Here is a 57671-nt window from a genome sequence, read left to right as displayed (position 1 = left end):
TTGGTTATGGCGCAGTTATTGCTGTGACAGCTGGTTTCACAATATTCCAAGATATGATAACAAATATTCCGGGGAATCCTTTAATTTCATTATATATTGCGACAACATTATTAGCGGGTATTACAGGATCAAGTTCAGGTGGTTTAGGGATTGCGATGGAAACACTGACAGACACATACTTAAAACTTGGTGTAAATCCTGAAGCATTTCACCGTGTAGCAGCCATTGCATCGGGCGGTTTAGATGCTTTACCTCATAATGGTGCTGTTATTACCACTTTAGTAGTAACTGGATTGACGCATAAAGATGCATATAAACATGTATTTTTTGTAGCCGTTGTTGGACCAGTCCTTGCTGCAATTCCAGCGTTAATAGTAGCGATTATGTTCTACTAAGGGAGATGAGTACATTGAAACAAGTGGGTGTTTTAGGTTCAGGAACAATGGGGTTTGGTATTGGTTTTTACTTCGCTATTCATGGGTATGACACAGTAATTTACGATGTGTCAGAGGATCAATTAGAATTTGCGAAAGAAAAATTTAATGCGTATTATGATTTATTTGAGAAAGCACAGTTTCCGCTTCAATTATCAAAGCAACAAGCATTTAATCAAATTAAGTGGACAAGTACACTCGATAGTTTTAAAGAAACAGATTTAATTATCGAAAGTGTGATTGAACGGATTGAAGTGAAACAAGATATTTTTGCACAACTAGATACACTCGTGAAAAGTGATGCCATTTTAGCGTCCAATACTTCGAGTCTTAAATTATCTGAAATTACAGAAAAATTAACAAGAATGAAAAACCGAGTAATTTTAACGCATTTCTTTAATCCAGCGCAAATCGTGCCGTTAGTTGAGTTGTTAGAACTACCAGAAACCGAACAAGGTGTTTTAAGAAAGGTACATACATTGTTCGAGTCCATCGGGAAAACACCAATTATTGTTCATAAAGAGGTAGCAGGCCTTGTAGCAAATCGTATTCAAGTAGCATTAACTCGTGAGGCATTATCCCTTTTAGAAGATGGTGTTGTCACAAAAGAGGATTTGGAAAAAACAATTTTGGATGGACCCGGTTTTAGGTATGCAACAAGCGGTTTACTAAAAATAATCGATTTTGGTGGCTTAGATATTTGGGATAAAGTATTAGGAAACTTACAAGGAGAAATTGAATCTTCTGTACGACCGTTCTCTGTAATAAAAGATTTAGTAAATGAGCAAGCATATGGCGTGAAAACGGGTAAAGGGTTCTTTGAATACCCAGGCAAAGGATTTGATGAGCTGGTCTTACAAAGAGATAAAGAATTACTGAAACATTTACTTACAACGCATTATAAGGAGGAACATGTATGACACAAAAAGTAGTAGTAGTGACAGGGGCAACAGGTGGGTTAGGTTCTGCAATGGTCGAGAAATTCATTGCACAAGGTGATTTTGTTTATTTACTTGATTTAGATCAAAATCGTATTGATGATGCTGTAAACAACTATGGCAGTCAGACAAGCGGTTTTGTTGTAGATGTTCGTAGTGAAGAGTCGGTGGCCAATGGTATTTCACGTATTATTGCGGAAAAAGGAAAAATCGATGTATTAGTTAACAATGCCGGTTTGCAACACCGTGATAAAGTAGAAGATTTCCCGTTAGAAAAATGGCAGCTTTTAATCGATGTCATGCTTACAGGTGTATTCCTCATGACAAAACATGTATTCCCGCATATGAAAGAAGCACGATACGGTCGTATTATCAATATTTCTTCTGTTCATGGGAAGACAGCTTCACCTGAAAAAGCAGCTTACGTTGCAGCGAAACATGGCGTAATTGGCTTAACAGATGTTACAGGGATTGAAGGTGCAAGCTACGGTATTACAGTGAATGCGGTTTGCCCAGGAGCTGTAAAAACACCATTACTTGTGAAACAACTGGAAGACTTACATGAATCAGAAGGCTTAACAGAAGTCGAAGCATTAAATCGCATCGTATATCCTCGTCAAGCTATGAATCGCTTTATCGAGGCGGAAGAAATTGCTGATACAGTCGTCTTCTTAGCATCAGAGGCAGCAAAAGCAATTACGATGGAGCATATTAAAGTAGCGGGTGGTATGTAAGAAATGTAAAGAAAATGGGGGAGAAAATAATATGGCCTATATCGTAGAAGGTGCACGTACAGCGTTTGGTAGTTTTGGGGGGATTTTTAAGGATGTTTCGGATCGTGATTTAGCAGTAGCGACGGTAAAAGAAGCCTTAAAGCGCTCAAATCTAGATCCAGAAGAAGTCGATGAGATTATTATTGGGAATATCATTCATACGTCTGCCAATTCGGCTTATTTAGCGCGTCATATTGGCTTATCTAGTGGCTTAAAAAATGAATCGCGTGCTCTAACCGTAAACCGTTTATGTGGTTCTGGGATGCAGGCGATTGTATCGGGTGTGCAATCAATCTTACTTGGTGACGCAGACATTATTGTTGCTGGTGGTACAGAAAATATGTCACAAGCACCTCGGATCTTACGTGATACACGTTTTGGTTCGCCAAATAAAGTACCACAAATGGATGATATGCTATGGGGTACATTAACAGATAACTATATTGGCTGTGGCATGGGCGTAACAGCTGAAAACCTTGCAGAACAATATCATATTTCTCGTGAAGAACAAGACGCATTTGCAATCGCGTCACATAAAAAAGCATCTGACGCTGTAGAACGCGGGCGCTTTGCAAAAGAGATTATTGGCGTTGAAGTAAGGGATCGTAAAGGGAATGTTTTCGTTTTAGATAAAGACGAGCATATTCGACCTCAATTAGATCCAGAAAAAATTGCACAATTAAAACCAAGTTTCCAAAAAGGTGGTACAGTAACCGCAGCAAATGCTTCAGGTATTAATGACGGAGCAGCAGCTGTTGTTGTGATGAGTGAAGAAGCGGTAAAAGCTCGTAATGTAAAGCCACTTGCCAAAATTGTTGCCTATGCTGTTGCTGGTGTAGATCCTAATATCATGGGAATTGGACCTGTACCGGCTACGCGTCAAGTAGTGGAAAAAGCAGGCTTAACACTCGATGAGATTGATTTATTTGAATTTAATGAAGCCTTTGCTGCACAGTCTTTAGCTATTTTGAAAGAATTAGGTGTGCCTGCGGAAAAAGTGAATGTAAATGGCGGGGCAGTTGCACTTGGTCACCCTGTTGGTGCAAGTGGAGCACGTATTTCATATTCTTTAGCATTAGAATTACATGAAAGAAATGCGCGCTATGGGATTGCGTCATTATGTATTGGTGGCGGTCAAGGTATCGCAATTTTACTAGAAAGAGTCTAAAAATAGTCCATAGGGCTGTCATTGTAGACAGCCCCACCGTTATTTAATGAAAGCCATTTAAAAAGTGATTAATTGGCCCTTTGGCACTTTCATGCAATGATAAATCATTTAGTAAAGTACACCAGAAATAGATCGTTCCCATGACCACTTGAGTCAGTGCTTGCTTCAATTCATGTAATGTTAAATCAGAAGAACCTGGATTTTCTTTTAAAATTGCAGCTAATAATTCTTCCAAAAGAATAAATAACTTACGTTTGGGATTACGGAAATATAAGTGTGTTTCACTTTCTAGGGATGTTGAATAAATGATTGCCAAAAATTCATGACTAAATGTTTTTTCTAGATAGATATACATGTTATGTAAGAAAAGTTGCATTCGTTCTTTAGCGGATACATCCGTTGGTAACGTAGCATACATTTTTTCATAGTATTTATCTGCAATAGCGAAATGTTCGTTTAATATATCTGTTTTCGAATTGTAATGATGATAAAATGACCCTTTTGATGTGTTACACACTTTTACGATTTCATCTACAGTTACTTTTTTATAGCCTTTTTCTTTAAATAATTTCAATGCTTCTTTTGCGATGAGCTCTTTCTTTTCGTCTCCTCTTTGTTGTTTTCTTTCTCTATTAACCATATATTTTCTGCCTCCCGAAAATGATTGTATGTATAGTTTAGAATAAAATTAGACCGAATCCTAGTATTGTTACTGAAAGGGGCCATCTATATGAAAAATAAAATTGTTCAATGTGTTTCAGAACTGAAGGATGTATTTAAAGATAACCAAAAAATTTTAGCAGGTGGATTTGGGATATCAGGTTCACCACTAACAGTAATCGATCAGATTGCAGAAATAGATGTGAAAAGATTACATATTGTTAGTAATAACTTAGGGGATCATGGGGTTGGATTGCACAAATTATTTATTCAGGGGCAGATTGAGAAAGCGATTGGGTCATTTTTTACGATGAATCGTGAAGCGGTCATTGCTTGGTCAGAAGGAAAGCTTGAAATTGAGTTGTTACCACAAGGAACATTAGCTGAAGCGTTACGTTGTGGTGGTGCTGGAATTGGTGGGTTTTATACGAAAACAGCGGTAGGGACAGAATTAGCAAAAGGGAAAGAAGAACGGGAAATTGACGGGGAACGTTATATCTTTGAAAAAGCAATACAAGGGGACGTTGCGATCATTCGAGCGAAAACAGCCGACCGTTTAGGGAATTTAACCTATCATACGACTGCACGTAATTTTAATCCCATGATGGCTACCGCTGCAAGCATTGTCATTGCAGAAGTAGATGAAATTTTAGAAGTAGGGGAGTTAGACCCAGAAGTTATTGTCACACCGCATGTTTACGTTGATTATATCGTCCAAACAAACTATACAAAGGAAGGTGAACGATATGTCAAAGCTTGATGTTCGTGCGCTTATCGCGAGACGTATCGCACAAGAATTAGAAGAGGGGCAAGTTGTCAATCTAGGTGTTGGAATTCCGACATTAGTCACTTCTTATATAGAAGGAAAAGAAGTATATTTGCAATCTGAAAACGGATTACTTGGGATGGGCCCGCCACCAGCAGAAGATCAAGTGGATGCCGATTTAATATCGGCGGGTAAAGAGGCGATTACTATTTCTGCGGGTGCATCGTTCTTTAATAGTGCCGATTCCTTTGCCATGATTCGTGGGGGCCATATTGATGTAGCCGTACTTGGCATTTTACAAGTGAATCCACTAGGTGAAATAGCAAACTGGGCCGTTCCCGGACAACCGATTTTAGGTGTAGGCGGTGCCATGGATTTAGTTGTGGGTGCTAAAAAAGTGATTGGTGCTGCCACCTTATTTACGAAAGACGGAGAACCAAAAATTGTGCAGGAATTATCCTATCCAACAAGTGGTATTCGACGCATTGAATTACTTGTAACCGAATATGCTGTATTCGCTTTTGAAGAGGGAGAAGTCATCGTAGAAGAAATTACTGGCGATTTGTCTTTTGAAGAATTGCAAGAGAGACTAAAGATCCCACTTCGTATGAAGGTCACATCATAAATGGCCATACAGTAGGCTAAGAAAACGGAACCAGCTGGATAGCTAAAATCGAAAGGTCTTTCGATACTAAAGTCCTTGTTCCATTAAAAATTGTGAAATAGCACCTTATTTTTCTACACCTGTTCCTTTTTTAGAAACAGGTGTTTTTTCATTTCACGTAATAGATTACTTTAAATTTTGTATTTAATTTACACTACTACAAGCGCTACTAGGGGCTTTCGTTGAATAAAGTAACTAAGCCACTAGCAACAATCTTTCCGAAAACAGCCAAATTAGTTGAACGAGTGTAGCTTTAGAATAAAGTTTGATTAATTAAATGAGCCTTCTTCAACTAAAGCCCCCGTTAGTTCAATAAGAATTCATTCTATTTCCCTGAGTTTTTGACTGGATAATGTAACCACCTTCAGATTGAGATTTATATTGTCCGACAATAAATTCTTTTGTATTAATTAAATCTTGGAAAACAGTTGGGATTGTGCAATTCCAGTTCAAATTTTCTACTTTAAGAGGGAAATTATCTTCGTTTGGATTTGGCGTATGAATAAAAACTGCATCAACACCAGCGTCCTCATCGTTAATATGAACCCAAGATTGGTAAGGTTTTTCAAAGGTTTCAAGCCTTTTTAATATATTTTTATATAAAGCTATATGTGCCTGAATGTGCTTTCTTCGTATCCTCAGACTATGATTTCCATATCCAAAAAAATCGAGATGGTTATGCCATAAGTCAAACCACGCATCTTTATCAAATTGTAAATTACAGGTTTCTAATGCAACTTCTCTCGATAAATTACGAAAATATCGCCTTTTTCCACGGAATTTTTTCAAACAAACCCTCCTACCATCTAATGTTTTTCGTACTTACATATATTCGTTATACTTATTGAACTAACCTGCCCGTTAGTTCAATAAAGAAAATAAGAGTTGCTTATGCAATCCAATGATCTTTAAGTAAAGTCTCCGTTTGTTTAATAACTATAAAGTACCCACCTTTGGACTCTGGAAGTGATTTATATTCACCCTTGTTGTTTATTATATTAAAAACATAATCTCTCAACTTAATTAGTTGTTTAGCATCGTTCGTTGGTTCGCAGTATTTCTCTGAAATTAATTGTGTTATCGTTTCGGCTAGATTTTCACCTATGTTCCCCTAGTCGAGTATCTTATTATTAAAACACTATAATTAAACGGAGGGAACAACATAGGATACTTTGTTACAGTGGAACCTGGTGTAAGAATATATGTAGAGGATGTAAACCAGGAGGGAAATAAAACCATTCTATTTATACACGGTTGGCCATTAAACCATAAGCAGTTTGAATATCAGTTTAATGTTCTTCCAGCAATGGGATATCGATGTATAGGGATTGACTGGAGGGGTTTCGGTAATTCGGATAAACCATTCAATGGCTACAGTTTTGACAGATTGGCAGATGATATCCATGCAGTAGTAGAGGCGTTGCAGTTAAAAGACTTCACACTAGCTGGACACTCCACAGGAGGCGCGATCTCAATTCGATATATGGCTCGATATAAAGGTTATGGCGTTTCAAAACTTGTCCTAATAGACGCTCAATCTCCGTCTAGTGTACAAGAAGAAGTAGCAAATACGTTCATTACAGAAACACTTAATGATCGTCCTAATATGTTGCTGGGACTAACGGACACTTTCTTCTTCCAGTATATTACTGTGCCATTATCTGATTGGTTCTTTCAGCTAGGCTTACAAGCTGCGGGTTGGTCGACTGCTGCGGTCATGATGTCATTAAGAGATGAGAATGTGTACAATGATCTTGGCAAAATATTAGTCCCTACGCTAATTATTCACGGCATACATGATAAAGTTGTTCCTTTTAAAAATGCACAAGAAACAAACAAATTAATAAGAAATTCACAGCTCGTCCCATTTCAATACAGCGGCCATGCTCCTTTCTATGAAGAACGTGACAAGTTCAACCAGCTACTAATCCAATTTATTGGATGATAGTTTACTTCAACAAAGGATAATGATAGTTCGATTTACCGCTCATATCATGTGCGGTCTTTTCTTTGGTCAAAAATCAACAATGAATGAAAACAGATCCTTCCCCATTAGTTCAATAAGAAAGAGTAGCATAAGCAGTAAGATGATCTTCAACTAAAGTACCCGTTAGTTTAAGTACATTTCATCACAAGATAAACATCTACTTTAACATAATTAACCAATAAAAAATCACCTCAAAGAATAACGAAAGAGGGGATTATTATTAATCTTTTTTATAAACGATCAAACTTTATTTCAAATCAACAACGAGTGTTACTTGCGATCCAAACTGGAATTTAGAATGCACGTAACGTGAGGGAATCTCTTGGAATTTGATTGATTTATTTGTAGATAAGTAAGGACGGCATCTCGCCCTATTTTGGGCGAGATGTGTCTTTCTAATCGCATCGAATAGACTAATCATTTAAGCCCATTCCATTGAGAATTGGCTGTATATATTTTTCAACCCTGGACGCTCGGGTTTTGGATTGTTTAGCCCCCGAAAAATAAAGAATATATGCTCTTTGTCTTCCCGGTGTCAAGGCTTCAAAAGCCGTTTTCAAGGCGGGGATTTCATCGAATTTCGTTTGAAGTTCTTCCGGAATTATGATATCTGTATTCTTTTTAAAACTCACTTCTAAACCGGCTTTTTCAACTTCAATGGCTTCAATAATATAGGCTTTCAAAATCGTCTCCATTTCAACGATTTCTTGAGCATTGGTGAACCGAATTTGGCGTGCTGCCTGTACATTTTCTGTTTGTTGGATTAGAATGCCATGCGTATCCTGTAACAAGGCACCTTTGTGAAACAGAAGGGCACAGTATTCTTTAAATCCATGTATTAACAAGATGTTTTTTGTCTCAAACGTGTAACAAGGATGCATCCACTTAAATTCTTCGGTCAGCTCACAGTCGAAAACGATATTTCTCAGCTGCTCATATTCTTCTTTCCACTTTGTCGCTTTACTTAAAAATGCATCTACCTTAGGATTCATTTTACTATTTGTCATCAAGGAACACCTCTCACTAATTTCTCGTGCAGCAGCTGATAGTCAAGAATGATCATTCTCAAGTTCTGCAATTGATTTATAATAAGGTATTAATTGATGTTGTGTAAAGTAGAACCGGCTTGAATCGTTATAGAGAGCTTCTGTGACTAATTTGCAAAGAAAAAGATCTCGGAACCATGCATCCGTTAGCTTTCCAATGGATGATTAAAGTATTTTCAGCGTTCTCGTAGAGTCACTTAAATACAGGGCGCATAAAGCTTCGCTCATAACTTAAAATACATTTAGTTTCTTCGGCAAATTTAAATGCTGCTTGACATTCTTCATCCAATGCCATTTTCACTCGGTACTCTTCGTATGCTGTTAAACTCGGGAAAGTGAATAAGGCATACGCAATATTATTCGCACCCTCATGTGGCAGAAAATAGCCATGATGTGTACCACCTAATTTATTTACAAGTGGAATCCACATTTTACCGTATTCTTCAAATTCATTTACTTTATAAGGATCAATGACATACTTCAAATAGCATGTAACCATTTTATTCCTCCTAAAATCTTTTTTTCATCTTACCATATCCTTCAACTAACCTGCTCCATATTTACAGTATTGGCAGTAATCGTGCTGCTAGAATAGCACTCTTATCTTTGTGTAAATGTGTGCGAATTTATGTGGTATAGAACTTGACATGGACCCTCTGTGGGCATGTTCAACCAGGAAAAGCGGAAGCCGTTGTTTCATATGGCAAAAGAGCCTATTATACCTACCCCCTCGATGTACAGTCCTAACGTTGTGTACGTTAAATACTATAAATAATGACTGTAGATAAATAGGCTTTGAAGATAGTAAATACGCTATTTTTGTATAATTGAATATTATTAAAGCTGTGGACAAATGTACTGTAGATAAGACCTCGTTAGTTAAATAAGGGTAATTATAAATTTTTAAAAAATAAAGTGTCTATATTTTTTAAGCATGTTACATTCGAAATGTACCAAACAAATTCAAATGAAGAAAGGAAAAAAGAATGTATGAAGTTTAAAGTTGAAACACTCCCTAACTATCGCTTGGCTTACGTGCGACGAGTTGGTCCGTATGGTTCTGCAAATATTGAAGTAATGGAGAAGTTAAAAAATTGGGTAAAAGAGAAAAATCTTTCGGCAATGATACTTGCAATTCAACAAGATAACCCTGAGACAACACTGCCTGAAAACTGTAGATTTGATGCTTGTATTGTGATTTCAGAGGATTATCAACTGGATGATTCAATTTGTGAAGGTGAACTTGCTGGTGGAAAATACCTTATTTATGAAGTCAAACATACAGCCGAAGAGATTCAAAAAGCATATGCTCATATTTTTTCTGCTCTACAAATAAGTGGATATCAAATTGATAACAAACCCATTTTGGAAAGATATACTGAGGATATGGTAAACAACCATTATTGCGAAATATGTGTACCGGTAAAACTGTTATAGTTTGAATAGCTATTTTACTTGTTTGATATTTTATCATCAGTAATACAACATTGAAAGAGAAGACAAGTGGCTTATTAGTACTGACAACTTCTTGTTCTCCTTTCATTAATTTTCTTTGTTAGCACAATAAGAATAGCATTTCTGTTGTTCCAGTAATGCACCCGCTAGTGGAATAAGAACCAACCTAAACATAAAATTAAGAAAATACTCTAACCCATAATTCGTGATTGGAGTTATTAGTAGATTATTTTCACCTACTTTTAATAAATCCTCATCGCTTAATCAATACCGACAAGTCACCTTCAAATACTTTTTCTTGTTTATGATTGTAAGTAGATAATAATACAGTAATGTTTCCAACTTCATTTCTTCAATCCCTTCATCGAGATACTGGATGATACCTTCACATGACTCATATTCCATTTGGGTCTGTATTTCTTTATTTTGAATAAATTACCTTTTATTCCTTGTTAAAACTTACACCTATACCTCGATGAAATCAATAAAATTAAAATTAAGCGAAGACGTGTCAGACCATGGATTGTGTTGAGGACCAGTACATAAAGCCTCCTTATATGGAAATCTAGCGTCGTTAAATCCTATTCCATTTCGATTTGCGCAGAATAGAAAAGTTTTCCGAAGAATGGCAACGTTTTTTTTGCTGCATCTTTCGCCAAGGTTGGTTTTCTAGCAATATATGGTGCTTGTTCAATGTGTTTTCCGCTGATAGTAGGGGCGATATCTTTTTTTAATGGTATGAGGATCTCTTCTATTTTTGCTGTTAATGCCTTGTTTTTCTGCACCGGCTGTTCCGTTAGCCCTAAAAACTTTTCTACTTCTTGCAAAGATTCGGTAAGAAATGTATTGTTTTGTTGGTGGAGAAAGGTTAGGCTTATCAATCGTGAAAACAATGGTTGAAAAACACAAAGGCACGATAAGTGTGGCCAGCAAATTGAACGTTGGCACAATATTTGAAGTGAATTTACCAAGAAAATAATGCACAAACCAACGTATACAGAAAGCCCGAACTAAGAATAATTTCTCGGTTCGAGCTTACTTTTTACTTTATTCCTAATGGCAAATAATACGAAAGGTTATTTGTAATTTGACCGCCTACGCGATACCCTATCGCCCCCGCCTTGCCATTCAACAAAAAGCTACCTATAAGCAATTGTCCGTGTTGAACGCCCTTGTTACTCTGGAATTGCGTTTTGGGTTGTTCAATAAAGCGCTGATAGATTGGCGTGTATTGACGATACGACTTCTGATTATCCTCTAACAGTAAATTACCGGAGCCATTAAAGATTTCAACCGTATCGCCTTCTCGTCCAAACGATGGCTTTTTAACGTATGAAATATTCTGCTCAATAAATGGAATTGCTTCAAAATATGTAGGAAGGAAATATTCATCAATCCATTCATGCTCAATACTCGTAAAGAAAGGATTTTTTTCTTCGTGCAAGCCCCATATGATAGCTTGCACCGCTTTATTTTGAAGTAAAAAGGCTTCAGGTGGATTTAGAATGACTAATTTCTTCTGCTCGACTAACTCTAACAACCACAATCCAATTGCATTACCTTCTGCGTCCGTGTCCTGGATTAAGTTCTCAATAGGAAACGTTTGGCGATATAAAATATCAATTTGTTTATCGTTTTCATCAAAGAGCCCCACACCTTGGCGAATTTTGAGCTGGTGAAGTGGCGTAAACGTAGCATTTGGTATCCCTTCCATCAAATATAAAACAGTATTATAGTCTTCTACATTAGCTTCATGAGCCGTAAAAACAATATGTGGATCTGGCTGACCAGAACTTACTTTCAAGCTCGTTTGTACTGCCCTTTTCAATAATTCATCCATCTGTTCATTAGGATTACTAGCATTAAATTCAGCGCATACCGCAGCATTTACGGAAAACAACTCTTTAATAAAAGTGGGTGTATCTGAATTGATTTCGATACATTTGTAACTGCCCTTGTAAGGAATAAGGTCTAATCGGGAAATAACACTTGGCACCGGTAAAGTCTGCAAGCGAATAAAAGAGAGCGTTTCCTTTGGATAACCCATTTCAAGTAAGGTTTCATCGGGAACATTACGTAGCAAAGTAACCGTTTTGAAATAGATCGCGCCAATTCGCTCACTAGCAAGGCGAACATGAGCGACTTCTTCTGCTGTCATATACTTAATATCATAGAGTGCATATTCTTCATCGTAAAGGTTCGCCCAAAAGCCCTCAATCGTATCGTAAAATTGTTGTCGTTTCGTCTGATACATGATTAAGCCCCTTCTAAATCGGTTACATAAAGAACATAAGCGCCTCGATCTTCGTCGATTTCATTCGACGTTACGAGCATTTGACCAACCATTGGAATGTCTACAATATCTTTTAATAAATAATGCATAACATCAAAATGGGTATTGCAGGGCATTCGTGAAATTAAACGATAGTTTTCTTTTTCATTCGGGCTGCGGAATTCAAGGTGAATCCCTTCTCCATGATAACTACGCTCATGCTCACCAGGTAAGTTACGGCCAAGTTCTTTAACAACAATCACATTATGTCCGTTTTCCATCTCATTCGACGTACGTTCATATTGAGTCCCTCGGTAGATGAAATATGTACAAAGTTGGCGGGCATAAAATTCATCGGCGCCTACATGTTCACTTGAATATTCAACAAAGGGCTCAAAGTTTCCGTTCCCTTTATCTATGTAATAAATCAATTTTCCCAAAACATCTCACCTCAATCAATCAATTAATAAGTAAGACACTTCGCCACAATCCAGCCTACTGCTAATGAAAGTGTCATTAAAAGTGTGCCAATTGCACGGTTATCTTCTTCAATTGCTTTTTGAATGCTAAAGCGAATCGTTATAACTTCCGCTAAGAAAAATACAATAACCTGTGCCAGCATGCCAATCAAGCCCCAAACAACCATATCCATAATCGAAACAGAATATTCCGCAGCAGAACCAAGTACAAAGGCTAACCCTAAGACTTTACCGCCTAGTAATAACGAAGCTGATACATTTTTTTCTGCAATTAATTTGAATTCATTAATTTTTGGTGTGCTAAGTGCAAATAACAACATACCAATTACTAATAACCCAACGCCTACACCAAGATAAGCTAAAAAATTAAGATATAAATTCACAATTATTCTCCTTTAAATTAAATTAGCTCAACTACCGCTACTAGATGAGCCGCTCCCAAAACCTGAACTTGATTTTGTAGACCCGAAAGATGAGCTTTGACTGCTATTGTTAGAAGTGCCACTATTTGAATAAGAAGGCGTTGAGGTAGTACCAGTGCCTTTATTGAAGGCGGGGGAACTATTTCGATAACTGTTGCCAGCAGCGCTATTTAGCAAGCCATTCACCGATCTGTAATAACTCCCACCATAATAATAATGCCCGAAATGACTTGAATTTTGGTCATCACATTCCCACAAGCCATCATCGGAATCCCAATCCCAATTCCGACAACTAGCATCTGTAGGTTGAGGGGGGATGCTACCATTCGAATATTGATTATTATTCGAATAATTGTTCGTCGAATTACACCCGGCTAAAACAAGCGTAAGTGCAGTTGTTGTAACACCAAGTAAAACATTTTTTGTCTTAGTCAAAAAAATCAAAACTCCTTTTCACTGTTTCTAACATGTACGGATTTGATAATAAAAAAGATTCAGTCGTCTATTCACCTTTCCCTTCTTTAGAAGAAACGTTTCAATCGCATCTTCTGAAATTGCACCAATCATTTCTAGGTAAAAGCTATTTGCCCATAAACGACCTTTCCCGCATGTGGATATAAGTGCTGGAAATTCAATAAATAATTTTCCAGCAGAAATACCCTTCAACATGTTAGCAATGAAAGATGGCGCTATTTTTGTTGGAGTAGCTAAAGCTTATTTTACTAATATGGCTGTCCTAGAATGGGATTTTTCTCGTTTTTAAATTCCTCCCTCTATAAATGTTGGTATATCAATGGCTCCTAAAAATTCTCCTCATTTTACCATATACTGCACTAGACGATACTTCAAAGAATGGATGAGCTGTACTAGAAACAACGACCATAGATGCAATTAGAAGGAAGGATCGTTAACCAGGCAAGTTATTGATTCAATCAAAATATCTGGTCTATCCATATGTATGGAATGACTTGCATCTTTCGCTACTATCAATTTACTATTTTGAGAAAGCTTTACTTGGTCCGTAATTAGTTCTTGCCATGTTTCTTCAAATAACCGTAACTCCGCCTCTGGTAAGCCATCCTCCGTGCCTAACCTAATGGTATGTTCTTTATCACGACCAATTACAATTAAAGGTACATTAGGAAATTCCCCTAGGTTCTTGATCGTATCTGCGTCTTTCTTCCAGTTGGTAATTTCAGAATGCATTGCTTTGTATAAATGAGGATTAATCTGGAAATCTAGTAAACGTTGTTGGACATCCAAAGGGAATTGTTTTTGTTTTATTGTAAGCGTGGGATTAATGATTTTTCTTAATTCTTCCTGTGTCATTAAAGAATAAGAACCACATTTTTCCGCCCAAACCTCATCAGTTGAACCTCCATTCAAAACGGGTATATCCAACTCGTCTAAGACCTTTAAGTCAACAGAAGTTGAATCTACTAATACGATTCCTGCCACCTTTCTAGGATGCACTTTCACAAAATGCTGGGTACATAAACCACCATAGGAATGACCAACTACTATCACGGGTTCAAGTATGCCAAGTAGAAGCATCAACTCATTTAATTCGTTTACGACCGCCTGTGTATTACGGACTTCCTGTCGAATTTCACTCGCACCTAGCCCAGGTCTATGAAACAGTACTACTCGATTTGATTTACTTAATGACTCCGTAACATCGTACCACTCATCAAATGAGCAACCCATCCCTGTAAGGATAATGATTGGCGTACCATTTGTTCCTTTTTGAAAAACCTCAATCTTATTATGATTAATTGTTAGAAATTCTCTAATATGAATCACCTCTTGCGTATTTTTTAACATGGTTATTTATAAACGTAACTGTCCATCGGTGACATCAAACCAACCTCCACTTCCAGTGTGGGATAGTACGTTTATTATTTTGTCAGTATCTTGATAATGCATTTTACATATACTATAATGATCTTACCGATCCGGTCCATTTCCTTACGAGGTATGGGCCATTTTTCTGTTTAGGGGTGAATTAATAAATTGAAACCATTTAAAACTCATCGCCAACAATTAGCAATTTTAAGAGCTAGGGGTCTTAAAATAAACAATGGCTCTAAAGCGTTACGTATCCTTGAAAATGAAAGCTATTATGCTGTAATAAACGGCTACAAGGACTTTTTTTTAGTAAAGGATGCGATAGCGAAAAATAAAATACCCGAAACTTACATACCTAATGCTACATTTGAAGAAATCTATGAATTATATAGTTTCGATAGAGATTTGAGAAATACTCTATTAGAATACCTTTTAAAATTTGAATCTAATATAAAATCAAAAATTGCCTATCGTTTTTCTGAAAAATACAAAGAACCACATGCGTATTTAATTTTAAAAAACTATACGCGCCATCAAACTAAATTAAAAGACGTTTTAAGTTTAATTTCCACCATCTCAAATACTATTTCAAAAAATGGAAAGAAAAAAGGATCGATTGCGCATTATTTGGACAAACATGATGGTGTACCTTTGTGGGTGCTAGTAAACTATTTGACAATTGGAAACATGCAGTATTTCTACAGTTGCCTCGACAACTCGCTACAGAATACCATCGCTAAAGATTTTGCTATTTCTTATAAACGCGATTATGGGAACGTAATTCACTATACACCGGATATGTTAGAAAGCACTTTGAAAACTGTAACGTATTTTAGAAATGTATGTGCTCACGAAGAGCGTCTTTATAATTTCAAATTACATAAGCCTGCTCCTTCTGCGGATATCGCCAAAGCCTTATCTCTTGGAATTCATTTACTAGATAAAGGGAATATTTTTACGGTACTATCCTTTTTGAAACTCGTATTGCCTAAAAAGGAACATCAGAAAATGATTAAAAATATTACTAAGATAATTTGTACTTACTCACCTAAGTTTAATTCCATTAGTTTCGACGCTATTCTGTTAGAAATGGGATTAGTGGACAAATGGAACGAATTAATATAACATCTATTTAATTTTATTAACCACCGATTATAGATGAAATGGATAGGCCCCCTAAATTAACGTTTAGGGGGCTTCATTGTGTTTATGTACGCTTCTAAAAGATTTGGATACGCTTGGTTGAATTACGCTGCTCAGAAAAGCGTTCATCACGAGCATAGAGGCAACGAAATACGGTTTCTTTTCGATTGCGGTTTGCGCAGAATGGAAAAGTTTTTGAGAAGAATGGCACCATTTTTATCCGCAAAAAAACCACAACCCAAAAGGCTGTGGTAGTTCGAAATGTTAGATTGAAGTGTAGGATTTAATCTACATTTTGCACAATTAGACCATCGCTCATTTTGATGATTTGATCCGCATAAGAGAGCATTTCTTCATCATGTGTCACCATTAGCGTAGTAATGTTTAGTGTTTTCGTTAAATCTCTGATCAACATCATCACATCTTTCGAGCGCTTGGAATCTAAACTTGCCGTGGGTTCATCGGCGAAAAGAACTTTCGGTTTATGAATTATTGCGCGGGCAATAGCCACCCGTTGTTTCTCCCCACCTGACAATGAAGAAGGGTAGGCCTGTTTTCGATGGTCCATTCCAACTAATTGGAGGATGCGATTCACTTCCTTGTTTTTTTCGTGTTTCTTTAATTTCGATTCAGAAACGTCTAGCATTAGCAGTAGTTGTTCTTCTACAGTAAGGAAAGGAACCAGGTGTGCAAATTGAAAAACAAAGCCAAATTTACTTGCGCGTACTTTTCGAACTTGCTCTGCACTCATGGCAGTCATATTATTGCCTTCGAATCGAACTTGCCCATCGGATGACGGTTGAAGTCCCGCAGCGATTGTAAGGAGTGTACTTTTACCAGAGCCTGATGCACCCACTAATGCGGTAATTTCACCTTCTCTAAGGGTAAGGTTGATTCCTTTTAGTATTTCTTCCGATACTTCTCCGTTCGTAAACGTTTTTCGAACATTATCAATTGTAAATAGCGTCATATTAAGCCTCTCCTTGCTGTATCGCTTGTAATGGTTCGATTTTTTTGATTTGTATACCTGAGAGTGTCGCGCCGATAAATCCGATAACTAAGAAAACGATGGACAATTGCGTCGTTGTTTCAAAGGTTAAACTAAAAGGCATTCCTTTTGGTGCAATCATATTGAAAACTTGACTGAGTGTAACCGACAGAATCAGTGAAATGACGGTAATAACCAGCATTTGCGTCCAAATCATTTTGAATAACGTACTTGTTTTTAACCCAATTGCTTTTAAAATACCGTATAACCCAATTTTTTGAACGTTCATCATGTAGAAGAAGATTGCAAACAACATGCCACTAATGACGACTAAAAACCAAATAATCATATTTAAAGACATCTGTTCTGCGCTATAACTTGGGTTTGTACCTAGGAACTCTTTAGTAGAAAATGACTGTAATCCATCAATTTCATGTGAAACATCCCCATCCGGCACGAAAACAAGTTGCATTGCTTCCACGCGGTACATTTCTTTGTAATCCTCCATACTAATATAAGCAACAGGGGCATGACTGTATTTCTTTTGATCGACAAAGCCCTTTACAACAAACTCGCCACTAAATTGATTGTTCGTTAAGGTATCGCCTACTTTTATACCTGCTTCCTTCAATGAGCTATCTAATAGTATTTCCCCAGGTTTCACATTTTCAAATAACTTTGAATCAGTAGAGGTCACAAAAGCTACGCCTTGCTGCTTATCCGACGCATCATTTACAAAGCCCATTTGAATTGAGAACGCGACAGCATCCTTTTGATTGGTTAATAGTTCATCTTGGATACTACGATCGATTCTTGACAGAGTATATGTTTCATCTGCGTCTGCACTCATATAAAATTGTCCTTCGGGTAAATCTTTAATGAGGGCAGCATTGTCTTGTGATAAGCCATTTGCCAAACCAGAAATAATAAAAGTTAGTAAACTAACGAGAAATACAATGGAACCTAAAATCAAAAATTTTACTTTATTTTTCTTAATATCTTTCCAAGCGAGGTTCATAATTAACCCCTCCAATCTGTTGATACTCATAGAATACAGGGCCTATCTGAACTGAAGATGAACAAATGATTACAGTTGAAGTAATTCTGTAATTATTTCGCCGTGGAGCTTTGATTAAAGTAGCGTAAATGCAAATAGTGCCCACGGAAAAATATGTGGGCACTACATCATGAACTATCTTACTTTCTCAACGCGACAGCAGGCTCTGTCTGAATTAACTTGTGGCTCGCGATCATGCTCATTCCAATAACAACAACACCTGTGGAAAGGATTGATAGTACGATTTGGAATGGGGTGATGATCAAAGCCCAATTGAAAATCAGGCCGACTAAATACGTACAGCCAATGAGGACAGCTTGAGAAATAGCTGACATGGCTGCTAAAAGTAAATTTTCACTGATAATTATTTTCCGTATGGTACCTTTATTAAAGCCCAAAGCGGACAGCAGCCCTATTTCCTTGTATCTTGAATTTTGCAGTTTGATCAGTAATACGGTACTGATCAACAAACCAATTGCTAAGATTAAAATAGAAACGATTAAGAACAAACGGCTAAGATTGTTAAATGTATTTTGCAAAACTTCTACTTCTTTGGCTGCAGTTTTACTGTCGACTTTTTTATCAGTAAGCATTTGACTAACTGGCACAATATCTTCAAAGTTCTTTACATCATAACTGATTGAGTAGTTTTTTTCGTTTTTCACATTTTGGTAAAATTCCTGTTCGATATAGGAGCTTACAAAGAAATCATCGTACCCTGCATTGAAAATACCGCTTATCGTAAGCGTGTATTCTTGACCCGCATAATTTAAGGTAACTTCTTTACCAATCAAACTACTAATATCATTTTCAAATTTTTTAGCGAGGCTCGGACTAAGTGCTATTTCCTTTTTACCTATTTTGGGCATAGCACCATATGACATCTTTTCAGTAGCCTTTGCCATTGGGTATTTTTCTGCTAAAGCTTCCGTTTTATCGCCCAACTTTAACGTTACATCCGTTATTTTGTATTGATAATACACATTTTCGATACGCTCATCGGATTTCAACAAGTCAATAACTGTTCCATCATCCTCACCTTTAATATAACCGTTGTTAAAGGCAGTGTTTTTATCTTGAAAATCCGAAATATTCTTGTCCATTATATTCCCAGAAGATAAAGACAACATAAATACAAGGATACCAATGGAAATTGCCAAACTGACAGCCATATAGCGTGTAATATTCACTTTGAAGTTCTTAAGCCCTCGCTTGAACGCAGCTATTTTAATCGGGTTATTGATACTGAGTTTATTATTACTAGTAAGAGCTGGTTGAATGTCGGTCTCTTTAGCAATCATTTTGCCGTTTTCAATGTGAATGACTTCATCTGCCAAGCTACAAATCTTTTGATCATGCGTAATGACAATCACCAAACGGTCTTTTGAAATCTCTTTTAAAAGTTCCATAATTTCATTCGAGTTCTTACGGTCTAATGCTCCTGTCGGCTCATCCGCCAAGATGATACGAGGATTACTAATCAACGCTCTTGCAATCGCCACTCGTTGCTTTTGACCACCCGAAAGATTTTCGATTTTTTCATCAGTCTTTTGTGATAAGCCCAGTTTATTTAGCAGTTCTTTGGCATTTTCACTATTTTCTTCTTCACTTGCAGTATTTAGCTCACAAGAAAGCAAGATGTTTTCAAGAACGGTATATCCGCTTAAAAGATGGTAGTTTTGAAAGATAAACCCGATATTTTCTCTGCGATACGCACACAATTCATCGGCATTCATTTTGCTGATTGAAGTACCCCAAACCGTAATATCACCGCTGTAATCGCTGTCGAAGCCGGCAACCATGTTAAGCAGCGTGCTTTTCCCGGAACCCGATGCCCCTAAAAGGCAAACAAGTCCTTTGCTCGGAAAGGTAAAACTTGTATCATCGAGAATAAGAGAATGATCATATCGCTTTGAAAGGTTATTGATCTGTATCACTATCGGTCACCTGTCTTCAAAGCTGTGGTTGTATTCGTCTTTAGGATGGCGATTGCCGTTGTAAAGTAAGCAACAACGCCTACTAAAGCAATCAATAGCACGCCCGAAAACAACATCTTAGAATTTAGCATACTTGCGCTGAACAAGCCTTTCGTAGCCATATTGATCAGCGGTGATGTAATAAGCAGTAACAAACTTGCTGTCATGAATTCTGTTATTTTTTCGGTCAAGTTAAGCAGACTCAAATGAGTATTGGTAAAGCCACTGACTTTATAAATTGCAAATTCTCTTCTTCTCATAAAACCTGTGATAAGGGAAATCGCAATAACCATAACGACAGACAAAATTCCTATGAACATACTGGCGGAGTTGGACTGTTCGGTTGTTTGCTCATTTAATCTAACAATATCTTCAACTAGCTCAAATCTGCCAAGAGGTACAATGCCATTTGCGTTAAGTTCGTCTTTAATGGCAATCATATCAGTAGGCGTCTTTGCTCGAATAAGAAAATTCATTGGGTTATGTTCAATTCCTGCTTGTCCTCTCAAATCGTCAAGTGCAGCTTTGCTGAAGAAGAAAGAGTCATCAACGGTAAACGCTGTCATTTCCCCTTCATATTCATAATAGACAGTATTATCTGCAACACCTACGATTGTTGCGGTAATGGATGCGTCTTTTAAAACAGGCTCACCTGTGTCCCAATTGTAAATACCACTGCTAAAATCAATTTCTTTGCCGATTGCTTGCTCGTTTGATATGCCCAATGTTTTAACAAAATTTTCTGGAACAACAATCTCGTTGTCTTTACCTGTCGGCATTTTTCCTGCTACTAACGTATTGATCGACGGAGCAGTACCTGTTCCTTGTATTTGATATTCTGTGCCGCTAACAGTGATTTTGATAGTATCAAACGCTTGTAAAAAAGCAGTAAAATCAACGCGCTCATCCCCTACATAGTGATCATATAAACCACCAATATCCTGTGTAACATCAGCGTTCGGCGTTTCTCCTTGATTATCGCTTGCACCTTCAGCGCTCATAAAACTGCCAATGATACTTATATCTTTAAGTCCTTCGCCATAAGTATCAATCAGCTTGTCAAAATCACCTTGACTACTGTCCTCGATTGTCCCATTGCCAGTTGTCAGCAACAATGTACCTGCAACCATTAGGGAAAGAGTTGATACTAAAAATCGGCTAAATTTCCTTTTGACATTCGATTTCGTGAGTGAGAAAGCGTTTTTGATCGATAAGCGAGGACTTTCACCGTATTTAGGACTTTCTTTTATAGTTACAATTTCTTGTGGGGATGCAATCGTTTCTCCCTCATCCAAGTCTAAAACCCTTGATTTATGATCAATCAACTTGGTATCGTGGGTGACAATGATGACTGTCCTGTTTTTAGAAATCGCTTTCAGAATATCCATTGTTGTTTTTGCAGTTTTTTCATCCAATGCACTAGTTGGTTCATCCGCAATAATAACCTGTGGATCTTTCATAAGCTCTCTGGCGATAGCAACACGCTGTTTTTGACCACCCGAAAGATATTTCACTTTTTGATGCGCAAGGTCAATTATTTCGAGGTCTTTTAAAATCATTTCAGCGTTCTTTTGATTTTTCTTCTTTTTTAAGTACTGTGGCAACAACACATTGTCTAAAACCGATGAATCTTCGAGCAGATTAAAATCCTGCCAAACAAAGCCGAAAATATTGTTGTAAAAATAGCTTTTTTCATTGGACGTTAATTCTTTAATGCGCTTACCGCAATAGTAAACTTCGCCATCAAAATCTTGTTCCATCCCACTAATGATTTTCAAAAGTGTCGTTTTACCACTACCTGAAGCACCGACGATAAAATTCAGTCCTTTTCCCATTGTAAGGGAAATATTATCCAAAGCGAATTCGCCGTTATATTGTTTGGATACATTTTTAAGTTCAAACATTAGTTTAGTTCCTTCCTTGCTCTAATTTAGTTTTTCTTCACAAGCGATAGATTGCCATTTGAAATGCCCCAAATTTCATTTGCGTAATCTGCCACCTTTTTGGAGTGAGTGACAATGATGACGCACTTATTTTCATTTTCGGAAAGGGCAGTGAGTATTTTCATAATGCTTTCTTCCGTTTCGGTATCTAAGTTTCCTGTGGGCTCGTCTGCAATGAGAATGTCAGGATTGTGAGATAAAGCTCGTGCAATCCCAATGCGCTGTTGTTCACCACCGCTTAATTTTAATACCTTTCGATCGGCCGTTTCTTGATCAATCCCGACACTTTGCAATAAGGAATAAGCATATTCTTTTTTATTGGCTACTTTAATCCCGCTAATGTCAATGGAGAGCATAATGTTTTCAAGGGCTGTAGCATTGGTAAGCAAATTATAGCTTTGAAAAATAACACCGATTTTATTTGAACGGTAGTGATCACGATCAATGGTTTTTATATTCTCACCGTTATAAAGGATTTCGCCCTCTTTACAGAGGTCAAGTCCCGAAAGCAAAGCTAAAAGAGTCGTTTTACCGGAGCCTGATTTGCCGACGATGGCATAAGTTTTTTTCTCCTCAAATTCGATCTTGATCTTATTAAGAACTTTCTTTTTAGTGCCGTCATACACATAAGACAGGTTGTTTACTGCTAATACACTCATGTTCATTTTCTCCTTAATTTCTTTCTGACAGAATTTTTATAGGCTCATATTTCGTGATATACACAAGTGACATTGCACTTGAGATGATGACAAGCAAGCCACCAATAAGGAGCATCCCTACAATAACGCTTGCATCTAATTGAACATTTAATGAGTTAATGATTTCATCTGTATTAGGCATAGCTGCATTGGAGCCGCCTAAATTCCCACCCATATTTTCCATTTGCTCTTGTCTCTGCTCAATTTGGTCGGCAAGAAGTTGATCTGATATAGGCTGTGCTGTAAGGCTCCCCACGCCAAGTCCGATAGTAACCGCAACCATTGTGACAAGAATTGATTCATATAATAAGGATTTAATAACCTGGAATTTTTTCATTCCGATCGCTCTTAAAACACCAATTTCATATTTGCGTTCTCTAAGAGCAATAAGATTAAGTAGAATCAGAATAATGCCACCTAAACTAAGCACTACGAGTAAGAAAACGGTGCTTATCTTTTGCACGCTTTCAACCGGTCCTGCAATCTGTTTATACAGATATTCGTTATTTGTTAATGAGTAATACTCACTTAGACCTTTTCCTTGAGCTTCCGTAGTAAAAGCATCTAAATCATCGGGGGAGTTTAAGAAATACTTAATACGTGACATTGTACTTGCTTCTTTTCCTACAAGTCCTGTTGCTGTTTCGTAAGTCGTTAAGATTTCATTTTTTCGTGTCATATATGGATCTTTAAAAGCATAGTCGCCCATGTTGTCTGTTGTTAGGTCTTTAAAAATACCTGTGATTGTAAGGCTGACATCTTTATTCACATCGGCCATTGAACGAACGGTAATGGCATCACCCACTTTTAACCTGTTTTGCTGGGCCAAATCTTCACTGATTACAATGTCATTATCTTTTTCAAATATTTTGCCCGCTATTATTTTGCGTTCGCCTTTTTTAAATTCTTCAAACAACTCATAGGACGAGCTTCCAATTACTTTTAAATTTGGAGGGCCAATATCAGGAGCTCCACCTTCAGCATTTCCGCTACCTTGCAGTGCTGCATCCTCCTGTTGATTTAGGGCCTTGATTTTTGATACAGCAGGCGCTTCTAAATAAAAGTAGTGGTCTTTTACATAGTCGGAATCTGCGTATTTTTTAAGCTGATCTATCGTTACTTCGGGAACATCTGTGGTCATTCCATCTTCGTAAAGTTTTGAATAATCCAGCTCAACATTGATTTCACTACCAAATTGATTTTTATAATCGGTTAGGATACTACTTGTTGCACTGTTAATGACCAATGAAATGACACAAGTGATCGCGATAATGACCAATACCGTACCGACTAAAAGGTTTCTTCCTTTGTTTCTTTTAATGTTCTTTGTTGCGTTTTTTAAAATATACATTTTTTGTTCCTCCTAAACTTGTGTCACCATTGTATAAAAAACGATGTTAAACCCCTGTTAAGGGATTTTCTTCGTGTTAAATGCTTAACATAGATTTAACACATACTTACAGTACAATAGAAAAAGAGGTGATTTTGGGATGAGAATTCTGATTGTAGAAGACGAGCTTGATTTGCAGGAAGCGATGGCAGATGGGCTTAGAATAGATGGGTATGCAGTGGATACGTGTGACAACGGTGAAACGGCTTACGAGCTTTTATATGAAATAAATTACGATTTGGTTGTACTTGACTTAAACCTCCCGAAAATGGATGGATTAGAGGTGTTAGAAAAGATACGTGATGAAAAGTCGGAATTAAAGGTACTCATTCTCAGTGCGAGAAGTAGTGTTCATGACAAAGTGAAAGGCTTAGACATCGGGGCAAATGATTATTTGGCGAAGCCATTTGATTTTGCCGAGTTGGAAGCCAGAATACGAAATTTGTTAAGGCGAAAGTTTGTGCAAGAAAGGACGACGCTTTTCTGCGGTGCAATTACAGTGGATTTATCAAAGCGTATTGTCATCGTTAACGAAAATGAACTAGCACTGACAAAAAAAGAATTTGCCTTGCTTGAATACCTTTTGCTAAACAAAGAGCGAGTGGTTAGCCAAGAAGAACTGATTGAACATGTTTGGGATCAGCATGCGGATAGCTTTAGTGGTGCGATTCGGGTTCATATTGCAACGCTCCGCAAGAAGCTAAAAGCGGTGTTAAACTATGACCCAATCGGTACGAAAATCGGCGAAGGTTACTTTTTATTAGAAAAGGGTGGGGATGTACATGCTTGAAAAAATGCCCATTCGGTGGCGACTTACTGTGATGACCGTTACTCTTTTAACGGTTTGTTGTGTAGGCCTTACCCTCATACTTAATTTTTCTGCTGCAAGAATGGCGACAAGAATTGATGCAACCGCCGTATTACCTGCACTAGAGGTTGGCGAAGAAGGATGGGCTCATGAAAGCGCTCCCTCAGCGTCAAGTAGCATGACCGCTCCCATTCCTTCAGAGGATGCCGAAAAAGCAAGAATGGATTTTACAATGGAAAGCATTATGTATATGCTGTTAGTCATTGTGAGCGGGGGATTTCTAACCTACTATCTCTCGGGCAAGGCATTAAAACCGCTTCACACGCTAAACGGACAAGTAAAAAACATGAATGTGCAAAATTTAGCTGAAACCTTATCCGTACCGCCTTCAAAGGATGAAATAGCAGAGCTTACGGTCACATTTAATGCAATGACGGATCAGCTGGCTAATTCGTTTATGATGCAACAAAGATTCTCCGCCAGTGCTGCCCACGAGCTTCGAACACCTCTTGCTGTGTTACAAACAAAGGTGGATGTATTTAAGAAGAAAAAAAACCATACAAACGAGGAATATGATGCGCTTATTGCGGTGATTGAAAAGCAGACGAAGCGCTTGAGAGGGCTCGTCGCTAGCCTTTTAGATATGACGAATATGGATGATAATCTTGAGCAAAGCAGCATTTGCGTAAAGGATATTTTCGAGGATATTATTGCAGAGCTTTCTCACATCGCTAAAGATAAGCAGGTTTCGCTGGCTTTAGCGTGTGATAATAGCGTTGTTTTGGGGAACACGGACTTATTGTATCGTGCTTTTTACAACCTTGTCGAAAACGGCATTAAGTACAATATTGATGGTGGGGCAGTTGAGGTGGTTGTAAATAGATTGAGTAAGGAACAGGTTTCAATCAAAATTAAAGATACAGGCATCGGGATTGCCGAAAAAGAAAAAAAGAATATATTTGAACCTTTTTATCGTGTTGACAAATCACGCTCCCGTCAAATGGGTGGTATAGGCCTTGGTCTTGCAACGGTTGACAGCATTATCAAAAAGCATAACGGGTCGATTACGGTGATCGATAATGAAAATAAAGGGACTTGCTTTAATATAATCTTAAATATGGGATCGTCACCTGAACAGGTTCGTGGCTAAGAGCTGTAGTGAATCATTTCTTCTGTTGTTAACTGCACCTGTCATTCGCGCTTTTACTACTGCTCATTTACTATCCGCTGAATCATTTGTTTGCCCATGCTAAAACACCTCTGATTAGGTGTACGTATTTTCAACGTACCCGAATCAGAGGTGTTTTGTGTTGTCTTATAAAATTATGTTAGTCCAATTTTGTAGAAGGGAAAGAACTTGAGTTTTTTTATCTTTTGTAAAAGACAAAAAGATGAAAGTGTTAGAACCTATGTGTGGAAACGGTAGAATGCTGATTCCTTTTATGCAAAAAGGAATCGATATTAAGGGATTTGATATTTCAGAAGAAATGCTGCGAGTATGTAAACTAAAAGGTCAGAAATTAAACCTTAAACCTGATGTTTCTTATGGGAAAATAGAAGAATTTAAAGGCGACAAAAATTATGATTTAATTATGATACCATTCGGTTCTTTTTCACTATTGCCAGATGAATTAGCGAAAGATAGTCTTGCTAACATGAAAACTATTTTAAAAGAAGATGGGAAATTACTATTAACTGTTATGACAGACACAGGTACAGTTAACGATATTTCTGATTGGATTGAAACGAATAGACATTACCTTGATAACAACGAGATTGTTGAATACAAGAAAGTCAATTATGACCAAGCAAGTAAGATGTTAAATACAAAATTGAAATATCAATTAGTTAAAAGCGGGCAAATAGAGAAAACAGAAATAATGGATTTCCCTATTCGTCTTTATGAATCAGGTGAATTTAAAAAAATTCTTAAGACTAATGGATTTGATAAAATTGTTCTCCATGAAGTTATTAATGGATATGGAGAAGGAAGTTCATTTCTTGTATTTGAGTGTTCAATATAGTGTAGTTCTTTAGTTAAACAATCGGCTGCCTTTAAGGGGTAGCTTTTTCTTATTGGACTAACGAGCACATTAGCGGAAGAATAATATTTAACTTGTGTCAAAAATGAGCCAGATGGTTGAGAATCCCAATCAAAAAGAGTTGGGTATTTATGTTAAAATATTGCGAATGAAATCAGCTTCTTAACGATTTTATCAAATATCGAACAACATAATTCAGAAACGAAGATAGGATAGTACTTATTATGGAGAACGTATCAAATGTAGATCAATTGGAATCAATAAAATCTTTCCAATCGACAATCAGTAAACTCGAAAATGCCTTATCCCAGATGACTGAGAAAGGCGCAAATACTACCTTAGTAAAGAAACGACTCAAAGCTGTTTGCATCGGCTTAGCCATGCTAGAAAACGTCTGGAATCAAAGACCCCGTCATCACACCCATGAAGAATTAGCAGAAGCTCGCAATGTTCTTACTGGTTTATTTCCATCAATTGAGAATATTTATGCTAAGTCAAAGGCTGGTAGTCCCCAAAGAACGCTTTTAGAAAGAAGAATTAAAGCGCTGGAACTAGCTGTTCAAGCGATTGATGATCTTTCCAATGAATAACCTATCAAGCTAAATAAACAAACGGGGTGCTTTAATTAAAGATTCACTCCTTAAAGTAAGCATTGAAAATTTGACTGAATTCTACCTAGCGATGTAGAGTCAAGTCGTTTTTCTTATTGAACTAATGGTGCAAGGTAGTTCAATCAAGGAATGGTTTTTTATGGTAAAATTTATTTATAGTGAAGGTGACTTTATGTATAGGGAAAATAATCTTGATGAAGGAGTGGGAGAATGGGCAGATTCTTTGTACCGTCAGAAGGAGCAATATCATGGAGAGATTTCCTTTCAAACCCTGAGAAACAGTGGAAAAAAGGCTATTCTGCTTTTGAATTAGCGGATTGTTGGGAAAACGCTAGCAATTTACCAAATTGTGTTGACAAAGTATTTAAAAAGAGTAAGTTAACATTGTTTAACGATGTAGAAGTATTGTATGGATTTCCCGAATACAAGGTTGCTTTACCTGGAGGAAACGCAAGTTCACAAAATGATCTTTATGTACTTGCAAAGGCAAGTAACGAGCTTTTAACGATTATGGTAGAAGGAAAAGTATCAGAACCCTTTGGAGAAACTGTGGAGTCCTGGTTAGGTGACAACCCGAGTGACGGTAAAAGAAAAAGATTGGAGTATTTACTTAAATTACTAGGGTTAGATGAGGATTCAGTAAAAAATATAAGATATCAGTTATTACATAGGGCTGCATCCGCACTACTTGAAGCTAGGAAAGTAAATGCTAATAATTCACTTATGCTTGTTCATTCTTTTAGTGAGACAGCAAAGTGGTTTGAGGATTTTACTGAGTTTGTCAAACTTTTTCACTTATCCCCTAAGCAGGATGAAATTGTTGGTCCAATAAAATTAAATGGTATAAATCTTTATTTTGGTTGGGTAACTGAAGTATTTATTAAGTAAAAGAGAGATGCTTTTTTTTACTCAACGAACAGGTGCTTTGGAGCAACAAGGTTTTCAAAGATAATCAACTTTCCTTACAATCCAATAAATGAAGCGGAAAACCCTCACAAATCAACGTTTGTGAGGGCTTTTGTATGTGCTTACGATTTAGATAAAACGAGCAATGTCTTCTAATGGTAGACGAGATGAGCCAAATGCTGGTGAAGCTGCTTTACCAATCGCGATGAGTACGATCGGGAATTGATTCTCAGGTAATGCGAATCGCTCAGTAAATTTCACTTTATCAAATCCGCCCATTGTTACTGTATCAAAGCCTTTTTCTTTGGCAATCAGCAGAAGTTGCATTGAAATGAGACCCGCGTCAAAAGAGGCGATGTTCTGTCTAACTTCTAATGGAGCGTGAGGGTACATATGGTTCGTATTGCTAACCATAATATTTTTCTGTTCTTCCCCCATATGACCTTCAACTACATTTTGTGTGTAGATTTTTTCTACGTTTTTATACATTTCAGCATCACCAATAACGGCAATAACGGCTGAAGATGTTTCAATTTGTTCTTGATTGTTCGCGATCGCACGAAGTTCTTTTTTTGTCGCGTCATCTTGAATCACAAGGAATCTCCAAGGTTGTAGGTTACTTGAAGAGGGTGCACTTGTTGCTTCTGTAAGGATTTCTTCAAGTTCTGCTTGAGTCATTTTAAAAGTAGGATCGTATTTACGAACGGATTTTCTTTCGTGCATAATTGTATATAAATCTTGAGTTGCTGTTGACATGGTTTTTTCCTCCTTATACCTTACTAAAGGTAAGTTTATAAATCGAATCTTACCATTAGTAAGTTTGTGCGTCAAATAAAAAATCGGATATGTTACAATAGAGGAAAATGAATTCACAGGCGGGAGGTTAGGATATGACTCAATCGAATTGCACACATATCTGTAGCAGCTATCATCAAGCGATTGAATTTATCGGGAAGCGCTGGATGGGCATGATTATTTATACATTAGTACCAGGGCCAAAAAGGTATCACGAAATTCACGCGACCATCCCTGGAATTTCGGATCGTTTACTAACAGAGCGCTTAAATGAGCTTGTAGATGCAGGCTTAATCAATAAAAAATTCCTTGATTCATCAATAAAAAAAGTAGAATACGAGTTAACACCCAACGGCTTAGCATTCCAGGAAGTGATTCTGTCTATTGTAAGATGGATCGAGTTATGTGACTTTGAAAAAACAACGAATAATTCATAATGAAAAAACTGGTTAGATTTTGATCTGACCCTAGAAAGTTAGACATATTCAGTTAAGTAGCTTCTAAGACCTGAGTTCGGTATTCCACCGGGCTTAGGTCTTTTAATTTTTCCTTCATTCGTTTGGGTTTGCAATAGTGAATGTAGTGTTTGAGCTCCTGTTCAAAATGCGCCATGGATTCAAATTCTTGTAGGTAGAGGAGTTCGGATTTTAATAAGCCAAAGAAATTTTCGATGATCGCGTTGTCCAAATAATTGAACCTTCCTATCCAGGTGAAGTTACATGATTCAGTAGCAGTTTGATAAACCAGATTTTCAGTTTATCGTTAGCTAGATGAACGCCATTTTGATTAATGTTTATTCAAAATGGCGTTTTTTATTTGATATCACATAGGAGCTCGTTTCGTCTTTAGTCCTTGCGTAAGTACGGCAACTTGTATGTGAATCTAACTGTGAAGTGAACGTATGTTTGGAATGTGTGTTCTCTTTTTGAGTGAAGTGTGTTAAATTTGGAGAGTAGAATTTAACAACACGCAAGGAGAATTTGGGACTATGCTAGGGAATACACACATCGTAGGAGGCATCACAGCGAGTCTTGCTTTTGCGCAAATTTCCAACGAGAGCCCTCTCGTATTACTAGGGGCAGGTGTTGTCGGTGCATTGCTGCCGGATATATGCCACGGTGGTAGTAAAATTGGACGGATGTTTCCCATCAGTTCAAAAATCGTCAATAAGCTATTTGGGCATCGGTCTTTTACACATAGTTTGCTATTTTTATTTTTGATGGCGATACTTATGGATGCTTTTGTACCTTTTAAGTCATTAACGATAGGGATTTTACTTGGGATGGCCAGTCATTTTATCCTCGATATGGGGACCAAAAAGGGCGTTAAGTTATTTTTCCCTATAAAAATAGCGGTGCGTTTCCCACTTACAGTTAAAACAGGTGGCAAAGTCGAAAAGGTCATCTTTGCGGTGCTATGTATGCTGTCACTTTATTTTGGTTATGAGCTACTAGTGGATATAGTAAGCGTTGCGTAAAAAAGAAACCCCTGTACGAGTTGAATTGACATAACGATTTGAGACACACATAAAACAACTATTTTAGGCTACTTGATGACCAAATTCTTTTGGCTTCTGGTAGTCTAATTTTTCTTGAATTTGTGCCTCACTGTATTCTTCACTACTGCCCATAGACGGTCGTTTTGGTGACAAAGTGTAGTTGCTTATAGGATAATGGAGGTGGAATGGATGGGCAAAATATTTGCGGGAAAACACTCGAAAAAAGGAAGTGCTATACGATGAATGTAGAAATGGTTATGCAGGAACTTGAAGCTCTTGGCAAGGAACGAACGAAAAAAATATACATATCCAATGGTGCGCATGAGCCGCTTTGGGGCGTGGGTACGGGCGCTATGAAGCCAATCGCCAAGAAAATAAAAATCAATCAACCTTTAGCTGAAGCGCTTTATGCCACAGGGAACTACGACGCAATGTACTTCGCAGGCATTATTGCAGATCCAAAAGCCATGACGGAATCAGATTTTGATCGTTGGATGGATGCAGCGTATTTTTATATGCTGTCCAATTTTGTAGTGGCCGTAACTTTATCCGAGTCCGATATTGCACAAGAAGTTGCGGATAAATGGATCGCAAGCGGTGAAGAGCTGAGAATGTCAGCGGGCTGGAGTTGCTACTGTTGGCTTTTAGGAAATCGACAAGACGTTGAATTTGCAGAAAGCAAGATTTCCACTATGCTGGATCTTGTGAAAAATACAATTCACGATTCACCAGAACGAACGAAATCCGCTATGAATAATTTTCTATACACGGTGGGGCTTTCCTATTTGCCGCTCCATGAAAAGGCAGTCGAGACCGCAAAGGCATTAGGTCCAGTAGAAGTCAAACGGGACAAGAAAAAAAGCGGTTTCCTAAATGCTTACGAAAGTATTATAAAAGATGTGGAGAAAGGAAGAATTGGTTTTAAACGCAAGTATGTAAGATGTTAATAGTAGCCTCGCATCGCGAAGTAATCTGCAATGTTCCAGCGCGTTGATCCACCAAGGATTAACGCTTTTTTAGGTCAAACTAACTGAACTAAAGCAGCAAGATAGTTCAAGAAGAAAGGCTATTGAATGACGTTCTTTTTAGTTCTTTAAGTATTTATTTTTATTATAAGGGGAAGATACCTACAAAATACACATCTAGAGGTGGCGGTCATGCTTGAGAAAGGTAGTCATACTAGTCATGGTCATTGTTGGATTATTTTCCTCAATACAATTAGTAAAGGCGAATAGTCAACCAAAATTAAAAAAAGAGGATGTTTTATATGTCCAAGTATACCGTTTAAACGGAGAAACTCGTTCGTTTAAGGAAAATGATGGGTATGAGGAAGTAATCATTAATAAGGTTGTGAACTGGCTAAATACAGCAAGTCCTTCCGAAGAAGCAATTGAGCTAGAGTTAACTAAAACGCCCGTCGTCTCGATAATGAAACTAAAAATGAAAAATGGGGACGTTGCGGTTATTGAACCTGCCTATAATTGTGTGGCCGAAAACCAAGTAAAAACCTGCACGATAGCAGATGGTGAGGTACTATATACCCGCAATAATAAAAAGGTTCGATTGAAATCATTAGCGCTGTATGATTGGCTCTTAGTAGGCTGGAAATATGAAAGTGTTGGCGCACCAAAAGATGAGTTGCTGGAAGAAACGTTATATACCCGATATTTTTCCTACCTCGACGAAACGTACGCAGATTTTATCATGTGCCCCAAAATAGATAAAGTTGAAAGAAAAAATGGCGATACAAGAAGACATATCGTTCATGCTAGTGCGTTAAATTATAGTGCACATCATGGTGACGCTCCTTATGATAGAATCCATATCACGCTCACCGATACGCCCGAAAATGGTGTTAAAATAACTCAAGTTACGATCGGAAAAGGTATTTCGGATAAAGAAAGCCTTATACAATGCAGACGGGAGAGCGAATAAACATTGTTCGCCTAACAAGTGCTGCCATAAACAACATAATTACTCCATATGGTTTCGATCTTTATCAAGACAAAGCAATTCCAGCGCAATACCCAAGTATCAGCAGCATACCAGAGACTCGTTATTATGAAGAGTACAGTATAGAGGCAATCTAAAATTAAAGAGTGCTGTAGCATCTGGAAGTGGGTAAGCTGCTACATTCAGTGGGACACTTTCTGTAGGGGTTAATAAAAACGATGAAGTTGAATAAAATTTTGGTATAAGAGAAAGCCACGAGCTCATTTAATGCTGTGGCTTTTTGATTTTTATATGCGGTCATGTTTTCGTATAATGATCTATGCCAGTGTCATCACGTTTGAATATAAACTGAAAATAGGGAAGTGTTACAATGAACATTAGATTATTAACGGCATCTGATGCAGAATCTTATTGGGAATTAAGAGTACAAGCCTTAAAACAGAGTCCGGAAGCGTTTCTAATGACGTATGAAGAGGAGTTACATCAAGAGAATCCAATTAATAAATACGCCCAAACACTTCAAAGTGAAAGTCGCTATACATACGGGGTATTTAATGGGGAAGAACTAATCGGTGTAGGGACATTACAAGTAGAAAAACCTTTGAAAATTAGACATAAGGCAAATATTTTAGCTATGTATGTGTCACAAAATCATCGAGGATCAAGCATCGGAAAAACACTCATGCGACACCTTATCGAAAAGGCTAAATCACTTGAACTCGAACAACTTCACTTAACGGTGGTATCAAACAACCATACAGCCGAAAAATTGTATTCTTCTCTAGGTTTTTGTCGGTATGGCTTAGAAGAAAAAGCGTTAAAATTAAATGAACAATATTGGGATGAAGAACATATGGTTTTGTTTTTATAGAGAAAATTTTTTGACGATCGGGAAGCGCTTGCTCAATTAGAGCAAGCGCTTCTTGTGTTAAATGCGCAGTTTAGTGCAATAACTGAAGTGGGTTTAAGCCCTTTTACACAGTCATATATTTTAAGTAAGAAAGGAAGTGTACAGAATAAAAAAGGGTAAAATCACTTTAATCGGAACCATTGGTATTTCATTCGTTGTTACCTTTCTATTTATCAATAACTCCTCAACAAAAGAAGAAACATCTGAAGCCCCCCATTCAATAAGTCCTGAAATACAAGCGGAAAACGAAAAGAAGAGAAAAGAAGTAGAGGAAATTCAAATGCTACTTTATCAAGAGAATGGCTTTTTTGAACAAGTAAACAAGAAATTGAAAGAAAAAGGCTATGTATTTCATATGTTGCTTGCAATTTATTCAAAAGATGACATTCGGGTGAAATATATCTTAGCAAATAAAGATGTTACTGAATCCGCACAAGAAGAGGTAAAAACAATTTTCTATGAATTAGTTGAAAATACCAATCTGGATTCCAATTCATATAATCTTAAAGTCGGTGGTAGTAATGAAGGGCCAGATTGGTAATGAAGTTCTTATTTCACTAACGGAGCACGTTGATCCACCAAGGGTTTAACGCTAAATTAGTTGGAATTCTTAAACTAACGGTGCCGGTTAGTGTTATAAGAAATAAATAAGAAAATTTCATAAAATTATTCGATTTCTCTTATCTATAATAATTGGTAAAATTGGATATATAAGTATATAAAAAGAGGGGGGATTAATAATGAAAGCTATAATCCAAAATAAATTTGGCGATGCAAGTGTACTTTCGTACTCAGATGTTGAAATACCGAAAATAGGAGATGGAGAATGTTTAATTAAAGTAGCATTTACGAGTGTGAATTATGCTGATATTAAAACACGTATTGGTAATAAAGGAAAAGGGAATTTCCCGTTAATATTGGGTTTGGATGCCGCAGGGACAATTGTAGAAACTGCTACCAATTCGCCTTTTTCAATAGGAGATCGTGTGATTGCTTTTCCTAAAGATGGTTCATATGCAGAATATGTTATTGCACACGAAAAACTAGTTTTTAAAATTCCAGAAAGTCTTTCATTTGAACAGGCTGCAGCAATGCCAACTGTATCAATCTTATCGTATATGCTCTTACATGAAATTGGACAAATACAAAAAAACGATACTATTGTTGTACATAGTGCTGCTGGCGGAGTTGGTTCGATGCTCGTACAATTAGCTAAATTAACTGGAGTTCAAAAAATTATTGGAACTGTAGGTAGTGTGGATAAAGTAAATTATGTGAAAAAATTAGGTGCTGACGTTGTTTGCACTTATGAAGCATTTTTAGAGGAAGTCCTAAAGCAAACAAATAATCAAGGTGCAAATATTATCTTTGATTCAGTTGCTGGCGATGTAACAAGCATGAGTTTAGATTGCTTAGCATTATATGGGACACTCGTACAATTTGGTAATAGTAGTGGACAAGCAGGCATATTTAAAACAAGTGATGTTCATAGTAGCTGTAGAAATATTAAGGGTTTTAGCTTAGGTACAACGAGAAAGCATAATCCAGTTCGATTGGCACCAGTTGCAGAAAAAGTGATAGAACTTTTTGAATCAAAACAAATTTCGCTTCCGATAGCACAAGTATTTAATTTAAGAGATGCAGCTGAAGCACATAAATTAATTGAAAGTCGTAATTATAAAGGGAAAGTTTTACTTAAAGTATAAAAAATAAGAGCTTTATCAGAATAAATCTTCTTTCACTAACGGAGTGCATAAGTAAAAGATAAATGAGCTACATAGATGGCTCTTTTTTTCTTGTTCAACTAAAGGAGCAGTAAAAATTACTTTAGAAGGTAGTGTTTATCTAATGAATAAAGTTGAGGTTTATCACTATGATGCATTTACAAAAGTACCAGGTAAAGGCAACCCGGCTGGGATTGTGTTAAATGCAGATTTATTAACTGGGGAAATGATGCAACAGATTGCAGAAAAAGTCGGATTTAATGAGTGTGCATTTCCAGTGAAATCAGAAATTGCCGATTTTCGAATTCGTTATTTTACGCCAGGACATGAAATGCCTTTATGTGGACATGCAACAATGGCTAGCATCGTAGCATTATTGGAAAATAACAAGCTCATTGAAAAAGAAATATACCAAATTGAAACGCTCGCTGGCATTTTATCTATAGGTGTCACAAAAAGGGATGGAAGCTATCAAATCCGAATGGAGCATGCTGAGCCTCTGTTTATTCCTTTTCATGGTTCTAAAGCAGCGTTAGCTAAGTCAATTGGTATACAAGAAAACGATATTGATCCCGAATTCCCAATTGTTTACGGCAGCACAGGAACTTGGACATTATGTATTCCTATTTCTAATTTAGATGCCTTCGAGCGAATGAAACCTAGTAATCAGGATTTTCCCAAAATATTAAAAGAAATGCCAAAGTCTTCAGTACATCCATTTAGTTTGCATGCTGCATTTTCACCTGATGCAAATATGCATGCTCGCCATTTTTCATCACCCTTTTCAGGGACAATTGAGGATGCTGTCACAGGGACTGGTTCAGGAGTAATGGGTGCATATTATGCAACGTATGTGGAACCCAATAAGAAAACAAAATATTCACTTGTTGTGGAACAAGGACAAGAAATGCAGAAAGATGGACGCGTCATTGTCCACGTTAACAATGTACAAAAATTACAGATAGCAATAACAGGTACGGCGGTTTTTGTACAAAAAATGGTAGTAGATTTATCAAATAATATAATCGCGAACATCTAGTAGTTGATTTGATATTGCCAAGAAAAAGAAAAGTGCGATGTCTTATGGCTAATACATTTAATCATTTAGGTAATACAAGTAGTTCTAGAAAAGGGTTAAAGAAGGGAAGATATCACATTGATGAAGAAGGAAATAACATTTGATTTTTTTTCAGAAACAGAAAGATTAGTAATAAGACCATTAAAAAATGATGATTATCAAAATTGGCTTAGCGAGTTTAAAAATAGATTTCCTTCTCAGCATAGACACGATATAGGTAAAATTGATATGAGTGAATGTACTAAGGAATGGTTTCATAATTTGGTGAAGAAACACCAGATGTTAGCGTTAAGTGATACAGCTAACGTATTCGGTATTTTTCGGAAAAATGATGGCAAACATTTGGGAATGGTAGACTTCTCCACATTAGCAAGAGAAAATTTTCAATGGGGTAGAATTGGATACACAATTCATAATCAGTACTGGAGAAAAGGGTACGGAAAAGAAGCGGTAATAGGAGCACTCCATATTGCTTTTAAGGACTTGCAGTTTCACCGGATTGAAGCGCATATAAACGTTGATAATGCACCTTCAATAAATTTAGCAGAGAGTGTGGGTATGGAATTTGAATGTGTTCGTAAAGGGTTTATATATGAATATGAAGAGTGGACTGACCATCTTATCTATTACATAAATTCCAAGTAATCCTAATTGAACTTACGAGTGCATTAGTTCAGCAAGAGGCTGCCTTTAATGGTGGCTTTTTCTTATTGAACTGACGATGCAGTTTAGTTGAACAAGTTCTACTACACTACCGACCAAACTTGTATAAAACCACTATGGTAAATTAAATAAGATTTCTTTTAAACAATTTGTATTTGTGTGCCTAATTTCTATTGTGTCAATAATTTTAACAATTGGATTTATGAGTCTAATGGGATAAAAGCAAATGTAGAGACGTTTTTTTACTAACCGGCCCCTTTAGTGCAACAAGGATTTCTAAAATAATCAAACTTTTTTACAATCCAACAAGTGAAATGAAAAGCCCTCACAAATCAATGTTTGTGAGGGCTTTTCTCCCATTAGTGAGGCTTTAACTTGTAGCTAAGATCTTACTGAATATGGGTGGATTTATTTGGGCAAAGTAATAGAATGTGTTAAATCATTTATATGGAGGGATATGTTAATATGCTTGATGAAAAAACCATTAATATCGTACAATCAACCGCCCCTGTTTTAAAAGACCACAGTAAAGAAATAGGAAAAAGATTTTACGAATTATTATTTGAAAAAGCGCCGGACTTACTTAACGTCTTCAATCAAACGAATCAAAAAAGAGGTATCCAATAGGAAGCCTTGGGATATGCCGTTTATGCCGCTGGAGAATATATTACAAATCTGGAGGCTAATAAACCAGTTATTGAAAGAATTTCTCAGAAACATCGTGCCATCGGAATAAAATCTGAACAATATCCAGTTGTAGGTGAAACTTTACTTCAAGCAGTAAGAGATGTCCTTGGTGAAGCTGCGACAGATGAAATTATTGAAGCGTGGGGTAAAGCGTATGGATATATCTCTGACGCTTTTATTAGTCTTGAGAAAAAACTTTATGAAGAAACCGAACAACAAGCTGGAGGTTGGGAGGGGTACAGGACTGCTGTTGCGACAGCCTTTTTCAATTTCTACTAATGGGGCAGTTTTGTATTTTTGTAGACGCATTTTCTACAGTAAGTATTTATAGTTATCACCGTATACTTGTAAACAATGATAAAGAGTGCAACACATCAATATTTTTTGCTGATATTGTATATAATCAGTAGGATAGTTCAATAAGGAACAGATTTGTTAGAAACTTAGATAAACCTGCAATAATATACTATAGGTAAATAATTTTAAGAGGAATTGTTACATGTGAATACCATAAAAGTGGGGGATGAAGGCATTCACCATACTACTGCTGATGATCAGGAGAGACTTGTCATACAAGGTTGTTGACAGAGATAACAATGTACTGGCTCGTACTATGAACTTTGAGTTTTTGAGACCAGTTTTCACAGGAGATAAAATCCTATGTAAAGTAACAATCGAGAAGTATGAAAAGCAAGATAATAATAGAATAGCTATTGTGTCATCTTTCATATGTACAAATCAGAATGAGAAACAAGTAATGATTGGAAATTTTGAGGGTATAATATTATAACTGTTTTTATTCAACTAGCGGTGGCGATTGTTCATTTAGAGTCATCGCTTCTGGTACTAACGATGCAGTTTAGTCCTTAAACCAATAGGAGTAAAAATAATAGGGGGAAACGAATATGACAAAGAGTAATAAGGAGTTGTTACCAGAACAACGTGAGGAACTACTCAGCACTCTGAAAGCCCGTTTTGAGAAAAATATGAACCGCCATGAAGAGCTTGAATGGGCTGCGGTACAAGCTAAGCTGGAAGGGAATACTGAAAAACTGTGGTCGCTCAATGAAATGGAAGGAACTGGCGGTGAACCGGATGTTGTGGACTATAACAAAAAGACGGGCGAATACATTTTTTATGATTGTTCAGCAGAAAGTCCGAAAGATCGCAGAAGTGTTTGTTACGACCGTGAAGCACTGGAGTCAAGGAAAAAAAACAAACCAGAAAATAACGCGATTGATATGGCAACAGCTATGGGGATTGAACTTTTAACGGAAGAACAATACCGGGAGCTGCAGCAACTTGGAACTTTCGATCTGAAAACGTCGAGCTGGGTGCAAACACCGGCTAATATTAGAAAACTCAGCGGGGCCCTCTTTTGTGATCGTCGCTACGACACGGTCTTTGTATATCACAATGGAGCAGACTCCTACTATGCTGCAAGGGGCTTTCGTGGCGCGCTAAGGGTCTAAATTTTACATAGACACCTAATTTTGAATGTGAGAACGAATCACCAGGGGAAGGATTTCATTTCATGCTTCAACTATCGGTACAGGTTCAATAAGATGAGAATGAAAAGCACGCTTTTATTGAGTTTTAACCATACAGGAGCGAGATATGCGAAAATACAGCAGTGCCAACGCTATAAAAGTGTTGGCACTGCTGTATTTAGGTGTGAAATGTTTTGTTAATTTAGAACGTACTTGCTACTTTAACAGCCTTTTCAAGCCCTGCCGAAATAATTTCTTCTGTTTTATCTGGGAATTGATTGTGACCTTCAATCACTATTTTCTCCATATCATTTACGCCGAAGAAACTCATCATACTTGCCACATATTTAACAGCCATTTCTACTTCAGCTTTTGGTCCTTCAGAATATACACCGCCACTTGCATTTAATAATGCAATTTTCTTATTTCCAATAAGACCTACTGGACCTTCTGGCGTATATTTAAATGTTTTACCTGCTCGGTTTAAATAATCAATATATGTGTGTAGTATCGCTGGGATTGTTAAATTCCATAATGGGAAACCAAACACAACTTTATCAGCAGCAAGGAACTGGTCTAAATATTTATCAGCAACTGCGACTGTTTTTGCTTCTTCTGCTGTTAAATCCAATCCTCTACTAGCCTTAAATGTCCCGTTAATCATATCTACTCCTACATAGGGCAATTCTTCATTGTATAAATCCAGTTCTACCACTGTATCATCTGGATGAGATTCTTTATAGCTTGCTAAAAAGGCCTCATATAATTTCACACTTACCGATTGTTCGGCGGGGCGATTGTTTGCTTTTACAAATAAAACTGTTGTCATTCTTTTTTCCTCCTGTTGCTAACTCTTATGTTGTGGTATTTTGATTTCTTATTGTCTTTACAATATTTTATTAAAACTATACTCCATATCTCCACCTAGAGCTTCAGGTGTATCACCAGTTTTTCTAAAGTCATGTGTATGAATTTCTTCAAACGGCCCAAAATTTACTTGCTTATAAATTTCATAACAAGGGAATCCGTCATGTGCACCGTGAATAGCGCCAGTACCATCTTTTTTGACATGTACAGTTAATAGATAATCAGCGGGAGGTGCATATACATTTAGTGGGTTGCTCGCACTCGCACTCATTTGAAACGTGACGTCATCCTCGCCCCATACAATATCCGTGCACAAAACACGTTCCGTACTAGCTTGTCCTGTTCTTTTAGTAACAGACCCATCTGGAGTTGTGATTCTTTCTGTTGTGATGCCCGTATTTGCATATGTGAAAATTTCTTTTTTATAAAAATCTACAACGACTTCTTGTTCAATTCTAGAACGCATAGCGTTGACAGCATAGGGTGTAAATTCACGTGAGTCACCTTCGAATTGAATCAGGTTTCCTGTTTGAGTATCTTTTTTTGGTTCAGTCCAAGCCATTGGAATAAATGCGCTTGCTCTTATTTTAACAATGTGATTCATATTGAAACCTCCAAATTGAACTTCGTTTTATCGAAGCTGCTTTTTTAAAATCACAAGAAATATAGTCAACTTGATTGACTACTTTACGCATAGTACAATAGATTTATCATATAGTCAACTAAGTTGACTATATACGACGGAGGTAAATATGAATAATAAAGTAGATAATGAGTTGGATCTTACAACACTTTTGTCTTTATCTTTTAGTACATCGATTAATGAACTACATGACAGATTGAGTAAATTGGGATTTGAGGATATTCGACCTGTACATGGTTTTATGTTTAAATGCATCACGCCCCATGGAGCAACAGGAATCGAACTAGCCGAATATTTAGGAATTACAAAGCAAGCTGTGAGTAATATGGTGGATTATCTTGAGAAAAGTGGTTATGTCATGCGCAAAGCCCATCCCACTGATAAGAGAGGGAAAATTATTGTTTTGACCGAACGTGGATGGTTAGTAGTAAAAGCAAAAGAGAAGATACTAACTGAGATTGAGGCACGTTGGGTGGAATACATTGGCACCGAACGCATGCAAATGTTAAAAGAAGATTTATCAACATTTGTTTATAAAGAAAATGAAGGTAAATTATCAGTTAGATTAAGACCTGTCTGGTAAAAATAGCATCTTGGACGAACCTAATTTTATAAGATACCATAAAACATCTCTAATTGGCGTACGTTGAAAATACGTACATAAAAATCGAAGGTGTTTTTGCATGGGCAAAACAAATGATGCAGCGGATATTAAAAGGGCAGTAGTAAAGGCGAAAATTACAGGTGAGTTAACAAATGAACAAATCACGATGAAATATGGGATTAAAAATAGATCATAAATTAATTCATGGATGAGATGGTATAGAAACAATGAACTCTATCGATTTGACCAATTGATTGGGGCTTTCGTGGCTCGCTAAGGGTCTAACTTTTGCATAGACAGCGAACTTTGAATGTGAGAACGAATCACCGGGGGAAGGATTTCATCATGTATGTCTATGAAGAGACCTCACTATCTCCTGATACGCAAAAGCTGATATAATAGATATATCAATAAACGAGGGGTGTTATATATGAAAGAAAACTCACGTCTAGAACGTCAAAAGCAAGTACAATTTGCAGTGGGTATGGCTGCCATTGACGGTGGAAAACCGAGTGCATTTACACAAAACCTCTTAAAGCAATATGAAAACGGCCAAGTTTCATCCAGCCAATTAAAACAAGCGATTGTTGAAAAATATACAAGGGCTTCACAGTAACTTATGGACCCATATACTTATGCTAATACAGACATCTTAATCAACAAATTAAATATTCGCAATGAACAACAATTAATTGACGTTGAAGCACAGCTGTTGATCGCGGGAATTGTAGATATTTCTTCTATCACCCATGAGATTGATTTTCAAAAATATGAAAGCCTACAATTGATTCATCACTTTCTTTTTCATGAGCTATATTCATGGGCAGGGGAATTCCGCACAGTCAATATTTCTAAAAGTGAACGTGTTTTAAATGGATTATCTGTTGTGTATAGCGGTAAAGATCAAATTATTTCTGATTTAAAAACTGTTTTCAGTTGGTCTAGATCCAGACAATGGAACTATTCTAATCCTCGTCTGGTAGAGGATTTTTCAACATTTATGATTAAACTTTGGCGGGTTCATCCGTACCGAGAAGGAAATACACGAGCAGTTTCCATTTTCATGAAGCTTTTTGCTGAAGCAAGTAGTCTAGATTTTAACGCTCAATTGCTCTCACAACACGCAGGATATTTACGAAACGCCTTAGTCCTTGCCGCAGTAGAAGAAACTCCAGAACCACAATATTTATTGAATATGATGAAAGATGCATTAGATGTAGTTGATTTCAATAAATTCAAACCAAACGATGAAGCGTCCAGTAGTTATCAAGTAATTGGGCAATACGATGTTTCAAAATATGAAGAAAAGCCATTTAAAACGGATTTCAATACAGATTAAGTAGGTTCTGATTATTTTAATATACTACAAAAGATGGTGACTCAATGATAAGTCACCATCTTTTGTCGTTTTTACACTCCGAAAAAGTAGAGTAAAAAAAAATTTTGTGTAAATGAATAAGGCGACAAAAAAAGAAGACCTTTTCTTGGTAGAATTAAGTCACCACAACCAATTCTAAAAAAGTGGTCTTCCCTATGATGCAGTTTACAACAGAAATCGTCGAGGCTCTAATAAAAAACAAGATAATACAGAATTTTTTCGTACGCGATTAGGATGACAGTTTCTTAATATGATCAACGCAGGAGCAAACTGTGTCAAAAGAAATTGCGCACGGAAAGACCGCTCGAAATTGCATGTTTTTACAAAGTCATCAGCCGAAAAATTGTATTCTTCTTTAGGTTTTTGTCGGAATGAAGAACATATGATTGTGTTTTATAGAGAAAATTTTTGACTATCGGGATGCGAGTGTTCAATTAGAGCAGGCACTACTTGTACTAACGGCGCAGGCTAGTTCAATCAATAACTGACGTGGTTTAAGCCCTTTTACACTGTCATATATTTATAGTGAAAAAGGGAGTGTATAGAATAAAAACGGGTAAAATCACTTTAATCGGAACCATTGTCATTTCGTGTGTTGTTACCTTTCTATTGATCAATAACTCCGCAACAAAAGAAGCAACATTTGAAGGCCCCCATTCATTAAGTCCTGAAATACAAGCGGAAAACGAAAGGAAATTAAAAGAAGTAGAGGAAATTCAAACGCTACTTTATCAAGAGCATGGCTTTTTTGAACAAGTAAACAAGAAATTAGAAGAAAAAGGCTATACATTTCATATGTTGCTTGCAATTTATTCAAAAGAGGACATTCGGGTGAAATATATCTTAGAAAATAAGGAAGTAACTGAATCCGTACAAGAAGAGGTAACATCAATTTTCTATGAATCCGTTGAAAAGACCAATCTGGATTCCAATGCATTTAATCTCATAGTCAGTGGTAGCAATGATGGACCAGATTGGTAGTGAAGTTCTTATTTCACGAAGGGAGCGCGTTGATCCACCAAGGATTAACGCTATTTTAGTTGAAATTCTTAAACTAAAGGGGCAGAATACTTGAAGAGGCTTTTTATGGAAAATGATAGTTGAGTGAGGTCGTTTATCTTCATATCACTGTTTTTTCAAATGGTTGGTATTTAGTTTATAACAATGGTCTTTAGGAATTAAGACATGGAACTGACAGAAAACATATTTGTTGGTTTTTTGATGGATAAGGAAATATAACTTTCCCATCCACTCGCACGATCTTGGACGAGTGGTGTCCTTCTAAATAGGAAGACACGACACTCATCTTTTTTGAGAGGAGGAAACGAAATGATGATTGTTAGTTTTCTAGTAATCGGTTGGATATTAAGTTGGTTTAAGTTTAACAATTTGTTCATTCAGGCATTTAAAGAGCTGTTTAATAAGGAAATCACGATTGCGAGTTATTATTTTATTTTCTTTTGTGTGGGTATAATTGGCGACTTGTTTTTAAGTATTAGAGGAGCATACGATGTTTGGATTAGATAAATGGATATTTAGAGACGGTAGTACGTTCGATAGGATTGTTTCTCAAATTTAATGTAACATCTTCAACTATCGAGGGCGATAGCAAAACAAGAGCCGACTCTTCTTTTGCTAAATCAGTAGAAAATTGAAGATCGATTTTAAGGGGAAATTGAGTTGTGGAGAGGTAAATTGAAGATGAAAAAAGAAAAAAAGAAAAGTAAGGACGGCTTTTTTAAAGATCTACTAATTGAAATTGGAGATTGCATCTTAGTTGAATTGATTTGGAATATTTTGATATTTATACCGAAAATGATAATTCGGTTATTCAAGAATTTATTTTAACTTATAGTGATGTGGGAAGTTTTTATTTTGCTAACGAGAACGATTGTTTCATAGAGCAGTCGCTTCTTAACTTACCGACACAGGTTAATACAATACGGAGATCAATTTTTAAAGGATTTTCACCACTTTCATAGAATCAATAATTAGTGAATTGAAAAGAGGTGGAGATTAAATGTTTCCAGTGTTAGAGACCGAAAGACTAAAGCTAAGGGAAATCACAAAAGACGATGCACAATGTATTTTTGCTTGTTTTTCGAACAACAATGTAACTCGATTCTATGGAGAAGAAACAATACTGAATTTAAAACAGGCAGAGAAATTCGTTGATTTCTTTTCAAAAAACTTCAATGAAAAAAGAGGCATCAGGTGGGGAATTGAAATAAAAGGGATCAAAGGAATGATTGGATCAATTGGATTTAACGCTTGGTCTCCGAAACATAAACGGGCAGAAATAGGTTATGAAATTTATCCAGACCATTGGAGGAAAGGCTATACCTTAGAAGCGCTATCAAAAGTACTTTCATATGGATTTGTTGCAATGGATTTAACTCGTATAGGTGCTGTCGTTTTTATAGAAAATGAAGCATCTAATAATTTACTAACTAAAATTGGTTTTCAAAAAGAGGGAGTTTTACGAGACTATATGTATCAAAATGGGTTCGCTCACGATACAAACATCTACTCATTATTAAAAAATAACATTTTGATTTATTGATTCAACTAACTGGGGTTATGATTACTTTTTCGGCAGCCGAATCGTTCCATTAGGGCAGTTTAATTGAAGAGTATATTTACGAGTTAATAATCTGAATACTTAATAGTCAAATAAGGGAGTAAGCTAAAGAATGAGTATGGTCACGAAATTATTGGATGGGTATGTTATTTGGCATGCCAATCGTATGAAGATCCCGCCATTTCCGCCAAGTTCGATAATCCGAAAAAAAGTCACTTTTTCTGGAAAAGTCCAAAAAGTAGGATTTCGCTTGGAAGTATTTTGTATTGCGGAAAGACTGAAATTAACGGGTTGGGTGAAAAATTTAGAAGATGGAAGTGTGGAAGCAGAATTACAAGGGGAAGAATCGAAAATTTACTTTTTGGTTAACTGCATGCAGTCATTGAAACGGGCATCTGTAAAGAAAATGACGACGATGGATGTGCCGATTAGTGAGGATGAGAAAAGCTTTACAATAGCGAGCTAAAGTATATAGAGTGTGATCAGCAACTGTTCTTCAACAAAGGATGGGCTTTTTTTAAAGATTCGACTCCCACAATAAGCACTCATTAACCATTAAAACCCGCAGTTTGATCAATCTTTTTTCAACGTACGGCATTGGCTGCGGGTCTATTTGGCATGGAAATTCAAGGGGTCACAACGATATTTACTGTTAGTCTGACACGAAGAAAGAAATAAGGCACTTCCTGTTCAATTTTGAACAGGAAGTGCCTTATTTTTTTACGGAAAGAGATTTGTCAGGTTGAAAATGCAAGTTTTTCAGTGCCAGCGAATTTTTACAGGCGTTTTTTGAACAGCCACCAAACTAGGAGAAGACGATCTTTGTCTCGGCCTTTAAAATATCGCATGGATTTCCCATTTGCTCGATTCTTCCGCGGTTTAATTTCACGATAAAATCAGCGATCGCGTGGGCATCGTCTTCATCGTGCGTAACAAAAATCGATGTAATGTTTGCTCGCTTTAAAATATCACGTAATTCTTTTCGGATTTTTACTTGAAGCTCGGTATCTAAGTTACTAAAAGGCTCGTCTAATAAGAGTAAACGAGGGTTTGGTGCAAGTGCTCTTGCGATGGCAATACGTTGCTGCTGACCGCCACTTAACTGATGAGGGTATCTGTGTTCATAGTCCTCCATTTCCACCAGCTCGAGCACTTCTTTCAATCGTTTACGGCAATCTTCTTTAGCTAAATGGGATATACCGAATAAAATATTCTTACCGACAGTCATATGTGGGAACAATGCATAATCTTGAAACACCATCCCAATCCCACGTTTTTCTGGTTGAATAAAAGTTTTACTGTCAAAAATCACTTCATTATTTATGCAAAATGAGCCGTTACTTGCATACTCTAGCCCTGCTAATATACGCAAAATCGTACTTTTCCCGCTTCCGCTTCGGCCTAGGATTGAGATGACCTCGCCCTTTTTAATTGTTAGCGTAAATGATTGGATGGTATCTTCCTTTGCTGAAGGATATGAAAAGCATAAATTTTCAATAGATAAGTACATGTTAGCTTGGCTCCTTTTCCAGTAGCTTATTAAAAATAAAAATCGCAATAGCACTAATCACAATAATAAATAAGGATGCTTGAGAGGCTTCCATGATTTTTTCATCACTTGCATATTGAAAGGCTTTCGTCGCAAGTGTATCAAAATTAAACGGTCGCAAAATGAGTGTTAATGGAATTTCCTTCATAATATCAATAAACACTAAAATGAAGCCGCTAATAATCGCACCTTTCATCATCGGAACATCTACCTTAAAAAAGGTTTTTGTAATGCCAGAACCTAAAAGCCTGGAAGCATCCCGGAAATTCGTCCCAATTTTTTCGTAGCCTGCCTCAATGGAGTTAAAGCCAATTGCAAAGAAACGTACTAAATAAGCCGTAATCAGCATCACGAGGCTGACACTCAGTACAAGGGTGGAATCCAGCCCTAACTTTACATAAAGCGGTGTTAACCACTCGTCTAGCTGAATAAAGGCTGTGACAATCGCAACCGCGATAACAGCCCCAGGAATCGAATAGCCTAAAATCGATAGGCGAGTCAATACTTTTGTGATACGCCCTTGGAAAAGGCGATTAAAGTTACCGACAATTAATGCGAATACGATAATGATTGTTGCACTAATCGCTGCAACGATGGTCGAATTTTTCACATAAATAAAGAAGTCCTGGAATGGGATATGACCAAATGTTAAAATAAACCAATCAATGAGCTGAATGACTGGGATTAAAAAACTCAAACTGAAAATAATCGTACAATAGAATGTTGCGAAACCTGCCTTACCACCGCGTAGTGTCACGAGCTTTAACGGTCTAATCTTAGTAGAAGCATAGCTAAACTGCTTTCGCCCACGTAGCACCTTCTCGAGAATTAAGATGATAATGACAAATCCCATAAGTGAGGCAGCTAGCTTTAAAGAGGAATCAATATCCCCTAACGCAAACCACGTTTGGAAAATGGCGGTACTAAAGGTTTGAATACCGAAATATTTTACTACCCCATAGTCATTTAATACCTCTAAAATAACTAAGCTCGCTCCGCCCACAATTGCCGCTCGGGATATCGGGACTACGACTTGAAAGAAAATTTTGAAGGGTCCTTTTCCAAGCATCCGTGCACTTTCGATTAATGTTGCCGATTGCTGCGATAAAAATACCCGCACAATCGTATAAACATAGGGAAACAAAACCATCGTATAAATAAAAATAGCACCAGGCATGTTCATAATATCGAAATAAGCCGCATTGACTTTCACATCTAGCTTGTTTCGTAAGGTTGTTTGAACAACACCTGTATAATTCAATATGCCGTGATACGTATAGGCTGCGATAAATGGTGGAATCGATAAGGGTAAAATAAGCGCCCATTTATAAAAGCTACGCAAAGGAAAATCATACTGAGCGATGAGCCACGCAAGACTTGTACCTAATACAATCGTTAAAATACCTGTAAAAAATACTAGAAGAAATGATGCACGAATAAAGTCAGCTAAAATATATTCTTTAATATGTGCCCAATTTTCGTTTTCAGGCGTAAAGAGCCCCTCAATAATGGTAATATTGGGACCGACAAGAAATAGGATGATACATAGTGCCAAAAATGACCATGTATTCATTTTGCTAAAGAACTTTCGCATATTGATTTACCCCTCTATATATAGCAAGAAAGCCCTTGCTGCATCACGCAACAAGGGTTTTATCTTTTTATTATTTCCAGCCTACCTCATTGAAGATCATAACTGCTTTTGAGTTGTGATCACCTAAAGTAGAAAGTGGAATATCTTGCTCTTTAAATTCGCCCCATGACTTCAGTAGCTCTGAAGATGCTGCTTCTGGATTTACTGGGTATTCAAAGTTTGTCTCTGCAAAAACAGTTTGTGCTGCAGGAGCAGATAAATACTCTAATAATTTTACTGCATTCTCTTTATTTTTTGAAGTGTTAATTACACCAGCACCACTAATATTTACGTGTGTACCTGTTGTGTCTTGGTTAGGGAAAAATACGCCTAAGCTCTCTGCGACTTTTACTTCTTCTGCGTCAGTAGAGTTTAACATTTGTCCATAATAATATGTGTTCATAATGGCAACGTCACCAATACCAGCTGTAATCGCTTTTGCTTGGTCACGATCCCCGCCCTCTGGATCACGCGCGAAGTTTGCTACAAGACCGCTTGCCCACTCTTTCGCCTTTTCTTCGCCATTAATTTCGATAAATGAAGCAAGTAATGACTGGTTGTAGACATTTTCAGCCCCGCGAATAAGTACACGGTTCTTCCATTGTGCTTCTGTTAACGCTTCGTAAGTAGAAAGCTCTTCTGGTTTTACTGTTTCTTTATTGTAAACGATAACACGTGCGCGCTTTGTTAAACCGTACCACATTTGATCCGTATCTTGGAATTTTTCTGGTACTTGCTTGCTAAGTGTGTCACTTGAAACAGCTTGTAAAAGTCCGTCTTCTTTTGCACGGAACAGGCGGGCTACGTCAGCTGTTAAAAATAGATCTGCCTTTGTTGCATCACCTTCACGCTTAATGCGCTCTAGTAACTCATCTGGCTCACCTTTAATGACATTTACTTTAATACCTGTTTCTTTTTCAAATTCTTTATATAATGCATCATCAACATCATAATGACGGCTTGTATATAAATTTACTTCCTTCGATTCTTCCTTTGATACTTCTTTAGAGCTGTCTGTTTTTTCTTCTGAATCTTTTTGGGTTTTAGAGCTACTATCACCGCATGCTGCTAATAATAACAGAGTACTCAATACTAAAAATGCAAATAATTTTTTCACGATATACTTCTCCTGTCCAAATGGTTTATTGAAAATGATTCTCAAATGCAATTATAAAGCTATGAGCAAAAAAGTCAAGATAGTTATTAAAATTTTTAATAATTTGGGGGCGCTTACATCAATAGATATACTCGGTTCTGTTAAAAAATGGATCATTATCTTTTTACAGGAAATAAAAATGCAGGATTTGTATCCCTCTTTTACCTAATTTTTTTCCGGAGTAGCAGTAGAAACTTATAAATATCAATCGCTTACCTCGCTAAATTGCTGCTAAAACTTCCTATTCGAAACGAAATTAAAAAGCCCTGCAAACAGTTGAATGTTGCAGGGGCAGTGGTTACTTGAATGAAATGTAGAGTTCACCATGCTTTTTGATATTGGCAGAAATATCAAGTTGCTTTGTCACGTGGATTTGAAAAGAATAGAAAAGTTTGGCGAAGAATAGAAACTTTTTTCGGTTTTACAGGCGGTTTAATGCGGTTTGTTTGATTGTGATGTTGTGTTTGTTAATTCCCTCGAATACGCTCATTTTCCGCATGCATCTCAGCGAGTTTATCATTGTACTTCTCATTTTGAGCCTGTAACGTCGCTTGATCCGCTCGTTCTCCTTCTACCAGGGCCTTCTCACGTTTAACATTCATACTGTCCTGCATGATTTCACGTTCACGCCTCTAATTCAGCTGGGCGTGTTCTAAAGCCCTTTCAATTTCGAGGTTCATTCGCTTGCTGCTGAGAAGGAAGCGGTTTGCAATATACTAAATACACAAATTTCTACCTCGCAAAAGTAGAAATTTCCACTTTTGCGAGGTAGAAAAAGGATGGAATCTTACGTCACCAACTGTTCTTAATGCAGTAGGCCATATGAAAAGCAGCGTGACGTAATAGCAACTCAGCGAAATGGACTTGTTCGCTGAGCTGCGGTGTTGGTCAGTTCGTCGAGTGTTTGTCGACAATCTGCCAGGAATTACGTGATGCTGCTTGTTTTGTGATGGCGCTGTTGGAATCCTCTTGCTATTCATAGATTATTATTGAAAGTGTTGAAGTAGATTAAGGGAATAAAAAAGACCTTTAACTAGTATCATATTTTAATAAAAGGAGTGATGTGCATGAGAAAGATTTTTAGTATTTTACTAGTCAGTTTAGTGGTGTTTTTCATATTTAGTGCCCCATCTACCGTAGTAGCAAATGCCTCTAAAAAAGAAACACTTTCTACAAAAATCCACGCTACAAAATCATTTGAGTCATTGGAGAAAGTATTAACAACGGCAAAATGGCAGGTAGACAGTGATGTTGAAGACAAAGAAGGGCGTTTTCTTGCTTATAAAGATCGGAGCTCTTCTGTATTAGCGGTCAGATCTCAGAAGATGGGTGGTTATTTTATTGATATCATAGCTATTAATCCCAAAGATAAAGACATTTTAGAGACCTCTAGAAAACTATTAAATCTTATGGGTGTTACTATTAATACAAAACAGTTTACAACTATCGTAAACAGCGCAAGGAAAGCTAACGCTGTTCAAATAGTCGACATTGGAAAACATAAATTTTATGTAGCTTACTCAGTAAAAGAAGGATATTTACAATTTCAAGAAGCAGAGGGAGAAAACCATTTTAAATGACTACACATTCTTAAAACAGCGTAGGTTGCCTTTCACTCTAAACCAACCCTTTTATAGTGATAAAATGCGAAGCCCCTACAAATCAACATCTGTGGGGGCCGTTGTTTGTCGTATTCTTGTCTAGTGTATATCAGCTGCTGTATTGTTTTAGAATTCTATCTCTTTTTCGAAATCCTGCTAATAATATGAATGTTTACCTAGATTCCATAGAAAAAATGCTTCCTGTTGAGAAGGAAGCATTTTACGATTCATGATAATCAGAGAGGGCTTTTTCAAGACGTTCATTTAGGTGGGTCTGCACGTAATCTAATATGAAACGCTCCTGTTCCATTGCGAGTTGCGAAGAACGGAAAAGTTTTGCAAAGAAGGGCGTACTGTTGTTTTCAGTATACGTACGCAGCGCTTCATCACGTAAGGTTGCGACGACTTCATTTTCGATGTGTCGTCTTCTAATGAGAATGGCGATATCTTGTTTATTATCTTGATTTAGTTCCTCGAGCTGCTTCTTAAGTGCAGCATTCTCCGATTTTAATTGTTGGGTATCTTCTGTAATCTCTGCAAGAATTTCTGAAGTTTCGGAAGGCACCGCTTGAATTTGTTGTGTGAGAAACTCCTGGTTTAATGAAACGATCATCTGCTGGCTTTCGGTCTCCTGCTCAATGTGAAAAAGACCGGTGTTCATCATTTGAGTAATGATATGGCTCAGCATAGTGACTCTTTGTGCGAGATCATCAGGGGGGGCCAGTTCAGTTGTGACTACGGTCTTTTGTCTAACCATATGGCCATGGTCACTAATGTTCAAAAGGCGTTTCAACCCTTTTACACGGTATTCATCCTTTAGCAACAGAATCATCCGAAGTTTTAAAACAGCTTTAAAATCCAAACGAATGACCGTGGATGTCGTTGGACTGTCTTCAGCCTCTTCAAATAAATAGGACTCGAAAGGTTTAATATAGTAACGCAACTGTGCATCGGTGACATCAAACCATCCCGCCACTTCAGGTGTGGAATAGTACTTCTTTTCAACCAGTTCAAGTAAATAAGGCTCGGACCAAAAATTTTGCTCAGCTGTTGTTTCCTGAATGACTTGAAATAAGGGATCCTTCGCAAGTACCTCTTGTATACGCTCCTCTATTGAAATCGTTAGTTCCATACCCTACCCACTCCTATTCTGCGCAAATTTTTTCCATTCTTTTCTATTCTATTCTTTTCTACGCTACTCTTTTCTATTCTATGGCGTGTCTAAATTTACTTCTCTATTTTTCTCTATTCTTTTGTGGGTGGTTTTATGCTAGTTTTCTTGAAAAAGAGGAGAAAAAAAGCAACTCTTAGGCGAATTGAGATTGGATTGCACGTAAATCCCGATGGAAATGACGTTTGAGAACCCATAGGAAAAATTGTTTATTCTATGGGACTGTTTCAATTAATAGCGCTCAGGCTAACACCTATTCACTTTCATGACACCGAATTGTAAGCTCTAGTTTTTGATTTCTACATGGACCATTCGCATTTGGTGTTGAGTTTAGCTCCGAAGCTAACTCCACCATTGACGTTGTGTGGAAATAAATGTATTATAATAAATGAACATGTGCTCATATAAAGGTTTTCTGGTGCAGTGATACTAATTATTCGTCACAAGCATTCACATGGTGCATTTAAAAAAATTGTACTCATTTCATTATTAATTCGTACCAATTATGTGGTGTGGAAGAGATGGGAGGGTGTATGACCAACAGTTTGGCCCCTCTTTCATCAAATTTATAGAGGAGGGTGCTGACCATATGACGGATGAAATAAAAACTAACAACATGTGATAAAAGTTTATGAGCTTTAAATTTTAATACAAAAGAGAGGGATTGAAATGAATAATACTACTATTTCTGAATATGGGGGATTGAAACAAGTATTTGCCGTAAGCTTGGGGCTTTTTTTGGTTTTTTTAGATAGTACAGTTGTTAATATTGCTCTACCAACTATAATGAATGATTTTAAGATAGACCTTAATGTAGCTTCTTGGATAATTAATTCCTTCGTTCTTACATTAGCCATTCTTTTAATAACAGTTGGAAAGTTAGCAGATATTTTCGGGAGAATCAGGCTGTTTTTAGTCGGTGTCCTAATTTTTGCGATAAGTTCCTTTTTATGCGGGGTAGCTCCTTCAGTAGAGGTTTTAATTGCTTCGCGTGTTTTGCAAGGGATCGCTGGAGCAATGATTATACCGACCAGTATGATGCTTGTTAGGACGGCTGTACCACAAGAAAAAACAGGTTTAGCAATGGGGATTTGGGGAGCAATTGGAGCGCTTGCAGTTGCTATTGGCCCAAGTATAGGCGGAGTAGTGACCGAATATATTGATTGGCGTTGGATTTTCTATATTAATGTTCCGATAATAATTGTTTCTTTTCCATTCCTTCTATGGGTATTTAAAGGGCGTAAGGATGTTAAAGCACCGCTTAAGTTGGATATTTGGGGCGTTTTGTTTATAAGCGTGGCTTTATACTTTTTTACCTATGCTATTTTACAAGGAGAAAAGCTAGGGTGGAATTCTACGATCATTTATGGTTATTTCTGTATAAGTTTAATAGCGGGACTATTATTTTTCATTATTGAATCGCAAGTGAAATTCCCTTTGGTAGATTTTTCGATATTTAAGAATAAAGAATATTTAGGCGGAGTAATTTCTAATTTTTTCGGTGGTTTGATAATGATGGGGATATTAATTCTTTTACCGATCTACTTCACTCAAGTAAAAGGATATAGTACATTACAAGCTTCTTTTCTCATCACACCATTATCTGCTGTTATGCTTGTCGTAGCACCTATTATCGGGCGAGTAATGGACAAAATTGGCTATCAAATTCCCATGTTTTTTGGTTATTTATTTACAATCGCAAGCTTTATTCCATTGTTAAAGTTAAGTGCGAATACGGAAATTTCGACTTTAATTCTCATCATGTCTTTATTAGGAACGGGACTCGGTATCCTGATGGTCACAAGTGTAACCGTTTGTACGGCAACGGTATCCGATGAGCATATGTCGCTAGGATCGGGAATTTTTGCTACAGCTAGAAATATGGGAGGCGCTCTAGGTGTATCGATTTTTGTCTCAATAACAATGAGTTTTTTAAATCAATTTTCAGTTGAAATTGTAGACGATGGAATATCACAATTCGAAAAAGCAAGCCTTCCCACTGAAGTGAGAGCAGCAGCCATTGAAAAATTAGAAGTCAGAAGAGAATCATTTTTTGAAGGCGGTGGAGAACTAGAACGATTTGAAATTTCTAAAGAGATCTATGAACGAGTCACTCTACTACAGAAACAAGAGGTACTGAAACAATTGCCTCCAGGAGCGTCCATTACCCCTGCTATAGAAGAACAAATTAGGTTAAAAATAAATACTGAGATGACTGCATTCGAAAATGAAATTAATGATATTCAAAATGATCTACGTAAGGATGCAAATTTTTATGTAGTAAAAGCGATGAGTAAAGCTTTCTTTAGTGGATTAATTCTAGCTTGCTTATTTAGTTTATCCTTACTACTTTTAAGGAAACGGGAAACAAATGCCAATCATACATCAGTTGTATCTGAATAGCTAAGTTCCATCATATAAAAATAGTAATGACTGTCCTGGCATCATCCCCGACAACTCGATTTCAATGTTAACTGGTTATCTTAAACATCTTTATATTAATAGAGATAAACCAGTTAACATTATAACTAATACGCATAATTCCCCGCTGCCAGTTGATGTCGTTGGACTGTCTTCAGCCTCTTCAAATACATAGGATTCGAAGGGTTTAATGTAGTAACGCAACTGTGCATCGGTGACATCAAACCAACCCGCCACTTCAGGTGTGGAATAGTACTCCTTTTCAACCAGGTCGAGTAAATACGGCTCGGACCCAAAATTTTGCTCAGCTGTTGTTTCCTGAATGACTTGAAATAAGGGATCCTTCGCAAGTCCCTCTTGTATACGCTCCTCTATTGATATCGTCTGTTCCATACCCTCCAACGCCTATTCTGCGCAAATTTTTTCCATTCTTTTCTATTCTATTCTTTTCTACGCTACTCTTTTCTATTCTATGGCACGTCTAAATTTACTTCTCTATTTTTCTCTATTTTTTTGTGGGTGGTTTTATGCTAGTTTTCTTGAAAAAGAGGAGAAAAAAAGCAACTTTCTAATAGGGTTGCTTTTTTTGCTACTTAAAATACGTCTGAGAGCTCATTTTATTTTAATTGGTGCTTATAGTAATAAAGGTTTACCAGTTACCGTTATAACTAATAGTATAAAATTACAATTTAATATAAGTTTTTGATAACGGCAGGGGGATTTTTCAATACGTTTAATCGGCTGAACACTTATCAAAGTCTGTAATCTCTTGTTTGTAGGGGGCTCGCTTGTGTGGGCCCAGGGATCTTTCGCTATGTTTAATGAATAGCTAGGTATATTGTCTACTTCTTGTACTCCTTAAAAATGATTTCTTTTATATTATAAGATTAAATTTAACTTTCGACTTAGTCGGTGCAATTCACTATTAATATATGCTTTGCTGTAGTCATAGCCAATAATGGCAATGACGATACCTTCTTGGTTATAGAGAGGGGCGAAGCATGTTTTCCATTCCCCATATTGATCGGTATAAATTGGCGTAATACCAACCGAGCCGTTCAGCGCTTGTTCGATCACATCCATTATTTCCGGAGGCCCTGTATATTCTGCTCCTAATTCAATAACGAAATCTGCACAGGCGGAAATATTGATAATCTTGTTTTCCTTATTTTTATAGAAAATAAATACCCAATGAATGACGCCTTCTTGTTGCTGGATAGCTGTTAATTGGCGCAAGAGCTCCGCATGAGCATCTAGATTAGACAGGTTCTCAATCGCTTTCCCCACAGTCTCGATTGAAATCGTAATGGCTGATACAACGGCAACTGAGCGTAGTCGATTATTGAGCTGCTCTTCTAGCACGGCACGCTTGGCTAACGTGCTATTTGGTTGTTCGAGTGGTGTGCGAATTTTCTTGAGCTTACGACTCATGGTTGGCTGGCTAATACCGAGCGCACTAGAGGCAAGCTTAACGGACCCATATTTTTTCATCGCCAATAAGATAAGTTCCTCCTCGACTAAATCTACTGCATCTTGAAGACGATAAATCGTCGTGAACATCGGACGTATTGGCTCAGTCTCTTTTTCTTGAAGTAGCATTTCTAAATGTGCGCTAGTAACAATAGGTGTTTCAGATAAGACGACAAACCGTTCAATGACATTTTCGAGTTCACGTACGTTGCCTGGCCACTCATGTATGCATAGATAGTCAATGGCATCCGGTGATAAAGTTACATTTTGTCCATGTTTCACATTGTACTTTTCAGTAAAAAAATGTGCGAGCGCTGGAATTTCCTCAATCCGTTCACGCAACGGTGGAATTTGAATGGGCACTATATTAAGCCTGTAGTACAAGTCCTCTCTAAATTTTCCGTCAGCAACGAGTTTTTCTAAATTTTGATTCGTTGCAGCAATAATTTGAATGTCGAGTGGATACGTTTCACTGCTTCCAATCGGTGTAACACTGCGTTCTTGTAAGACGCGTAATAACTTCACTTGCATATTTAATGGAAGTTCTCCAATTTCGTCTAAAAATAAAATGCCTCCATTTGCTTGGCGGAAACACCCCTCATATCCGCCTTTTTTCGCCCCTGTAAAGGCACCTGATTCATAGCCAAATAATTCAGTTTCAATTAAATTTTCAGGTATTGCACCACAGTTTATTGCAACGAAGGGCTTATTTTTGCGCAGTCCCGATGTATGAATTGTTCGTGCCGCCATTTCTTTTCCGACACCGGATTCACCCAGCAGCAGGACGGTTACATTTGTTTGACTCGTTTTCAATAGGCGATTGGCGATTTGCTGCATGGCAGGACTCGTGGCGATGATTGGTAACGGTGTGTCTTTTGAAGCCATAGATGTGCTATTAAACGGCTTATCTAGAATCGTATATGCAAATAAATAAAGGTCTTGTTCCTTAAATACCGTTGTTAAAACGTGATTTCCGTTCCAAGTCTTTTGCTTGAAAACCTGCTTATTCGACGTGTTCACATGTTCAAATATACTTTCTATAAACAGTTGTTCCTCCAAATCTCGCATAGAGTGAGGGAATGTAATATTTGTGAAAATGGGTTTTTCCCCAAGGATGCACTCATGAATGTTGCCACTATAATCTGAAATAATTAAAAAATTATGGGTTTTTATTAACGCTGATCTCCAAATCATTTATAAATATCCCCCTTTTGTTAGAATATTTCAAAAATGAATAATTTTTGCATTATTGAATAATTATAGTTGAAATAGAGATTTAAGTCATAGAAAAACCTATTTTTTAATGGCTCTACACCAAAATATGT

General features: G+C 37.1%; 61 protein-coding genes and 3 pseudogenes (1 of these 64 running past the window's edge). 37 read left to right on the top strand and 27 right to left on the bottom strand.

The window, feature by feature from the left end; genetic code table 11:
• The 4 genes in view from MHH87_RS18255 to MHH87_RS18240 are tightly spaced (at most 31 nt apart) and all read left to right on the top strand, a layout consistent with a single transcriptional unit that may run on beyond the window.
• A protein-coding gene (locus tag MHH87_RS18255; protein ID WP_340751211.1) for a GntP family permease crosses the window boundary here: on the top strand, positions 1-395 show its end. The gene continues 919 nt to the left of window position 1, outside the view; the window shows 395 of its 1314 coding nt (coding positions 920-1314); its start codon lies off the left edge, out of view; it ends in the stop codon at positions 393-395.
• Positions 396-418: 23 nt separating this feature from the next.
• Complete coding sequence (locus tag MHH87_RS18250) at positions 419-1354, top strand: 3-hydroxyacyl-CoA dehydrogenase family protein (protein WP_340751420.1); 936 nt, start codon at positions 419-421, stop codon at positions 1352-1354.
• Positions 1351-2106: a 3-hydroxybutyrate dehydrogenase gene (locus MHH87_RS18245; protein ID WP_340751209.1), complete on the top strand. Its 756-nt coding sequence runs from the start codon at positions 1351-1353 to the stop codon at positions 2104-2106. Before MHH87_RS18250 ends, MHH87_RS18245 begins: the two co-directional genes overlap by 4 nt.
• Positions 2107-2137: 31 nt before the next feature.
• Positions 2138-3313: a thiolase family protein gene (locus MHH87_RS18240; protein WP_340751206.1), complete on the top strand. Its 1176-nt coding sequence runs from the start codon at positions 2138-2140 to the stop codon at positions 3311-3313.
• 43 nt (positions 3314-3356) lie between these two features.
• On the opposite strand, the gene MHH87_RS18235 is transcribed toward MHH87_RS18240, so the two are convergent.
• Complete coding sequence (locus MHH87_RS18235) at positions 3357-3953, bottom strand: TetR/AcrR family transcriptional regulator (RefSeq protein WP_340751204.1); 597 nt, start codon at positions 3951-3953, stop codon at positions 3357-3359.
• 90 nt (positions 3954-4043) lie between these two features.
• Between MHH87_RS18235 and MHH87_RS18230 the strand changes: the two genes are divergently transcribed.
• Positions 4044-4733 carry a CoA transferase subunit A gene (locus MHH87_RS18230; RefSeq protein WP_340751202.1) on the top strand — a complete coding sequence of 230 codons (690 nt, stop codon included), beginning with the start codon at positions 4044-4046 and terminating at the stop codon, positions 4731-4733.
• The gene (locus MHH87_RS18225) at positions 4720-5364 is read left to right on the top strand and encodes a 3-oxoacid CoA-transferase subunit B (RefSeq protein WP_340751200.1); all 645 of its coding nucleotides are present in this window, start codon (positions 4720-4722) and stop codon (positions 5362-5364) included. Before MHH87_RS18230 ends, MHH87_RS18225 begins: the two co-directional genes overlap by 14 nt.
• Positions 5365-5712: 348 nt before the next feature.
• Here the strand turns inward: MHH87_RS18225 and MHH87_RS18220 are convergent, their stop codons facing one another.
• On the bottom strand, positions 5713-6192 hold the full coding sequence (locus MHH87_RS18220) for a hypothetical protein (RefSeq protein WP_340751198.1): 480 nt from the start codon (positions 6190-6192) through the stop codon (positions 5713-5715).
• A gap of 373 nt (positions 6193-6565) precedes the next feature.
• Between MHH87_RS18220 and MHH87_RS18215 the strand changes: the two genes are divergently transcribed.
• Positions 6566-7348, top strand: coding sequence for an alpha/beta fold hydrolase (locus tag MHH87_RS18215; protein WP_340751418.1), 783 nt, complete (start codon positions 6566-6568; stop codon positions 7346-7348).
• 455 nt (positions 7349-7803) lie between these two features.
• Here MHH87_RS18215 and MHH87_RS18210 read toward each other — a convergent pair whose 3' ends face one another.
• Both MHH87_RS18210 and MHH87_RS18205 read right to left on the bottom strand, forming a co-directional pair.
• Complete coding sequence (locus MHH87_RS18210; RefSeq protein WP_340751196.1) at positions 7804-8397, bottom strand: YdeI/OmpD-associated family protein; 594 nt, start codon at positions 8395-8397, stop codon at positions 7804-7806.
• 232 nt (positions 8398-8629) lie between these two features.
• Positions 8630-8935 carry an NIPSNAP family protein gene (locus tag MHH87_RS18205; RefSeq protein ID WP_340751195.1) on the bottom strand — a complete coding sequence of 102 codons (306 nt, stop codon included), beginning with the start codon at positions 8933-8935 and terminating at the stop codon, positions 8630-8632.
• 491 nt (positions 8936-9426) lie between these two features.
• Here MHH87_RS18205 and MHH87_RS18200 point away from each other — a divergent pair, with 491 nt between their 5' ends.
• Positions 9427-9873 (top strand): AraC family transcriptional regulator, encoded by a 447-nt coding sequence (locus MHH87_RS18200; protein ID WP_340751193.1) that lies wholly within the window; start codon positions 9427-9429, stop codon positions 9871-9873.
• A gap of 599 nt (positions 9874-10472) precedes the next feature.
• On the opposite strand, the gene MHH87_RS18190 is transcribed toward MHH87_RS18200, so the two are convergent.
• Positions 10473-10784, bottom strand: coding sequence for a hypothetical protein (locus MHH87_RS18190; RefSeq protein WP_340751191.1), 312 nt, complete (start codon positions 10782-10784; stop codon positions 10473-10475).
• Here MHH87_RS18190 and MHH87_RS18990 point away from each other — a divergent pair.
• Positions 10733-10870, top strand: a complete 138-nt coding sequence (locus tag MHH87_RS18990) for an ATP-binding protein (RefSeq protein WP_445683136.1) — start codon at positions 10733-10735, stop codon at positions 10868-10870. The genes MHH87_RS18190 and MHH87_RS18990 overlap by 52 nt on opposite strands.
• 63 nt (positions 10871-10933) lie before the next feature.
• Here MHH87_RS18990 and MHH87_RS18185 read toward each other — a convergent pair whose 3' ends face one another.
• The 5 genes from MHH87_RS18185 to MHH87_RS18170 form a co-directional block, all read right to left on the bottom strand.
• Positions 10934-12145 carry a glutathionylspermidine synthase family protein gene (locus MHH87_RS18185; protein ID WP_340751189.1) on the bottom strand — a complete coding sequence of 404 codons (1212 nt, stop codon included), beginning with the start codon at positions 12143-12145 and terminating at the stop codon, positions 10934-10936.
• A gap of 2 nt (positions 12146-12147) precedes the next feature.
• Entirely contained in the window at positions 12148-12603 is a 456-nt protein-coding gene (locus tag MHH87_RS18180; protein WP_340751187.1) for an RNA helicase, read from the bottom strand.
• A 23-nt stretch (positions 12604-12626) separates the two neighbouring features.
• Positions 12627-13025, bottom strand: coding sequence for a DUF350 domain-containing protein (locus MHH87_RS18175; protein ID WP_340751185.1), 399 nt, complete (start codon positions 13023-13025; stop codon positions 12627-12629).
• Between the two features lie 501 nt (positions 13026-13526).
• The gene (locus MHH87_RS18985) at positions 13527-13757 is read right to left on the bottom strand and encodes a transposase (protein ID WP_445683139.1); all 231 of its coding nucleotides are present in this window, start codon (positions 13755-13757) and stop codon (positions 13527-13529) included.
• Positions 13758-13955: 198 nt separating this feature from the next.
• The gene (locus tag MHH87_RS18170) at positions 13956-14888 is read right to left on the bottom strand and encodes an alpha/beta fold hydrolase (protein ID WP_340751182.1); all 933 of its coding nucleotides are present in this window, start codon (positions 14886-14888) and stop codon (positions 13956-13958) included.
• A gap of 189 nt (positions 14889-15077) precedes the next feature.
• Between MHH87_RS18170 and MHH87_RS18165 the strand changes: the two genes are divergently transcribed.
• A complete protein-coding gene (locus MHH87_RS18165; RefSeq protein ID WP_340751180.1) occupies positions 15078-16037 on the top strand; it encodes an Abi family protein in 960 nt (319 codons plus the stop codon).
• A 301-nt stretch (positions 16038-16338) separates the two neighbouring features.
• Here the strand turns inward: MHH87_RS18165 and MHH87_RS18160 are convergent, their stop codons facing one another.
• The 6 genes from MHH87_RS18160 to MHH87_RS18135 all read right to left on the bottom strand — a co-directional run bounded on the left by MHH87_RS18160 (position 16339) and on the right by MHH87_RS18135 (position 24068).
• Entirely contained in the window at positions 16339-17025 is a 687-nt protein-coding gene (locus MHH87_RS18160; protein ID WP_340751178.1) for an ABC transporter ATP-binding protein, read from the bottom strand.
• A gap of 1 nt (position 17026) precedes the next feature.
• Complete coding sequence (locus MHH87_RS18155) at positions 17027-18061, bottom strand: ABC transporter permease (protein WP_340751176.1); 1035 nt, start codon at positions 18059-18061, stop codon at positions 17027-17029.
• Positions 18062-18240: 179 nt separating this feature from the next.
• Positions 18241-20037 (bottom strand): ABC transporter ATP-binding protein/permease, encoded by a 1797-nt coding sequence (locus tag MHH87_RS18150; RefSeq protein ID WP_340751174.1) that lies wholly within the window; start codon positions 20035-20037, stop codon positions 18241-18243.
• On the bottom strand, positions 20037-21980 hold the full coding sequence (locus MHH87_RS18145) for an ATP-binding cassette domain-containing protein (RefSeq protein WP_340751172.1): 1944 nt from the start codon (positions 21978-21980) through the stop codon (positions 20037-20039). The genes MHH87_RS18150 and MHH87_RS18145 overlap by 1 nt, the downstream gene beginning before the upstream one ends.
• Before the next feature lie 26 nt (positions 21981-22006).
• The gene (locus MHH87_RS18140; protein ID WP_340751170.1) at positions 22007-22678 is read right to left on the bottom strand and encodes an ATP-binding cassette domain-containing protein; all 672 of its coding nucleotides are present in this window, start codon (positions 22676-22678) and stop codon (positions 22007-22009) included.
• 13 nt (positions 22679-22691) lie between these two features.
• Positions 22692-24068, bottom strand: coding sequence for an ABC transporter permease (locus MHH87_RS18135; RefSeq protein WP_340751168.1), 1377 nt, complete (start codon positions 24066-24068; stop codon positions 22692-22694).
• Between the two features lie 139 nt (positions 24069-24207).
• Here MHH87_RS18135 and MHH87_RS18130 point away from each other — a divergent pair, with 139 nt between their 5' ends.
• The 5 genes and pseudogenes from MHH87_RS18130 (at position 24208) to MHH87_RS18110 (ending at position 28456) form a co-directional block, all read left to right on the top strand.
• Positions 24208-24897 carry a response regulator transcription factor gene (locus tag MHH87_RS18130; protein WP_340751167.1) on the top strand — a complete coding sequence of 230 codons (690 nt, stop codon included), beginning with the start codon at positions 24208-24210 and terminating at the stop codon, positions 24895-24897.
• Positions 24890-26065, top strand: a complete 1176-nt coding sequence (locus MHH87_RS18125; protein ID WP_340751165.1) for a sensor histidine kinase — start codon at positions 24890-24892, stop codon at positions 26063-26065. Before MHH87_RS18130 ends, MHH87_RS18125 begins: the two co-directional genes overlap by 8 nt.
• A gap of 197 nt (positions 26066-26262) precedes the next feature.
• Positions 26263-26939 (top strand): annotated as a pseudogene (locus tag MHH87_RS18120) (class I SAM-dependent methyltransferase); the annotation flags it as partial.
• A gap of 242 nt (positions 26940-27181) precedes the next feature.
• The gene (locus MHH87_RS18115; protein WP_340751163.1) at positions 27182-27547 is read left to right on the top strand and encodes a hypothetical protein; all 366 of its coding nucleotides are present in this window, start codon (positions 27182-27184) and stop codon (positions 27545-27547) included.
• Positions 27548-27778: 231 nt separating this feature from the next.
• Positions 27779-28456: a DUF6946 family protein gene (locus tag MHH87_RS18110; RefSeq protein WP_340751162.1), complete on the top strand. Its 678-nt coding sequence runs from the start codon at positions 27779-27781 to the stop codon at positions 28454-28456.
• Positions 28457-28603: 147 nt separating this feature from the next.
• Here MHH87_RS18110 and MHH87_RS18105 read toward each other — a convergent pair whose 3' ends face one another.
• A complete protein-coding gene (locus tag MHH87_RS18105; RefSeq protein ID WP_340751161.1) occupies positions 28604-29230 on the bottom strand; it encodes a nitroreductase family protein in 627 nt (208 codons plus the stop codon).
• A gap of 134 nt (positions 29231-29364) precedes the next feature.
• Here MHH87_RS18105 and MHH87_RS18100 point away from each other — a divergent pair, with 134 nt between their 5' ends.
• Complete coding sequence (locus tag MHH87_RS18100; protein ID WP_340751158.1) at positions 29365-29706, top strand: winged helix-turn-helix transcriptional regulator; 342 nt, start codon at positions 29365-29367, stop codon at positions 29704-29706.
• Between the two features lie 52 nt (positions 29707-29758).
• On the opposite strand, the pseudogene MHH87_RS18095 reads toward MHH87_RS18100, so the two are convergent.
• Positions 29759-29962 (bottom strand): annotated as a pseudogene (locus tag MHH87_RS18095) (IS3 family transposase); the annotation flags it as partial.
• 295 nt (positions 29963-30257) lie between these two features.
• On the opposite strand from MHH87_RS18095, the gene MHH87_RS18090 reads away from it, so the two are divergent.
• The 12 genes and pseudogenes from MHH87_RS18090 (at position 30258) to MHH87_RS18035 (ending at position 39254) form a co-directional block, all read left to right on the top strand.
• The gene (locus MHH87_RS18090; RefSeq protein WP_340751156.1) at positions 30258-30746 is read left to right on the top strand and encodes a metal-dependent hydrolase; all 489 of its coding nucleotides are present in this window, start codon (positions 30258-30260) and stop codon (positions 30744-30746) included.
• 260 nt (positions 30747-31006) lie between these two features.
• Positions 31007-31714, top strand: coding sequence for a DNA alkylation repair protein (locus tag MHH87_RS18085; protein WP_340751155.1), 708 nt, complete (start codon positions 31007-31009; stop codon positions 31712-31714).
• 214 nt (positions 31715-31928) lie between these two features.
• The gene (locus tag MHH87_RS18080) at positions 31929-32702 is read left to right on the top strand and encodes a hypothetical protein (RefSeq protein ID WP_340751153.1); all 774 of its coding nucleotides are present in this window, start codon (positions 31929-31931) and stop codon (positions 32700-32702) included.
• Positions 32703-33090: 388 nt separating this feature from the next.
• On the top strand, positions 33091-33591 hold the full coding sequence (locus MHH87_RS18075; protein ID WP_340751151.1) for a GNAT family N-acetyltransferase: 501 nt from the start codon (positions 33091-33093) through the stop codon (positions 33589-33591).
• 136 nt (positions 33592-33727) lie between these two features.
• The gene (locus MHH87_RS18070; protein ID WP_340751149.1) at positions 33728-34171 is read left to right on the top strand and encodes a hypothetical protein; all 444 of its coding nucleotides are present in this window, start codon (positions 33728-33730) and stop codon (positions 34169-34171) included.
• A 199-nt stretch (positions 34172-34370) separates the two neighbouring features.
• Complete coding sequence (locus tag MHH87_RS18065; RefSeq protein WP_340751147.1) at positions 34371-35336, top strand: quinone oxidoreductase family protein; 966 nt, start codon at positions 34371-34373, stop codon at positions 35334-35336.
• Positions 35337-35478: 142 nt separating this feature from the next.
• Positions 35479-36393, top strand: coding sequence for a PhzF family phenazine biosynthesis isomerase (locus MHH87_RS18060; RefSeq protein ID WP_340751145.1), 915 nt, complete (start codon positions 35479-35481; stop codon positions 36391-36393).
• A 120-nt stretch (positions 36394-36513) separates the two neighbouring features.
• On the top strand, positions 36514-37077 hold the full coding sequence (locus tag MHH87_RS18055) for a GNAT family N-acetyltransferase (protein ID WP_340751143.1): 564 nt from the start codon (positions 36514-36516) through the stop codon (positions 37075-37077).
• Positions 37078-37560: 483 nt separating this feature from the next.
• Positions 37561-37722 (top strand): hypothetical protein, encoded by a 162-nt coding sequence (locus MHH87_RS18050; RefSeq protein ID WP_340751141.1) that lies wholly within the window; start codon positions 37561-37563, stop codon positions 37720-37722.
• 6 nt (positions 37723-37728) lie between these two features.
• Positions 37729-38061: a globin domain-containing protein gene (locus MHH87_RS18045; RefSeq protein WP_340751139.1), complete on the top strand. Its 333-nt coding sequence runs from the start codon at positions 37729-37731 to the stop codon at positions 38059-38061.
• A gap of 243 nt (positions 38062-38304) precedes the next feature.
• A pseudogene (locus MHH87_RS18040) lies at positions 38305-38572 on the top strand (FAS1-like dehydratase domain-containing protein); the annotation flags it as partial.
• 115 nt (positions 38573-38687) lie between these two features.
• Positions 38688-39254 carry a DUF4256 domain-containing protein gene (locus MHH87_RS18035; RefSeq protein WP_340751137.1) on the top strand — a complete coding sequence of 189 codons (567 nt, stop codon included), beginning with the start codon at positions 38688-38690 and terminating at the stop codon, positions 39252-39254.
• A 220-nt stretch (positions 39255-39474) separates the two neighbouring features.
• On the opposite strand, the gene MHH87_RS18030 is transcribed toward MHH87_RS18035, so the two are convergent.
• Together MHH87_RS18030 and MHH87_RS18025 are read right to left on the bottom strand one after the other, a co-directional pair.
• Positions 39475-40101 (bottom strand): FMN-dependent NADH-azoreductase, encoded by a 627-nt coding sequence (locus MHH87_RS18030; protein ID WP_340751135.1) that lies wholly within the window; start codon positions 40099-40101, stop codon positions 39475-39477.
• A gap of 57 nt (positions 40102-40158) precedes the next feature.
• Complete coding sequence (locus MHH87_RS18025) at positions 40159-40743, bottom strand: DUF3238 domain-containing protein (protein WP_340751133.1); 585 nt, start codon at positions 40741-40743, stop codon at positions 40159-40161.
• Positions 40744-40891: 148 nt separating this feature from the next.
• Here MHH87_RS18025 and MHH87_RS18020 point away from each other — a divergent pair, with 148 nt between their 5' ends.
• The 7 genes from MHH87_RS18020 to MHH87_RS17990 all read left to right on the top strand — a co-directional run bounded on the left by MHH87_RS18020 (position 40892) and on the right by MHH87_RS17990 (position 45811).
• The gene (locus MHH87_RS18020; protein WP_340751131.1) at positions 40892-41365 is read left to right on the top strand and encodes a MarR family winged helix-turn-helix transcriptional regulator; all 474 of its coding nucleotides are present in this window, start codon (positions 40892-40894) and stop codon (positions 41363-41365) included.
• 451 nt (positions 41366-41816) lie between these two features.
• Positions 41817-42002 (top strand): antitoxin VbhA family protein, encoded by a 186-nt coding sequence (locus MHH87_RS18015; RefSeq protein WP_340751129.1) that lies wholly within the window; start codon positions 41817-41819, stop codon positions 42000-42002.
• A 3-nt stretch (positions 42003-42005) separates the two neighbouring features.
• The gene (locus tag MHH87_RS18010) at positions 42006-42725 is read left to right on the top strand and encodes a Fic/DOC family protein (protein WP_340751126.1); all 720 of its coding nucleotides are present in this window, start codon (positions 42006-42008) and stop codon (positions 42723-42725) included.
• 576 nt (positions 42726-43301) lie between these two features.
• Positions 43302-43745 (top strand): hypothetical protein, encoded by a 444-nt coding sequence (locus MHH87_RS18005; RefSeq protein WP_340751125.1) that lies wholly within the window; start codon positions 43302-43304, stop codon positions 43743-43745.
• A 348-nt stretch (positions 43746-44093) separates the two neighbouring features.
• Positions 44094-44291 carry a hypothetical protein gene (locus tag MHH87_RS18000; protein ID WP_340751123.1) on the top strand — a complete coding sequence of 66 codons (198 nt, stop codon included), beginning with the start codon at positions 44094-44096 and terminating at the stop codon, positions 44289-44291.
• A gap of 493 nt (positions 44292-44784) precedes the next feature.
• Positions 44785-45327, top strand: a complete 543-nt coding sequence (locus MHH87_RS17995; protein ID WP_340751120.1) for a GNAT family N-acetyltransferase — start codon at positions 44785-44787, stop codon at positions 45325-45327.
• Between the two features lie 130 nt (positions 45328-45457).
• Positions 45458-45811 carry an acylphosphatase gene (locus MHH87_RS17990; RefSeq protein WP_340751118.1) on the top strand — a complete coding sequence of 118 codons (354 nt, stop codon included), beginning with the start codon at positions 45458-45460 and terminating at the stop codon, positions 45809-45811.
• 339 nt (positions 45812-46150) lie between these two features.
• Here MHH87_RS17990 and MHH87_RS17985 read toward each other — a convergent pair whose 3' ends face one another.
• The 4 genes from MHH87_RS17985 to MHH87_RS17970 all read right to left on the bottom strand — a co-directional run bounded on the left by MHH87_RS17985 (position 46151) and on the right by MHH87_RS17970 (position 50285).
• Complete coding sequence (locus MHH87_RS17985) at positions 46151-46855, bottom strand: ABC transporter ATP-binding protein (RefSeq protein ID WP_340751116.1); 705 nt, start codon at positions 46853-46855, stop codon at positions 46151-46153.
• A 1-nt stretch (position 46856) separates the two neighbouring features.
• A complete protein-coding gene (locus tag MHH87_RS17980) occupies positions 46857-48488 on the bottom strand; it encodes an ABC transporter permease (RefSeq protein ID WP_340751113.1) in 1632 nt (543 codons plus the stop codon).
• Positions 48489-48558: 70 nt separating this feature from the next.
• The gene (locus MHH87_RS17975; RefSeq protein WP_340751111.1) at positions 48559-49644 is read right to left on the bottom strand and encodes a Fe(3+) ABC transporter substrate-binding protein; all 1086 of its coding nucleotides are present in this window, start codon (positions 49642-49644) and stop codon (positions 48559-48561) included.
• Positions 49645-50150: 506 nt separating this feature from the next.
• Entirely contained in the window at positions 50151-50285 is a 135-nt protein-coding gene (locus MHH87_RS17970; RefSeq protein WP_340751110.1) for a hypothetical protein, read from the bottom strand.
• A 465-nt stretch (positions 50286-50750) separates the two neighbouring features.
• Here MHH87_RS17970 and MHH87_RS17965 point away from each other — a divergent pair, with 465 nt between their 5' ends.
• Positions 50751-51263 carry a hypothetical protein gene (locus tag MHH87_RS17965; protein ID WP_340751108.1) on the top strand — a complete coding sequence of 171 codons (513 nt, stop codon included), beginning with the start codon at positions 50751-50753 and terminating at the stop codon, positions 51261-51263.
• A gap of 241 nt (positions 51264-51504) precedes the next feature.
• Here MHH87_RS17965 and MHH87_RS17960 read toward each other — a convergent pair whose 3' ends face one another.
• Positions 51505-52416, bottom strand: coding sequence for a DNA primase (locus MHH87_RS17960; RefSeq protein WP_340751106.1), 912 nt, complete (start codon positions 52414-52416; stop codon positions 51505-51507).
• Positions 52417-53124: 708 nt separating this feature from the next.
• Between MHH87_RS17960 and MHH87_RS17955 the strand changes: the two genes are divergently transcribed.
• Positions 53125-54858 carry an MFS transporter gene (locus MHH87_RS17955; protein ID WP_340751104.1) on the top strand — a complete coding sequence of 578 codons (1734 nt, stop codon included), beginning with the start codon at positions 53125-53127 and terminating at the stop codon, positions 54856-54858.
• Between the two features lie 90 nt (positions 54859-54948).
• Here MHH87_RS17955 and MHH87_RS17950 read toward each other — a convergent pair whose 3' ends face one another.
• Complete coding sequence (locus MHH87_RS17950) at positions 54949-55269, bottom strand: hypothetical protein (protein ID WP_340751102.1); 321 nt, start codon at positions 55267-55269, stop codon at positions 54949-54951.
• Positions 55270-55755: 486 nt separating this feature from the next.
• The gene (locus tag MHH87_RS17945) at positions 55756-57540 is read right to left on the bottom strand and encodes a sigma-54 interaction domain-containing protein (protein WP_340751100.1); all 1785 of its coding nucleotides are present in this window, start codon (positions 57538-57540) and stop codon (positions 55756-55758) included.
• Between the last annotated feature and the right edge of the window lie 131 nt (positions 57541-57671).

This window comes from Solibacillus sp. FSL H8-0538, from assembly GCF_038003525.1.
Lineage (GTDB): Bacteria > Bacillota > Bacilli > Bacillales_A > Planococcaceae > JBBOPI01.
This window is presented reverse-complemented; position numbering and strand designations above follow the sequence as displayed.

What these genes read in the sequence shown, in the direction of transcription:
- MHH87_RS18245 (WP_340751209.1), top strand. Translation starts at nt 1,351, where the DNA reads ATGACACAAAAAGTAGTAGTAGTGACAGGGGCAACAGGTGGGTTAGGT.
- MHH87_RS18240 (WP_340751206.1), top strand. Translation starts at nt 2,138, where the DNA reads ATGGCCTATATCGTAGAAGGTGCACGTACAGCGTTTGGTAGTTTTGGG.
- MHH87_RS18235 (WP_340751204.1), bottom strand. Translation starts at nt 3,953, where the DNA reads ATGGTTAATAGAGAAAGAAAACAACAAAGAGGAGACGAAAAGAAAGAG.
- MHH87_RS18230 (WP_340751202.1), top strand. Translation starts at nt 4,044, where the DNA reads ATGAAAAATAAAATTGTTCAATGTGTTTCAGAACTGAAGGATGTATTT.
- MHH87_RS18225 (WP_340751200.1), top strand. Translation starts at nt 4,720, where the DNA reads ATGTCAAAGCTTGATGTTCGTGCGCTTATCGCGAGACGTATCGCACAA.
- MHH87_RS18210 (WP_340751196.1), bottom strand. Translation starts at nt 8,397, where the DNA reads ATGACAAATAGTAAAATGAATCCTAAGGTAGATGCATTTTTAAGTAAA.
- MHH87_RS18205 (WP_340751195.1), bottom strand. Translation starts at nt 8,935, where the DNA reads ATGGTTACATGCTATTTGAAGTATGTCATTGATCCTTATAAAGTAAAT.
- MHH87_RS18200 (WP_340751193.1), top strand. Translation starts at nt 9,427, where the DNA reads ATGAAGTTTAAAGTTGAAACACTCCCTAACTATCGCTTGGCTTACGTG.
- MHH87_RS18990 (WP_445683136.1), top strand. Translation starts at nt 10,733, where the DNA reads ATGTATTGTTTTGTTGGTGGAGAAAGGTTAGGCTTATCAATCGTGAAA.
- MHH87_RS18185 (WP_340751189.1), bottom strand. Translation starts at nt 12,145, where the DNA reads ATGTATCAGACGAAACGACAACAATTTTACGATACGATTGAGGGCTTT.
- MHH87_RS18170 (WP_340751182.1), bottom strand. Translation starts at nt 14,888, where the DNA reads ATGTTAAAAAATACGCAAGAGGTGATTCATATTAGAGAATTTCTAACA.
- MHH87_RS18160 (WP_340751178.1), bottom strand. Translation starts at nt 17,025, where the DNA reads ATGACGCTATTTACAATTGATAATGTTCGAAAAACGTTTACGAACGGA.
- MHH87_RS18155 (WP_340751176.1), bottom strand. Translation starts at nt 18,061, where the DNA reads ATGAACCTCGCTTGGAAAGATATTAAGAAAAATAAAGTAAAATTTTTG.
- MHH87_RS18145 (WP_340751172.1), bottom strand. Translation starts at nt 21,980, where the DNA reads ATGTTTGAACTTAAAAATGTATCCAAACAATATAACGGCGAATTCGCT.
- MHH87_RS18140 (WP_340751170.1), bottom strand. Translation starts at nt 22,678, where the DNA reads ATGAGTGTATTAGCAGTAAACAACCTGTCTTATGTGTATGACGGCACT.
- MHH87_RS18135 (WP_340751168.1), bottom strand. Translation starts at nt 24,068, where the DNA reads ATGTATATTTTAAAAAACGCAACAAAGAACATTAAAAGAAACAAAGGA.
- MHH87_RS18130 (WP_340751167.1), top strand. Translation starts at nt 24,208, where the DNA reads ATGAGAATTCTGATTGTAGAAGACGAGCTTGATTTGCAGGAAGCGATG.
- MHH87_RS18125 (WP_340751165.1), top strand. Translation starts at nt 24,890, where the DNA reads ATGCTTGAAAAAATGCCCATTCGGTGGCGACTTACTGTGATGACCGTT.
- MHH87_RS18115 (WP_340751163.1), top strand. Translation starts at nt 27,182, where the DNA reads ATGGAGAACGTATCAAATGTAGATCAATTGGAATCAATAAAATCTTTC.
- MHH87_RS18110 (WP_340751162.1), top strand. Translation starts at nt 27,779, where the DNA reads ATGGGCAGATTCTTTGTACCGTCAGAAGGAGCAATATCATGGAGAGAT.
- MHH87_RS18105 (WP_340751161.1), bottom strand. Translation starts at nt 29,230, where the DNA reads ATGTCAACAGCAACTCAAGATTTATATACAATTATGCACGAAAGAAAA.
- MHH87_RS18100 (WP_340751158.1), top strand. Translation starts at nt 29,365, where the DNA reads ATGACTCAATCGAATTGCACACATATCTGTAGCAGCTATCATCAAGCG.
- MHH87_RS18090 (WP_340751156.1), top strand. Translation starts at nt 30,258, where the DNA reads ATGCTAGGGAATACACACATCGTAGGAGGCATCACAGCGAGTCTTGCT.
- MHH87_RS18085 (WP_340751155.1), top strand. Translation starts at nt 31,007, where the DNA reads ATGAATGTAGAAATGGTTATGCAGGAACTTGAAGCTCTTGGCAAGGAA.
- MHH87_RS18075 (WP_340751151.1), top strand. Translation starts at nt 33,091, where the DNA reads ATGAACATTAGATTATTAACGGCATCTGATGCAGAATCTTATTGGGAA.
- MHH87_RS18065 (WP_340751147.1), top strand. Translation starts at nt 34,371, where the DNA reads ATGAAAGCTATAATCCAAAATAAATTTGGCGATGCAAGTGTACTTTCG.
- MHH87_RS18060 (WP_340751145.1), top strand. Translation starts at nt 35,479, where the DNA reads ATGAATAAAGTTGAGGTTTATCACTATGATGCATTTACAAAAGTACCA.
- MHH87_RS18055 (WP_340751143.1), top strand. Translation starts at nt 36,514, where the DNA reads ATGAAGAAGGAAATAACATTTGATTTTTTTTCAGAAACAGAAAGATTA.
- MHH87_RS18050 (WP_340751141.1), top strand. Translation starts at nt 37,561, where the DNA reads ATGCTTGATGAAAAAACCATTAATATCGTACAATCAACCGCCCCTGTT.
- MHH87_RS18035 (WP_340751137.1), top strand. Translation starts at nt 38,688, where the DNA reads ATGACAAAGAGTAATAAGGAGTTGTTACCAGAACAACGTGAGGAACTA.
- MHH87_RS18030 (WP_340751135.1), bottom strand. Translation starts at nt 40,101, where the DNA reads ATGACAACAGTTTTATTTGTAAAAGCAAACAATCGCCCCGCCGAACAA.
- MHH87_RS18025 (WP_340751133.1), bottom strand. Translation starts at nt 40,743, where the DNA reads ATGAATCACATTGTTAAAATAAGAGCAAGCGCATTTATTCCAATGGCT.
- MHH87_RS18020 (WP_340751131.1), top strand. Translation starts at nt 40,892, where the DNA reads ATGAATAATAAAGTAGATAATGAGTTGGATCTTACAACACTTTTGTCT.
- MHH87_RS18015 (WP_340751129.1), top strand. Translation starts at nt 41,817, where the DNA reads ATGAAAGAAAACTCACGTCTAGAACGTCAAAAGCAAGTACAATTTGCA.
- MHH87_RS18010 (WP_340751126.1), top strand. Translation starts at nt 42,006, where the DNA reads ATGGACCCATATACTTATGCTAATACAGACATCTTAATCAACAAATTA.
- MHH87_RS18000 (WP_340751123.1), top strand. Translation starts at nt 44,094, where the DNA reads ATGATGATTGTTAGTTTTCTAGTAATCGGTTGGATATTAAGTTGGTTT.
- MHH87_RS17995 (WP_340751120.1), top strand. Translation starts at nt 44,785, where the DNA reads ATGTTTCCAGTGTTAGAGACCGAAAGACTAAAGCTAAGGGAAATCACA.
- MHH87_RS17990 (WP_340751118.1), top strand. Translation starts at nt 45,458, where the DNA reads ATGAGTATGGTCACGAAATTATTGGATGGGTATGTTATTTGGCATGCC.
- MHH87_RS17985 (WP_340751116.1), bottom strand. Translation starts at nt 46,855, where the DNA reads ATGTACTTATCTATTGAAAATTTATGCTTTTCATATCCTTCAGCAAAG.
- MHH87_RS17980 (WP_340751113.1), bottom strand. Translation starts at nt 48,488, where the DNA reads ATGCGAAAGTTCTTTAGCAAAATGAATACATGGTCATTTTTGGCACTA.
- MHH87_RS17970 (WP_340751110.1), bottom strand. Translation starts at nt 50,285, where the DNA reads ATGAATGTTAAACGTGAGAAGGCCCTGGTAGAAGGAGAACGAGCGGAT.
- MHH87_RS17965 (WP_340751108.1), top strand. Translation starts at nt 50,751, where the DNA reads ATGAGAAAGATTTTTAGTATTTTACTAGTCAGTTTAGTGGTGTTTTTC.
- MHH87_RS17960 (WP_340751106.1), bottom strand. Translation starts at nt 52,416, where the DNA reads ATGGAACTAACGATTTCAATAGAGGAGCGTATACAAGAGGTACTTGCG.
- MHH87_RS17955 (WP_340751104.1), top strand. Translation starts at nt 53,125, where the DNA reads ATGAATAATACTACTATTTCTGAATATGGGGGATTGAAACAAGTATTT.
- MHH87_RS17950 (WP_340751102.1), bottom strand. Translation starts at nt 55,269, where the DNA reads ATGGAACAGACGATATCAATAGAGGAGCGTATACAAGAGGGACTTGCG.
- MHH87_RS17945 (WP_340751100.1), bottom strand. Translation starts at nt 57,540, where the DNA reads ATGATTTGGAGATCAGCGTTAATAAAAACCCATAATTTTTTAATTATT.